General features: G+C 44.6%; 50 protein-coding genes and 1 tRNA gene (1 of these 51 running past the window's edge). 38 read left to right on the top strand and 13 right to left on the bottom strand.

The window, feature by feature from the left end; all coding sequences use genetic code 11:
- The 21 genes from nusA to LEP1GSC058_RS07255 form a co-directional block, all read left to right on the top strand.
- Nucleotides 1-581, top strand: partial view of a transcription termination factor NusA gene (gene nusA, locus LEP1GSC058_RS07355; protein WP_016548960.1) — the final stretch only. The gene continues 781 nt to the left of window position 1, outside the view; 581 of the gene's 1,362 nt are visible here — the last part of the coding sequence; its start codon lies beyond the left edge, outside the window; the stop codon is at nucleotides 579-581.
- A 69-nt stretch (nucleotides 582-650) separates the two neighbouring features.
- Nucleotides 651-3,368: a translation initiation factor IF-2 gene (infB, locus tag LEP1GSC058_RS07350; RefSeq protein ID WP_016549059.1), complete on the top strand. Its 2,718-nt coding sequence runs from the start codon at nucleotides 651-653 to the stop codon at nucleotides 3,366-3,368.
- Between the two features lie 10 nt (nucleotides 3,369-3,378).
- Complete coding sequence (gene rbfA / locus LEP1GSC058_RS07345; protein ID WP_039948160.1) at nucleotides 3,379-3,732, top strand: 30S ribosome-binding factor RbfA; 354 nt, start codon at nucleotides 3,379-3,381, stop codon at nucleotides 3,730-3,732.
- Nucleotides 3,689-4,615, top strand: a complete 927-nt coding sequence (gene truB, locus LEP1GSC058_RS07340) for a tRNA pseudouridine(55) synthase TruB (RefSeq protein WP_039948159.1) — start codon at nucleotides 3,689-3,691, stop codon at nucleotides 4,613-4,615. Before rbfA ends, truB begins: the two co-directional genes overlap by 44 nt.
- A gap of 52 nt (nucleotides 4,616-4,667) precedes the next feature.
- On the top strand, nucleotides 4,668-4,934 hold the full coding sequence (gene rpsO, locus LEP1GSC058_RS07335; protein WP_016548973.1) for a 30S ribosomal protein S15: 267 nt from the start codon (nucleotides 4,668-4,670) through the stop codon (nucleotides 4,932-4,934).
- Between the two features lie 10 nt (nucleotides 4,935-4,944).
- Nucleotides 4,945-7,032, top strand: a complete 2,088-nt coding sequence (pnp, locus tag LEP1GSC058_RS07330) for a polyribonucleotide nucleotidyltransferase (protein ID WP_016548970.1) — start codon at nucleotides 4,945-4,947, stop codon at nucleotides 7,030-7,032.
- A gap of 40 nt (nucleotides 7,033-7,072) precedes the next feature.
- Nucleotides 7,073-8,371: a M16 family metallopeptidase gene (locus LEP1GSC058_RS07325; RefSeq protein ID WP_016549055.1), complete on the top strand. Its 1,299-nt coding sequence runs from the start codon at nucleotides 7,073-7,075 to the stop codon at nucleotides 8,369-8,371.
- A gap of 14 nt (nucleotides 8,372-8,385) precedes the next feature.
- The gene (dut, locus tag LEP1GSC058_RS07320) at nucleotides 8,386-8,820 is read left to right on the top strand and encodes a dUTP diphosphatase (protein ID WP_016548934.1); all 435 of its coding nucleotides are present in this window, start codon (nucleotides 8,386-8,388) and stop codon (nucleotides 8,818-8,820) included.
- Nucleotides 8,821-9,128: 308 nt separating this feature from the next.
- Entirely contained in the window at nucleotides 9,129-11,933 is a 2,805-nt protein-coding gene (locus LEP1GSC058_RS07315) for a DNA translocase FtsK (RefSeq protein ID WP_016548952.1), read from the top strand.
- A 110-nt stretch (nucleotides 11,934-12,043) separates the two neighbouring features.
- The gene (locus LEP1GSC058_RS07310) at nucleotides 12,044-12,778 is read left to right on the top strand and encodes a LolA family protein (RefSeq protein ID WP_039948179.1); all 735 of its coding nucleotides are present in this window, start codon (nucleotides 12,044-12,046) and stop codon (nucleotides 12,776-12,778) included.
- Between the two features lie 26 nt (nucleotides 12,779-12,804).
- Nucleotides 12,805-13,941: a helix-turn-helix domain-containing protein gene (locus tag LEP1GSC058_RS07305; protein ID WP_016549090.1), complete on the top strand. Its 1,137-nt coding sequence runs from the start codon at nucleotides 12,805-12,807 to the stop codon at nucleotides 13,939-13,941.
- Nucleotides 13,942-13,949: 8 nt separating this feature from the next.
- Nucleotides 13,950-15,275, top strand: coding sequence for a 30S ribosomal protein S12 methylthiotransferase RimO (rimO, locus tag LEP1GSC058_RS07300; RefSeq protein WP_039948158.1), 1,326 nt, complete (start codon nucleotides 13,950-13,952; stop codon nucleotides 15,273-15,275).
- Nucleotides 15,272-16,006 carry a CDP-diacylglycerol--glycerol-3-phosphate 3-phosphatidyltransferase gene (gene pgsA, locus LEP1GSC058_RS07295; protein ID WP_016548948.1) on the top strand — a complete coding sequence of 245 codons (735 nt, stop codon included), beginning with the start codon at nucleotides 15,272-15,274 and terminating at the stop codon, nucleotides 16,004-16,006. The genes rimO and pgsA overlap by 4 nt, the downstream gene beginning before the upstream one ends.
- Nucleotides 15,996-17,006 carry an anthranilate phosphoribosyltransferase gene (trpD, locus tag LEP1GSC058_RS07290; protein ID WP_016549029.1) on the top strand — a complete coding sequence of 337 codons (1,011 nt, stop codon included), beginning with the start codon at nucleotides 15,996-15,998 and terminating at the stop codon, nucleotides 17,004-17,006. Before pgsA ends, trpD begins: the two co-directional genes overlap by 11 nt.
- Before the next feature lie 58 nt (nucleotides 17,007-17,064).
- Complete coding sequence (yajC, locus tag LEP1GSC058_RS07285; RefSeq protein ID WP_016548935.1) at nucleotides 17,065-17,412, top strand: preprotein translocase subunit YajC; 348 nt, start codon at nucleotides 17,065-17,067, stop codon at nucleotides 17,410-17,412.
- 45 nt (nucleotides 17,413-17,457) lie between these two features.
- Nucleotides 17,458-18,171, top strand: coding sequence for an SRP-less Sec system protein (locus LEP1GSC058_RS07280; protein WP_016549007.1), 714 nt, complete (start codon nucleotides 17,458-17,460; stop codon nucleotides 18,169-18,171).
- Nucleotides 18,172-18,180: 9 nt separating this feature from the next.
- A complete protein-coding gene (secD, locus tag LEP1GSC058_RS07275; protein WP_016548924.1) occupies nucleotides 18,181-20,130 on the top strand; it encodes a protein translocase subunit SecD in 1,950 nt (649 codons plus the stop codon).
- Nucleotides 20,123-21,061, top strand: a complete 939-nt coding sequence (gene secF, locus LEP1GSC058_RS07270) for a protein translocase subunit SecF (RefSeq protein ID WP_016549030.1) — start codon at nucleotides 20,123-20,125, stop codon at nucleotides 21,059-21,061. The genes secD and secF overlap by 8 nt, the downstream gene beginning before the upstream one ends.
- Nucleotides 21,058-22,332, top strand: coding sequence for a bifunctional diaminohydroxyphosphoribosylaminopyrimidine deaminase/5-amino-6-(5-phosphoribosylamino)uracil reductase RibD (locus LEP1GSC058_RS07265; RefSeq protein WP_016548944.1), 1,275 nt, complete (start codon nucleotides 21,058-21,060; stop codon nucleotides 22,330-22,332). Before secF ends, LEP1GSC058_RS07265 begins: the two co-directional genes overlap by 4 nt.
- The gene (locus tag LEP1GSC058_RS07260; protein ID WP_016548936.1) at nucleotides 22,317-22,928 is read left to right on the top strand and encodes a riboflavin synthase; all 612 of its coding nucleotides are present in this window, start codon (nucleotides 22,317-22,319) and stop codon (nucleotides 22,926-22,928) included. Before LEP1GSC058_RS07265 ends, LEP1GSC058_RS07260 begins: the two co-directional genes overlap by 16 nt.
- A gap of 141 nt (nucleotides 22,929-23,069) precedes the next feature.
- On the top strand, nucleotides 23,070-24,275 hold the full coding sequence (locus LEP1GSC058_RS07255) for a bifunctional 3,4-dihydroxy-2-butanone-4-phosphate synthase/GTP cyclohydrolase II (protein WP_016549011.1): 1,206 nt from the start codon (nucleotides 23,070-23,072) through the stop codon (nucleotides 24,273-24,275).
- Nucleotides 24,276-24,290: 15 nt separating this feature from the next.
- On the opposite strand, the gene pdxH is transcribed toward LEP1GSC058_RS07255, so the two are convergent.
- The 3 genes from pdxH to LEP1GSC058_RS07240 are packed head-to-tail and all read right to left on the bottom strand — an operon-like array spanning nucleotide 24,291 to nucleotide 26,932.
- On the bottom strand, nucleotides 24,291-24,932 hold the full coding sequence (gene pdxH, locus LEP1GSC058_RS07250; RefSeq protein WP_016549001.1) for a pyridoxamine 5'-phosphate oxidase: 642 nt from the start codon (nucleotides 24,930-24,932) through the stop codon (nucleotides 24,291-24,293).
- 7 nt (nucleotides 24,933-24,939) lie between these two features.
- Nucleotides 24,940-25,806, bottom strand: coding sequence for a prepilin peptidase (locus LEP1GSC058_RS07245; protein ID WP_016549022.1), 867 nt, complete (start codon nucleotides 25,804-25,806; stop codon nucleotides 24,940-24,942).
- A 7-nt stretch (nucleotides 25,807-25,813) separates the two neighbouring features.
- A complete protein-coding gene (locus LEP1GSC058_RS07240) occupies nucleotides 25,814-26,932 on the bottom strand; it encodes a pyridoxal phosphate-dependent aminotransferase (protein WP_016548967.1) in 1,119 nt (372 codons plus the stop codon).
- Nucleotides 26,933-27,092: 160 nt separating this feature from the next.
- Here LEP1GSC058_RS07240 and LEP1GSC058_RS07235 point away from each other — a divergent pair, with 160 nt between their 5' ends.
- From LEP1GSC058_RS07235 to LEP1GSC058_RS07195, 9 genes are all read left to right on the top strand, one after another.
- Entirely contained in the window at nucleotides 27,093-30,125 is a 3,033-nt protein-coding gene (locus LEP1GSC058_RS07235; protein ID WP_016548917.1) for an AAA family ATPase, read from the top strand.
- A 36-nt stretch (nucleotides 30,126-30,161) separates the two neighbouring features.
- On the top strand, nucleotides 30,162-30,641 hold the full coding sequence (gene smpB / locus LEP1GSC058_RS07230; RefSeq protein WP_039948177.1) for an SsrA-binding protein: 480 nt from the start codon (nucleotides 30,162-30,164) through the stop codon (nucleotides 30,639-30,641).
- Nucleotide 30,642: 1 nt separating this feature from the next.
- The gene (gene der, locus LEP1GSC058_RS07225; protein ID WP_039948157.1) at nucleotides 30,643-32,022 is read left to right on the top strand and encodes a ribosome biogenesis GTPase Der; all 1,380 of its coding nucleotides are present in this window, start codon (nucleotides 30,643-30,645) and stop codon (nucleotides 32,020-32,022) included.
- Entirely contained in the window at nucleotides 32,019-32,660 is a 642-nt protein-coding gene (gene plsY / locus LEP1GSC058_RS07220; RefSeq protein ID WP_016549050.1) for a glycerol-3-phosphate 1-O-acyltransferase PlsY, read from the top strand. The genes der and plsY overlap by 4 nt, the downstream gene beginning before the upstream one ends.
- A gap of 81 nt (nucleotides 32,661-32,741) precedes the next feature.
- Nucleotides 32,742-33,434: a hypothetical protein gene (locus tag LEP1GSC058_RS07215; protein WP_016548985.1), complete on the top strand. Its 693-nt coding sequence runs from the start codon at nucleotides 32,742-32,744 to the stop codon at nucleotides 33,432-33,434.
- Nucleotides 33,431-34,495 carry a bile acid:sodium symporter family protein gene (locus LEP1GSC058_RS07210; protein ID WP_016549087.1) on the top strand — a complete coding sequence of 355 codons (1,065 nt, stop codon included), beginning with the start codon at nucleotides 33,431-33,433 and terminating at the stop codon, nucleotides 34,493-34,495. The genes LEP1GSC058_RS07215 and LEP1GSC058_RS07210 overlap by 4 nt, the downstream gene beginning before the upstream one ends.
- 59 nt (nucleotides 34,496-34,554) lie before the next feature.
- On the top strand, nucleotides 34,555-34,767 hold the full coding sequence (locus LEP1GSC058_RS07205) for a hypothetical protein (protein ID WP_016548990.1): 213 nt from the start codon (nucleotides 34,555-34,557) through the stop codon (nucleotides 34,765-34,767).
- A gap of 137 nt (nucleotides 34,768-34,904) precedes the next feature.
- Nucleotides 34,905-35,600 carry a hypothetical protein gene (locus tag LEP1GSC058_RS07200; RefSeq protein ID WP_016549033.1) on the top strand — a complete coding sequence of 232 codons (696 nt, stop codon included), beginning with the start codon at nucleotides 34,905-34,907 and terminating at the stop codon, nucleotides 35,598-35,600.
- Between the two features lie 124 nt (nucleotides 35,601-35,724).
- On the top strand, nucleotides 35,725-36,636 hold the full coding sequence (locus tag LEP1GSC058_RS07195) for a DMT family transporter (protein ID WP_016548962.1): 912 nt from the start codon (nucleotides 35,725-35,727) through the stop codon (nucleotides 36,634-36,636).
- 36 nt (nucleotides 36,637-36,672) lie between these two features.
- Here LEP1GSC058_RS07195 and LEP1GSC058_RS07190 read toward each other — a convergent pair whose 3' ends face one another.
- On the bottom strand, nucleotides 36,673-36,918 hold the full coding sequence (locus tag LEP1GSC058_RS07190) for a hypothetical protein (RefSeq protein WP_408605692.1): 246 nt from the start codon (nucleotides 36,916-36,918) through the stop codon (nucleotides 36,673-36,675).
- Nucleotides 36,919-36,977: 59 nt separating this feature from the next.
- Nucleotides 36,978-38,192 carry an EAL domain-containing protein gene (locus LEP1GSC058_RS07185; RefSeq protein WP_016549083.1) on the bottom strand — a complete coding sequence of 405 codons (1,215 nt, stop codon included), beginning with the start codon at nucleotides 38,190-38,192 and terminating at the stop codon, nucleotides 36,978-36,980.
- A gap of 180 nt (nucleotides 38,193-38,372) precedes the next feature.
- On the opposite strand from LEP1GSC058_RS07185, the gene LEP1GSC058_RS07180 reads away from it, so the two are divergent.
- A complete protein-coding gene (locus tag LEP1GSC058_RS07180) occupies nucleotides 38,373-38,798 on the top strand; it encodes a hypothetical protein (protein ID WP_039948156.1) in 426 nt (141 codons plus the stop codon).
- A 185-nt stretch (nucleotides 38,799-38,983) separates the two neighbouring features.
- On the opposite strand, the gene LEP1GSC058_RS07175 is transcribed toward LEP1GSC058_RS07180, so the two are convergent.
- On the bottom strand, nucleotides 38,984-40,015 hold the full coding sequence (locus LEP1GSC058_RS07175) for a serine/threonine protein kinase (RefSeq protein ID WP_198014393.1): 1,032 nt from the start codon (nucleotides 40,013-40,015) through the stop codon (nucleotides 38,984-38,986).
- A 75-nt stretch (nucleotides 40,016-40,090) separates the two neighbouring features.
- The gene (locus LEP1GSC058_RS07170) at nucleotides 40,091-41,914 is read right to left on the bottom strand and encodes a motility associated factor glycosyltransferase family protein (RefSeq protein WP_016549047.1); all 1,824 of its coding nucleotides are present in this window, start codon (nucleotides 41,912-41,914) and stop codon (nucleotides 40,091-40,093) included.
- Between the two features lie 75 nt (nucleotides 41,915-41,989).
- Between LEP1GSC058_RS07170 and LEP1GSC058_RS07165 the strand changes: the two genes are divergently transcribed.
- From LEP1GSC058_RS07165 to thiH, 3 genes are read left to right on the top strand one after another with little or no spacing between them, the layout of a single operon-like run.
- Complete coding sequence (locus LEP1GSC058_RS07165; RefSeq protein ID WP_039948155.1) at nucleotides 41,990-44,773, top strand: chromosome segregation SMC family protein; 2,784 nt, start codon at nucleotides 41,990-41,992, stop codon at nucleotides 44,771-44,773.
- A 6-nt stretch (nucleotides 44,774-44,779) separates the two neighbouring features.
- Nucleotides 44,780-45,595 (top strand): thiazole synthase, encoded by an 816-nt coding sequence (locus LEP1GSC058_RS07160; RefSeq protein WP_016549066.1) that lies wholly within the window; start codon nucleotides 44,780-44,782, stop codon nucleotides 45,593-45,595.
- The gene (gene thiH / locus LEP1GSC058_RS07155; protein ID WP_016548932.1) at nucleotides 45,576-46,694 is read left to right on the top strand and encodes a 2-iminoacetate synthase ThiH; all 1,119 of its coding nucleotides are present in this window, start codon (nucleotides 45,576-45,578) and stop codon (nucleotides 46,692-46,694) included. Before LEP1GSC058_RS07160 ends, thiH begins: the two co-directional genes overlap by 20 nt.
- Before the next feature lie 356 nt (nucleotides 46,695-47,050).
- Here thiH and LEP1GSC058_RS07150 read toward each other — a convergent pair whose 3' ends face one another.
- From LEP1GSC058_RS07150 to LEP1GSC058_RS07140, 3 genes are all read right to left on the bottom strand, one after another.
- Nucleotides 47,051-47,350, bottom strand: a complete 300-nt coding sequence (locus tag LEP1GSC058_RS07150) for a Cys-rich protein (protein WP_039948154.1) — start codon at nucleotides 47,348-47,350, stop codon at nucleotides 47,051-47,053.
- A 20-nt stretch (nucleotides 47,351-47,370) separates the two neighbouring features.
- Nucleotides 47,371-47,444 (bottom strand) — tRNA-Met (locus LEP1GSC058_RS07145).
- A 135-nt stretch (nucleotides 47,445-47,579) separates the two neighbouring features.
- Complete coding sequence (locus tag LEP1GSC058_RS07140; RefSeq protein ID WP_016548972.1) at nucleotides 47,580-48,827, bottom strand: hypothetical protein; 1,248 nt, start codon at nucleotides 48,825-48,827, stop codon at nucleotides 47,580-47,582.
- Between the two features lie 318 nt (nucleotides 48,828-49,145).
- Between LEP1GSC058_RS07140 and glnA the strand changes: the two genes are divergently transcribed.
- Nucleotides 49,146-50,567 (top strand): type I glutamate--ammonia ligase, encoded by a 1,422-nt coding sequence (gene glnA, locus LEP1GSC058_RS07135; RefSeq protein WP_016548959.1) that lies wholly within the window; start codon nucleotides 49,146-49,148, stop codon nucleotides 50,565-50,567.
- 123 nt (nucleotides 50,568-50,690) lie between these two features.
- Here the strand turns inward: glnA and LEP1GSC058_RS07130 are convergent, their stop codons facing one another.
- Nucleotides 50,691-51,452, bottom strand: a complete 762-nt coding sequence (locus LEP1GSC058_RS07130; protein WP_016548942.1) for a hypothetical protein — start codon at nucleotides 51,450-51,452, stop codon at nucleotides 50,691-50,693.
- Nucleotides 51,453-51,687: 235 nt separating this feature from the next.
- Here LEP1GSC058_RS07130 and LEP1GSC058_RS07125 point away from each other — a divergent pair, with 235 nt between their 5' ends.
- Complete coding sequence (locus LEP1GSC058_RS07125; protein WP_016548945.1) at nucleotides 51,688-53,109, top strand: protein-disulfide reductase DsbD family protein; 1,422 nt, start codon at nucleotides 51,688-51,690, stop codon at nucleotides 53,107-53,109.
- 100 nt (nucleotides 53,110-53,209) lie between these two features.
- On the opposite strand, the gene LEP1GSC058_RS07120 is transcribed toward LEP1GSC058_RS07125, so the two are convergent.
- Entirely contained in the window at nucleotides 53,210-54,172 is a 963-nt protein-coding gene (locus tag LEP1GSC058_RS07120; protein WP_016548958.1) for a prolipoprotein diacylglyceryl transferase, read from the bottom strand.
- Between the two features lie 75 nt (nucleotides 54,173-54,247).
- Nucleotides 54,248-55,264 carry a M23 family metallopeptidase gene (locus LEP1GSC058_RS07115; RefSeq protein ID WP_016548921.1) on the bottom strand — a complete coding sequence of 339 codons (1,017 nt, stop codon included), beginning with the start codon at nucleotides 55,262-55,264 and terminating at the stop codon, nucleotides 54,248-54,250.
- Nucleotides 55,265-55,322: 58 nt separating this feature from the next.
- Here LEP1GSC058_RS07115 and pcnB point away from each other — a divergent pair, with 58 nt between their 5' ends.
- Complete coding sequence (gene pcnB / locus LEP1GSC058_RS07110) at nucleotides 55,323-56,792, top strand: polynucleotide adenylyltransferase PcnB (protein ID WP_016548951.1); 1,470 nt, start codon at nucleotides 55,323-55,325, stop codon at nucleotides 56,790-56,792.
- A 108-nt stretch (nucleotides 56,793-56,900) separates the two neighbouring features.
- A partial coding sequence (locus LEP1GSC058_RS07105; protein ID WP_016549003.1) for a transposase occupies nucleotides 56,901-57,671 on the top strand: 771 nt, incomplete at its 3' end.

The raw sequence follows: 57,671 nt of genomic DNA, 5'->3' as shown, positions 1-57,671 counted from the left end.
TCGACCCCGTTGGAGCCTGCGTTGGGATGAAAGGTGTCCGAATTCAATCCATCGTACGCGAGCTCGGAAATGAGCGAATTGATATCGTCCAATATTCCAGCGACCCGACCGAGTTTATTGCAAACGCGATTTCTCCAGCAAAACCATTCGACGTAAAAGTGGACACGCAGGGAAGAGAGGCGATGGTGATTGTTCCGGAAGAACAACTATCTCTTGCAATCGGAATTAACGGTTCTAACGTAAAGTTAGCTTCTCAACTGACGGGTTTCCGGATCGATATCAAAACAATTGCACAGTATAACGAAGAATTTTCCTCCCCGGAAGCGCGGGAGAGACTTGAGAAATTATTTAGTCCTCCTACCGAAGAGGAGGAAGACGACGGCGCGACTCCCCTGGAAGATCTACCTGGTCTTTCTGCTCGCCTAATCGGTCTTTTGCGGAGCGCCGGTATCAACGACGTAGAAACCTTGATCGAGATCAGTCAGGATGATTTGGCCAAACTCCCAGGAATCGGCCCGACAACCGCGACGCAAATTCTCAAAATTTTGGCTGAATCAGTGGAGTGGGTGGAAGAGGGTTAATCTCTTCGATCACCCGAGCATCGGGTGGAAAACCGGAAGGAACCCGCCTTCACAAGACCAGGAAATTATATGGAAGATAAGAATAAGACAATCAAGGAAAAGCTCCAAGGTTCTGCCGATGCCGGTAAGAAGAAGAAGCTGGTAATTAAAAAGAAGCCGGATGAGAAAAATGCCTCTCCCGCCTCTGGTTTCAGAAAAGAGACCTCGGGTGAACAGCAAGCTGCTCCTAGACAATCCGCTTCCGGAACCGGCGGTGGATCGAGCGCAAGGCAGCCGTCTTCCTCCCATCCAAAAGAACAGCAATACGCAGAAACTAGACAAGATCGTCCGGAACCTCCTACTCCGAGGAGCCAACCTTTGTTGGATGCGGATACCTCGGGGAAAAAAACTCCCTTTCAGAGAGAAGACAATAATATTATAGTATCTCGTCCGAATCAAAGACAGACATATACCGGACCAACCAACCGGGATTCTTCTTCCGATAGTCAAGGTGGCGGCGGAGGTTATCGTGGAGGCCAGGGTGGACAAGGCGGTGGATACCAAGGCGGTCAAGGTGGCGGCGGAGGTTATCGCGGAGGCCAGGGTGGACAAGGCGGTGGATACCAAGGCGGTCAAGGTGGCGGCGGAGGTTATCGCGGAGGCCAGGGAGGTCAAGGCGGTGGATACCAAGGCGGTCAAGGTGGCGGCGGAGGTTATCGCGGAGGCCAGGGTGGACAAGGCGGTGGATACCAAGGCGGTCAAGGTGGCGGCGGAGGTTATCGTGGAGGCCAGGGTGGACAAGGCGGTGGATACCGAGGCGGCCCAGGTAGCGGCGGAGGTGCAGGTTTCCGTGGTCCAGGCGGCCCCGGTTCGGGAGTTGCGGGTCCTCCAGGCGGAGAGGGTAGAGGCGTACTCGGGCCTTCCGGAAAAAAACGCGGTGGAGAGAAGGAAAAATCCGGCAGATCGGAATCCTCTTTTGGCGCGGAAAATTCCAAGTTCTTTAAACAATCATATCGTAAACATAAAAGCGGTGGGCCTACCGGAGTTTCGGTACCTAAAGAGATTACAATATTAGAAAATGTTCAAGTCGGCGAGCTTGCCAAGAAAATGAATCTCAAGCCCGGCGATGTGATCGGAAAACTCATGAAGATGGGAATGATGGTCACGATCAATAATATTATCGATGCCGAAACAGCGTCGATTCTTGCGGATGAATACGGCTGCAAAGTTAAAGTGGTTTCTCTTTATGAGGAAACTTTAATCGGAGAAGAGAAGGATAGTCCTGAAGATTATATCCATAGACCCCCGGTCGTTACCATCATGGGTCACGTTGACCACGGTAAGACCAGGTTGTTGGATACCATCCGTAAATCCTCCGTTATTGATACTGAGTCAGGCGGGATCACGCAGCATATCGGCGCTTACCAAGTTAAGACACCGAGAGGTGAAATTACATTCTTAGATACCCCGGGTCACGAAGCTTTTACCTCCATGAGGGCTCGTGGTGCGAAAATTACGGATATAGTAATTCTTGTGGTAGCGGCCGACGACGGAGTAATGCCTCAAACATTGGAGGCTGTATCGCACGCGAAGGATGCGAAGGTCCCGATTATTGTCGCAATCAACAAAGTCGATCTTCCGACCGCAAATCCGGAAAAGATAATGCAAGAACTCGCCAACCACGGACTTCAATCGGAAGAATGGGGCGGCGATACCATGTATTGCAAGATTTCTGCAAAAGAAAATATAGGAATCGATAAGCTCTTAGAAGCGGTACTTTTACAGGCCGAAGTTCTAGACCTGAAGGCAAACCCGAAACGAAGAGCGAAAGGAACCATTGTAGAAGCAAAATTGGATCCGGGTCGGGGCGCTGTTGCAACCGTCCTAATTCAGAACGGAACGCTCAGAGTGGGTGATCCGTTCGTAGCGGGAGTCTTTTCGGGACGTGTTCGGGCCATGTATGACGATTATGGACATTTGATCAAGGAAGCCGGACCGGCCTTTCCTGTTCAGGTGACAGGCTTAGACGGAGTTCCTGATGCCGGGGCTCCTTTTGATTCGATGGCGGATGAAAAAGAAGCCAGAAATATTTCTCAGCATAGGATCGAGTTCGAACGTATCGGCAACGCCGGGGCAACCGGTTCTAAAGTAACCTTGGAAAACATGAACGAGTTCATTAAACAAGGTGCGTTAAAAGAACTGAAAGTTATCATCAAAGCGGACGTTCGCGGTTCCGCAGAGGCGATAAAAGAAGCCTTGGAAAAACTTTCCACACCGGATGTGAAATTGAACGTGATTCAGTCCGGCGCTGGAGCTATCGTCGATATGGACGTTATGTTGGCTTCCGCTTCGAACGCTATCATCGTCGGATTCCATGTAAGAGCGAATCCGAAAACGATCGCGCTGGCGGAAAAAGAAGGCGTTCAGATCAAATACTACAGCATTATCTATCAGGTTGTAGACGAGATCAAGATGGCTATGGAAGGACTTCTCGAACCGGAGAAGATCGAAGAAGTCATCGGAACTGCCGAGATTCGCGAGGTTTTCAAAGTATCGAAAATCGGGAATATCGCCGGTTGTATGGTTACTTCCGGAAAGATCACCAAAGCCTCCGGAGTTCGTGTGATCAGCGAAGGCGTGATCGTTTTCGACGGAAAATTAAAATCACTGAGACGATTCAAGGACGAAGTAAACGAGGTTCTAAACAACTTCGAATGCGGTATTCAATTGGAAGGATTCAACGATTTCAAAGTCGGAGATTCGATTGAAGCGTATACGGTCACGGTGATCAAACGGAAGCTCGACTAAGAGGACGATTTTGAACCCGATCCGTAAGAGGAAGATCGAAGTGGAGACGGTGAGAACCGTCGCCATGATGATCCTTACCGGAAAGGTGAAGGATCCTAGGGTGCATATGGTTTCCGTTCATCGATCGGAGTTATCCGACGACGCTAGATTCTTAAGAGTGTACGTTACCGCTATTGTGACGGATAAAAAGAAGGAAAAACTGTTGGCGGGATTAAATAGCGCCGCAGGAAAATTTGCTGCGACTTTATCGACAAAGTTGAATCTTCGAATGACTCCGAAGATTTCCTTTGTCTGGGATGACGAATACATCCAAGGCTTAGATGAATCCCTTCGACTTACGAGAAAACCCACAAACCCGAACTGAAATTGGATTCTTACTTCTGGATAAGCCTGTAGGAATGACTTCCTCCGACTTGGTCCTAAAGGCAAAGAAGTCTCTCGGACTCCGGAAGGTAGGGCATACCGGTACGCTGGATAAGGCTGCTTCCGGTTTGATGCTTCTTCCCATCGGTTCTTCCACGAGCTTCTCTTCTTTGTTCTTAACCAAAGAAAAGGAATACGTCGCTGAAGTTCAGTTCGGATTCTCCACCGATTCCGGAGACCGGGAAGGTTTGGTTTTGGAAGATTGGGAAATCGAGAAGACCAAAACATGGCTCATTGAAAATCGTTCTAAATTAGATGCTGTGTTGCGGAGTGTTCCTGAATGGGAAGAACAAACCGCGCCGGAAATTTCCGCCTTGAAAGTCGGTGGAAAAAGACGAGCACAGTTGTTTCGAGAGGGTGTCGAAGTTCCGCCAAGCGTTCGAAAGATTAAAATTTACGAATTTGAAGTTCGGAATTTTGAAGAAACTGGACTGACGATCCGAACGAAAGTGTCGGGCGGCACTTACATCCGAAAGCTTGTTATGGATATCGGAGAGGCTTGCGGGCTTCCGATGAGCCTTAAGTCTTTGATTCGTACGAAGGTAGGCAAATTGGCGTTGGAGCAAGCCGATAGTTTTGTTTGCTTAGAATCGAAAACCGCAAAAATCCACCCTCCTGAAGAAATTTTAGATATCCCGACATTAGAAATTCCCGGAACCGAAGTAAGAGACGTTTTTCACGGCAAGAAGATCAAATTGGAATGGATCCCCGCTCAGGAGTTTCTGCTGACTTCTCCGGAAGGGGAAATTTTGGCTTGGTGTAAGCGGGATGGCTTGCCTGGGAGTTTAACCTATAAATATTTAAAGGTCTTCCCTAAAAATTAGCTTGGACGCCATGCCCTAGCCCCCGAAAATTGGCACAGGTACACTCAAAGCTATGATAACTACGGAAGCAAAGAAGCAAATTATATCCGCATTTGCAAAAGGAAACGCAGACACTGGATCCACCGAGGTTCAAGTTGCACTTCTGGACGCTCGCATTAAGGGTTTAAACGAGCATTTTAAAGGTCACAAGAAAGATTTTCATTCAAAAACGGGTTTACTTAAACTCGTAAGCAAACGTAAGAAATTATTGGAATACCTAAAACGCAAAGATCTAGATCGTTACAAGAAGTTGATCGAAACTCTCGGACTACGTAAGTAAGGTCCGTCTCATGGCAAAATCTATTACCGGCCAATTCGGTCGGGATGCAATCACTCTCGAAACGGGAGACTGGGCAAAACAGGCTCATGGATCCGTCGTTTATAAAACCGGAAATTTGGTTCTCCTTGCCACCGTATGTGCCGCCGATGAACCGAAAGAAGGTCAGGACTTTTTCCCTTTAACCTGCGAATATTCCGAAAAGATCTATTCCGTTGGACGCTTTCCCGGCGGATATTTTAAACGGGAATCGAAACCGTACGAGCACGAAGTACTTAATTCTAGAATCATAGATCGTCCGATCCGTCCCCTCTTTCCGGAAGGATATTTTTGCGAAGTTCAGCTTCTGGTTCAAGTGTTGTCTGCAGATACCGAAGTTTCGACGGCAGGGCACGCTTTGAATGCAGCGTCTGCCGCTCTTTCTATTTCTAATATTCCGTTTAACGGTCCGATTGCGGGAGCACGTATAGGAAGAATCAACGGTGAGCTGATCATCAATCCTACAAATAAGGAAATTGTAAATTCCGATTTGGATTTGATCGTAGCCGGAACGAAAACTCATATCGTAATGATCGAAGGCGAAGCGAAAGAACTTTCCAATCAGGAAATGTTGGTCGCTTTGAAATTTGCACAATCCCATATTGCGAAGTTCGTAGAACTTCAGGAAAATTGGGTCAAGGAATTGGCGGTAGCCAAGAAAGAAGTCAAGCTTAAACAAAAAGACGAAGCTTTACTGACTGAGGTTCGCAAATACGCATTCGATAAACTTTCCGCGGCGAACCGCACTCCGGATAAATTATCCCGCTCGAAAGAAGTTTCCAACGTTAATAAGGAAGTCGTCGAATACTTCAAAACGACCGTTACTGAAACGGAAAAAATCAAAGATATTAAAAATTTCTTACATGAACTCGAGTATGAGATCGTTCGCGAACAAGTTTTAAACGAAGGCGTTCGTTTTGACGGTCGTAAACTGGATGAGATCCGAAATATCGGTGTAGAGATGAGTCCGTTACCGGGCGTGCACGGATCTGCCGTGTTTACTCGCGGACAGACTCAATCTTTAGGAACCGTGACACTTGGAACCGCTTCCGACAATCAGCGTTACGAAACGCTGGAAGGACAGAAAGAAAAGAACTTCATGCTTCATTACAATTTCCCGGCGTTCTCGGTCGGTGAAGTAAGAAGATCTTCAGGTCCAGGAAGGAGAGAGATCGGGCATGGAAATTTGGCGGAAAGAGCGCTCAAGCTTGTCTTGCCGAAGTTGGATGACTTTCCTTACGTAATCCGAGTCGTTTCGGAAATTTTAGAATCGAACGGTTCCTCTTCCATGGCTTCCGTTTGTTCGGGTTCCCTCGCATTGATGGCGGCAGGAGTTCCAATCAGATCTTCCGTTTCAGGAATTGCGATGGGACTTTTCTCGGACGAGAAGGGGCGCTTTGCGGTCCTTTCGGATATCGCAGGCTTGGAAGATCATTTCGGCGATATGGATTGTAAAATCGCCGGAACGCGCAAAGGAATCACCGCTTTCCAAATGGACTTAAAAGTCACAGGCGTTGCGTTCGATGTTCTCGAATCGGTCTTTAGTCAGGCCCAAAAGGCTCGCTTCCATATTTTGGATATTATGGAAAAACATATTTCCAAGGCTGAGGCTACCGTTTCCAGAAAAGCTCCTCGTATCATTATCAAGCATATTCCGAAAGATCGAATCGGCGAATTGATAGGTCCGGGCGGCAAGAATATACGTGCCATTATTGAAGCTTCAGGCGCGGATATCAATATCGACGACGATGGTCGCGTTACGATTGCCGGGGCCAATATGGAATCTGCGGAAAAAGCGGCCGGAATGGTCGAAGGCTTTTTTGCGGAAGTTGAAGTCGGGAAGATCTACGAAGGAAAAGTGAAGAGAATCACCGACTTCGGAGCTTTCGTCGAGATTCTTCCGGGTAAAGAAGGTCTTTGCCATATTTCCAAATTGGATTCTAAACGAGTGAATTCGGTTAAGGATGTCGTGCGCGAAGGCGAAATCATTAAGGTCCGAGTTTTGAACGTAGATAAGACCGGCAAAATCGATCTTTCTCGTAGAGACGCGCTCGAAGTTTAATCTTATCGGCCGGCGGGATCGACGCCGGCTTTCCCTCACATTGACTTTAAAAGAAGAACAAACGCATAAGATAGAATTAGAGAACGGTATCACCGTTCTGTTCCAACGTGCACCTTATACTGTTAGCGTATCTCTCGGTGTATATGTAAGAGTCGGGTCCAGATCGGAAAGTCCGGAAGAAGCGGGCTATTGCCATTTCCTAGAACATATGTTGTTCAAAGACACCCAAAAGAGAACGGCAAAACAACAGGCCGAAGATTGGGAAAGGGTGGGTGCGTATTCGAACGCAGCTACTTCTCGCGAGTACACTTATTTTCACGCGACTTTAGCATCTCGAGATATCGAACTCGGATTGGAACTACTTTCAGAAATGATATTTCTTCCTTTGCTTCGAGATCAGGATATTAAGACGGAAGCGGAAGTGGTCTTGGAGGAGATGAAAGGCTATGAAGATTCTCCCGAAGACGGAGTTCATGATTTCTATTATAATAATTTCTTTCCTGAAAATGCCTTAGGACGAGATATTATCGGAACGGAAAAAAGTATCAAAGCGGTTACTTCTAAATCGCTGAGAGCATTTTACGAGAAATATTATCACTCCGGAAACATGATTCTTTCGATTTCGGGCGATTATGAACCGGAATGGATTCTCAAAACCGTGGAAAAATATTTTTCCGTAAAAACGAATCGAAGGTTGACCGCTCGTTTTGAAACGCCTCAAAAGGCATTCGGATATTTCCGCAAAGGAAACAAAGAAACCGAACAGGCATATTTTATTCTTGGTGGAGAAGGGAGTCCGAGAAGTTTTCACACTGCAACTCGTCTTTCTCTTATGACCCATATTCTCGGCGGGGGAATGTCTTCTAGACTCTTTCAGAAAATTAGGGAAGAAAAAGGTCTCTGCTATCATATTACGAGCTATCCTTCTTCTTATAGCGATATGGGAATTACTTCGATCGTTTGCTCTTCGTCGAAAGAGAGGTTTTTAGAATCCCTAACTTTGATTTTGGAAGAATTAAGAATTTTCCTAGATCTTGGGATCACACCTTCGGAACTCGCGGATGCGCAAACCAATCACGAAGGAAGCTTATCGATCGGATACGAGCACACCGAAAGTAGAATGAATAATATCGCCTTTCAAGAGATGTATTACGGAAAGTATTACACATTAGAGGAGCGGATTCGAGAAATTCACTCCGTAACTTTGGATGAACTGAATTCTTTGGCGAAGAAAATTTTCGCACTTCCTAAATTACATTTATCCGTCCTGGCAAAAATGAATGCCAAGGAAGAAGAAAAACTTAAAAAAATCTTCGAATCGTTTTCATATCCGAAGTGAAGGATCTCAACCTCATGAAGATTGCAGTGAAAAAGCTACAAACGACCGCTAAATTACCGGAAATTAAAACGGCAGGTTCGGCCGGATACGATTTGCATTCTTGCTTGGAATCTCCGATGGAGCTTCCCGTCGGAGAAGTGAAATTGGTCCCGACAGGTTTGTCTTTTGCGATTCCCGACGGTTATCATTTTGAAATCAGGCCTAGATCCGGATTTTCCACAAAATTTACCATTTTGGTTCCGAATTCCCCCGGAACGATCGATTCGGATTATCGCGGCGAACTGATGGTGCCTCTGCTGAATTTAGGATCGACTTCCTACCTTTTGGAAGACGGCGTTCGAATCGCTCAACTCTTGATTCGGAGAACTTGGCTCACCGATTGGGAAATCGTGGACGAGTTACCCGAAACTGCAAGAGGCGCCGGCGGTTTCGGTAGCACCGGGCTATAAAATCGGAAGCTTTCTCTACTTTGTGTGCAGCATCCTAATTCCGTAGGAGCTCCTCCCGAATTCGCTTTTGGAAAACTACTTGCCTGAAGATTTGTTTCATGGTAGTCGGATTTTTCCACCGCTTCGCTCCGGCCCCCGCCCACAAGGGTGGGGTTTGCCTGAGCAAATTCTACTCTCCGAACTTTTTTTTAGACGCTAGGCTATTTTCTCAAATGGAAATAGCTTCCTCCTCTAAATTGAAAAAACTGCCGATTCCCCTTGATTAAGTCTCTTTTCCTTTCTCGCGAAGATGCCGATTTTTAGGAAGTATGGAACCAAAAGTAGGAATGGACCGCAATATTATCATTTGGGAGAGGGGACGAGCCGCCTTACCTTACCTGCTGTTATTTACGGGAATTTTCTTAACTCTTTCGCTTGGTTCGTTTACCATTGCCGAAAACGGTGTTCAATCCAATCTATTCGGTAGAACAGGGCATTATCTTTCTTGGGGAATTCTGTATTTATTCGGAAATGCTGCGTTCGTTCCGGGAATCATGCTGATTCTTACGGGAGGCATCCTTCTTGCTCAGCCGAATCAGGATGCGACTACTAAGCTTCTTACGATTCCTCTCTTTCTGTTAGCGGTTTCGGTCAGCTTAAACGTTTTCGGAAATCCTTCTACGATTCCTTTTGCGGCTAATGGTGGTGTTCTTGGGCAAGCGCTTGCTGTGGCTCTGGAATATATTCTTGGTACAACGGGGAGATTGCTAATTCATTTCGTTATTTATTTCTACGGTATTCTCGTTTATTTGAATGAATCTCCTATCCATTTTCTCGGTAGGATTATGGCACAAGGCGGTTTTTCCCTTTCCGATTGGAAGAGGCAATGGATGGCAGGATATCGCCAACCGTCGGGACGTGAGGAAGGAGAATCTTATACTCGCCTCTTTCCCGAGGTCCCGCCGTCTCCGATCGCGGAAAATATCACTAAGCTCATGAAGGCATGGAAGAAACCGAATTCCGAATTTTCCGAACCGGAAGTTCCTCCTTGGTTTAAACGGGAAACAGTTTCTCCGAATGGAAGCTCTTTGTATTCTTTCTCCCGCTCTTCGGAAACGGCAGAAAGAAAAAACGCGAACTCAACGCCGCAACGGGAAGCGACCGCGTCCGTGTCCGCCTACGATTCCAAAATTCGTTACAAAAACTCGGGTCTTCTAGATGGATTTTTCGAGGAAGATAGAAAAGTATTTCAGTTCAGAAGCGCTTCTCCGGATTTATTAGAAAAAGTTTATGGATCTCCTGTAAAAGACGAATCTCGCGAGAGAGGGAGATGGGAACTTCTCGATCTCAGAACGAACGTGCCGGTTGAAGCCGAAGATAGAGAGATCGATACGATTGAGCCGGTAAAAGCCGTTGAGTCAATTCGCGCGACGATGACCGTTCCTTCCGATATACCGGAGTCTCCGGAATTTACCCAATCCGAAGCGGAATGGGGGGAGGATGAAGACCTTTCCGAAGAGCATATCTTGGAGGATGACGGCGATCCGGATTTTGGGGAAGAATCGGAATCGGACCCGACTGCATCGGAGCTTTCTTCTGCAGCTACTTCGGCAATGGTAACACCTGCGGTGGTTCAAGAGAAAATCTTTCATCCTGAAGTCGCGGTTAGTAAGCCGAAACAAGCGGAACTCCCGTTTACTCCCGTTTCCATGGTTCCGATCTTTCGCTCGAAACGATCCGTTTATCATATTCCTTTAAACAGATTACATACGAATCCTACGAAAGTCCATGAGGCTCTATTCAAAGTCGAATCGGAGAAAGTGGCTTTCGAAATTGTGAATGCACTGAAAGTTTACGGATATGAAACCAAAGTTGTTGCTTGGGAAAGAGGACCGATTATCACTCGCTACGAACTGACTCCTCCACCGGGAGTAAAGCTAGGACGAATCACCTCTTTGACGGATGAGCTTAGAATGTATCTCGCCGTAAAGAATGTTCGTATCGTGGCGCCCATACCCGGAAAATCCACGATCGGGATAGAAGTTCCGAATAAGCATCGCGAGGACGTTCTATTGGGGGATATCTTACGCTCTTCTTTAGCCCCGAAGGCAAAGAAGGATTTGAATATCATCATCGGAAAGGATATTTCCGGTAAATTAGTCTCCATCGATCTGAATAAACTTCCGCACCTTCTGGTCGCCGGAACGACCGGCTCCGGTAAATCGGTATGTTTGAACTCCATGATCGCTTCCCTCGTGTTAAATCTTTCTCCGGAAGAAGTTCGTTTTATCATGGTTGACCCCAAGATGGTGGAGTTAACTCTCTTCGAAGATATTCCTCACCTATTGATGCCGGTTATTAAAGACGCGAGAAAGGCGACAAAGGCATTAGCATGGGTAATCCAAGAAATGGAATCTCGTTATGAAGCGGTCTCGCAATTAAAGTGCCGAGATTTTAGATCGTATAACGAAAAAGTGGAGGATTATTATCACAAGGAAGGCTATTCAAAAATGCCTTATATCGTCGTATTTATAGACGAGCTAGCCGACTTGATGATGGTGTCCGGAAAGGACTTGGAAGATGCGATCACTCGGATCAGCCAAAAATCCAGAGCGGTTGGAATTCACTTAGTGATGGCGACCCAACGACCTTCCGTCGATGTCATAACGGGTTTGATTAAGGCTAACTGCCCTGCCAGAATCGCCTTTCATGTGGCACAAAAGACCGATTCTAAAATTATTTTAGATATGAACGGCGCAGAATCTCTCCTAGGAAAAGGGGATATGCTCTATAAATCACCGACTTCAGCGGATCTGGCAAGGATTCAAGCCCCCTATATATCCGAAGAAGAGATCGAAAAGATAGTCGAAGAAGCGAAGAGATACGGCGCCCCCACGTATGTTGAATTGGATTTCGAGGAAGAAACTGAAACGGATTCCGCAGATGAAATGGACGAGGAACTGTTCGGGAAAGCCTGGGATATCGTTCGAATCGAACGAAAAGCAAGCGCTAGCTATCTTCAAAGAAAGTTAAAAATCGGATATAACCGGGCGGCCAGAATCATGGAATTGATGGAAGAACGGGGATATGTTACGCCTATCCTTGGATCGAAAGGTCGCGAAATTCTGAGATAAATTGAGTGAATTTTAGGCTTCCGGGTTTTTCCCAGAGAAAAAAGAAACCAAGTGACAGGCGGGCCGATACTCTCCATCCTGGAAAAAAAATCTCGGCTTTTTTCTTGAAAATGAAAGATCGTACAATTTTCCAAGTTCTTAACGTTTCAGTTTTGGGACTTGCCTTGCTCCTGACGGCATGGGGACTCGAGGCTCAATCTTCCGCCAAGCATGGCTGGAATTCTCCTTCGGAAGTGGTGAAGAAGGTTCGGAAAACCTTTTCCGAAATCAAATCCTATAAAGCCGATTTTGTCATTCAGACGGAGTCCAACAAAAAGACCCGTTCGATGAAGGGTGTCTGCTATTATAAGAAGGGTGGCAAGATCCGTTACGAGTTTTCCGATCCTGCCGGCGATGAAATCGTTTCGGACGGAAAGACCCTATGGATTTTTATTAAGAGATTAAACGCGGTCGGAAAACAGGATTTAACTTTAAATAAATCCAATAAGTCGGGACCGATCTTCGCTTCGGTAACTGAAGAAGGATTGTCTCGTATTTTTAGAAAGTATCATTATAAGTTCGATTCGATCGAACAACCCCAGATTTCTCCCAAAGACAATCGGAAATATTTTGTTTTAGCTCTCGAGCAACGGGAAAAGATCGGCGGGTATGAAACGATGACTCTCTACGTCGATGAGGAAAATTTCCTGATCAAGAGAGCCGTGGCAAGCGATGGTAGAGGTAAGACGACTACCGTGGAATTTTCCGGTTGGGATAGAAACGCTGACGTCGAAGACGGTCAGTTTAATTTTCGCCCGGATGGAAATGCAAAAATCGTAAATAACCCCTTGGTGTCGGAAGAATAAAACTTCCCCGGAAAAGGAGAGCAGAATTGAATCAGAAGCGTGTAGGGCAGATCCTTAGGGAGGCTAGGGAGGAAAAAAAACTTACAGTAAAGGACGTGTCTAAGGACACAAATATCTCGGTTAAATACATCCTTGCATTGGAAACCGAAGACTATGCTCAGTTCCCCGGTGAGACGTTCACGATCGGCTTCTTAAAGAACTACGGTAGTTACCTTAAATTAGACACCGGAATGCTCGTGAATTTATATAGAGGGGAAAAAATCGAAGAGTCTCAAGCTCCTTTAGAAGAGTTAACTCGTCCGACCTCCTCGTTCTATTATGATTTAAACATAGATAAAAATAAAATCATAACCGCGGTATCGGCTTTGATGATAGTAATTGCGGGTTTTCTTCTGTTTACATTCGTTTTCGACGGTTCATCCGGCGATGAGGAGGTATCCGAAGGTAGTCGTCGTAAACTTGAAATTCCCGAAAATATCGATTTTGTGAACCGTTCCTTGCCGGAAACCCGTCCTGAAAGTTTTATTTTAACCACGAATCAAGGTGTAAGCTTCAGCGTATCGAATCAACAATGTAAATTGTTTATCACCGGAGTTGAACAAGGTAGCGATTCCAATACCGCATTATTAGGGTTCAACGTATACCCGGAGTTAAGCGTTCATAAATTTAAACTTGCCGAAGGGCAGGAGAAAGTGCTAAGCTATTCTATTCCGGAAATTTCCTCCTTGCGTCGCAGTATCAGAATTGCCGCGCAAAGTGTGACGGGAAGTTCGGCAAAAGTACTGGTTTCCCTAAATGAAGAGGAGCGTCCAGGAAACGGAACGGCGCAAAAAACCGGAACGGAAGATTCAAATTCAACGAAAACGTTGGGAGACGTTCCGATTCAGGTAACATTATTTTTCTCTAAACCTAGCTACGCAGAGTTCATCATCGACGGTCAAATGGGTTTTAGAGGATTAGTTCAAAACGGGGAAACCAGATCCCTGGAAGCGAAAGACCGATTGGAATTGAAAGTCGGAGACGGGTCCGCAGTGGAAATGATCCAAAACGGAAAGACGAAAATCGTCTTGGGACGTCCCGGAAAATTGGTGAAGAAAGTTTTTGTTAAAACCCCAAATCCTTACGATAGCACGCAATTTATCATCAAGGAGCTGGGCGAGTAGTAGGCCTGTTGGATAAGAAGTTTTACATCACTACGCTCGGATGTCCGAAGAATACCGTGGACTCCATGAGCATGCATCATTCTCTTTTGGAGGAAGGATTTGTCCCCGCTACAAAGCCGGAAGAATCGGACTTTCATCTGATAAATACCTGTACATTCATTCGGTCGGCAACGGAAGAAACGATCCAAACTATCCTGGGTGCGGCTCATGCCAAAAAACAGGAGGGCCAAAAACTCGTTGTGGTCGGGTGTTTTGCGGAAAGATACCCCAAGGATATTTCGGCAGAAATTCCGGAAGTTGATCTCGTATTTGGAACCGGGAAATATGCCCAAGCGGGTAAGATAATTCGAGAAGCGTTCCGCAGAGAATTGAATGCGGTTCCGAATCCGGAATTTAACGCAGAGCTTATCGAGAGAATGAAACTTTCTCCCAATATCGAAAACTATTCGAAACCCTATGCGTACGTAAAAGTTTCGGACGGATGCAATCGCGGTTGCGGATTTTGTATTATTCCGTCTTTGCGCGGAAAGTTTCAGGATTCTCCTATGGACGATATCCTTCGAGACACCAAACGGGCGATCGCTGCCGGTGCAAAAGAGATTTGTCTCGTTTCGCAAGATACCGTTTATTACGGAAAGGATAGCGACCTTCTTCTGGAAATGATCCGAAAGGTTTCCGAAGTGGAAGGTTTGGAGATATTGAGGCTACTTTATCTGTATCCTGATAAGAAGACCGAAAAAATCGTAAGATTGATGGGTGAAATTCCCAAAATAGCTCCGTATTTGGAATCGCCCTTGCAGCACGTTTCCGAGCGTGTTTTGAAATCGATGAATAGAAGCGGAAATTATTCCGCGTTCAAGGACTTGTATTCTCTCGCGCGAGAAATCCGGCCGGATCTGGAAATTCGGACATCTTTCATTCTAGGATATCCCGGCGAAACCGGAGAAGACGTGGATGAAATTTTGAGATTCATCGATGAGACCCGTCCTGAAAAAGTGAATTTGTTCTCCTATTCCCCTCAGGAAGGAACTAAGGGCGCCGAATTACAGCAGACCGTATCCGAAAAAGAAAAGGCGAAGCGAATCAATATGGTTCGTGAAGCTCATTTAAAGATTTTGCAGGAGATCCATGAGTCGCGCATCGGTAAAGTCTATCCGGCGATTGTTGACGGAATCGAAGACGGTTCCGCCGTGGTTCGGCGATTGCAAGACGCGCCGGAAATAGACGAAATCGTATATGTGGAAGACGTTAGTCTCAAACCGGGCGCGATAGGAAAAGTGAAAATCGAATCCTTTTACGAATACGATATGATGGGAACCTGGTCGAACGTTTGAACTCTAATATTAACATTCCCAATACTTTGACGGTTCTCCGAGTCGTTTCCTTGCCGTTTTTTATATGGTTTTTATATCAGAAAGAACCGGTATTTCATGTTGCGGCTCTTTTGCTGTTTGCGGCGGCTTCCATAACCGATTTTGTCGACGGGTATCTTGCACGAAAATGGAAACAAGAAACCGAATTCGGGAAATTTTTGGATCCTCTCGCGGACAAAATCATCGTCGTCGGATGTTTTACCACGTTCATTTTTTTGCACGAACAGATCGAGCTCTGGATGGTCCTTCTAATTGTAGGAAGGGATATGCTGATTACGACTCTCCGTTATTTGGCGATTCGTCAAGGCAGTTCTATTCGTACTACTATGCTCGGCAAAGTCAAGACGGCGTTTCAAATGGGTGCAATTATTCTAATATTGATTTTCTTTATACTGGTATCCTCTAAAAAAAGAATCTTGATCAACGAAGTTTACCATAGCGGTAAGGAAGCCGGATTTACCGTCTTCGGAATCGCATCCGAGAACGCCTCCGCATTTTTTGCCGCTTGGAAAGAACAGGGTGTGCCTAATTGGGGCGATTTGGTTTTTGGCCTGGGCGGGTTCGTCCCTTATTTCGGGATGTTGATTACGACATTTATCACTGTCCTATCGGGCCTTCGTTATTTAATATCGAATAGAGAAGTTCTACGACCTATCGCAATCCGGAGGGCATTCGGCAAGAATGGAAATTAGAAACGCAATACTTAAAGTTCTGGATCGCAAATCACTTACAGTTTCGGAAGCCGAAAGCGTAATGAACGACGTGATGAAAGGTCAGGTGTCGGAAATTTTATTGGCATCGTTTCTAACGGCGATTCGTGCAAAAGGGGAGACTGCAGACGAACTTTTGGGTTTTTCCTTGGCGCTTCGCAAGAACGCATTAAAGCCGAAGACAGTTTTTCCGTTCGATATGCTGGATACATGCGGGACCGGAGGCGATGGAAAAGGGACCGTTAATATTTCCACTTTATCCGCCATTGTTTTGGCTTCCCTCGGATTGAAGGTCGCTAAGCACGGGAATCGATCCGTTTCTTCTCATACCGGTTCCAGCGATATTCTTACGCGCTTGGGCTATAACACCGAAAAGACACAGGAAGAAGTGGAATCCCATCTCGTTTCCAGCGGATTTACTTTCCTATTTGCGCCTATGTGGCACCCATCCATGAAATTCGCCGGTCCGGTCAGGAAAGAATTGGGTTTTCGCACTTTGTTTAATATGATCGGACCACTCAGTAATCCGTTTTCTCCGCAATATCAAATCATCGGAGTGTACGAACCGGAACTTATGGAAACTCTGATCCGCGTTCTTCAGGGATTGGGCTTACGAAAAGCTCTGGTTTGCCATTCCAGAGACGGGCTTGATGAGTTCTCTATTTTTGAAACCACCGATTATACATTGCTAGAAGACGGGGTTATTTCGCGGAAAGATTTCGATCCCAAAACTCTAGCCCTCGGAGAGTTGAATCCTGCGGAAGTCTTTACTGCGGGACCGGACCAGGCCGAAGGCTTAGCGCGTAAAATTATAGATGGCGAGAAAATAGCCGGCACTCATGCAGTAGCCTTGAACGCGGGAGCCGGATTATTCGTCATGGGCAAGGTTTCCACAATCGAAGAAGGATATAAAATCGCGTTAGAACAGCTTGTTAGTGGAAAAACCAAGCAGTTCTTTCAAAATTTAATTACCAAACGGTAGGTTGGGAAAATACTGGTCCCAAACCGAATAGAAAAAGATCTTATTTAGGGTTATAACTATGCAATTCGACTTAAACACACTATTTATACTAGCTCAAGCCGCCGACGGTGGAGCCGCCCCTTCCGCGAGTAATCCTCTTTCGTTATTAACGTCCCCTTACGGAATGATCGCGGTCATGTTTGTGATCATGTATTTCCTCGTAATTCGCCCTCAAAGAAACGAGGAAAAAAAGCGGAAAGCTATGATCGAAAGCCTACAAAAAGGTGATACGGTCGTGACTTCTTCAGGAATTCACGGTAAAGTGGTGGAGTTTAAGGAAAATAACGAGGTCGTCGTTATCGCAATCGCAAAAGATACGAATGTGACCTTTAATGCAAGCACCATTATAAAGAAGAAGGAAGGGTAAAACCGCCGTCCTTCCGATAGGTATAGTAGTGAATACGGTGAGATTATGAACAAGATCCTATGCCTCCTCCTTTCATTTTTAATCTCCTTCCCGGTTTTTAGCCAGGACGGAGAGGAAATCGATTTTTTAGATAAGGTTTCAGAGCCTAAAAAAGCGACGACTTCGGCCAGTAAAAAGGCTCAAGCCGCGAAGGTTCCCAAAAAAAAGAAATCGAAGAAAGGCTCCAAGAAGCGTAAGTCGGGCGAAGTTCGTCCCGATGGAGTCGAGCAGAAAGAAGGGGAAACAAAGAAGAAGATCGAAGCCACCGGCATTCCAGACGACGCTAAGAATGATTCGCATCCTGGCGACGACGGACAATCCAAGAATTCGGAAAATGCGTCTTCCGAGAAAACTTTAAAGAAAGAAGAGCTTAAGGATCTGCAGAAACCTTATTGGGTAAATGAAGAAACCGCTCTGACTCCGCGTCACCTTCCGGGTTATACGGAGACTTCCGCTGCCATGCCAAAGGAAGATATCTCTTTTAAAGATAAGTTGGGCGACATCTTAAAGATGGGCCAGGACAAGAAGAAAGAGGAAGAAAAACGGAAGGCAGCCGAACAAAAGGATCAGAGCACGATTGTCTCCTTCTTCTCCGAATACAAAAAACCGATCATTATACTCGGACTTATTGTTCTATTTGCCCTCTATCGCCTAAGGGCGGGAGGTCCCCGTATCACCCGGCGTTCTCCGGTGACAATTAATAAAGTGAGAAGAGACTAGGAGCCAAAATTGAAATCGGTTCAGTGGATCATTGTACCCATACTCGTTGTAGCCGCTTCGCTGACGCTACTCTATCCCAACTTTGCGGTTCGCGAATTGGAGCTGGCCATTCGGAAAGAATTTCGGGAACTACCGGAAGAAAAGAAAAAGAAAGCGCTAGAAACATTCGCTGAACGCTGGAAGAACGATTACAATCCGGCGGGAGCCTGGTCGATCGAACCCGATCCTTCCGTACTACCGGAAAAGGATTATTATCTCGTTCGCGGAAGATTTATCACTTCGGCAAAGATCAATCAACTTTCGCAAGAAAACCAAGAATTGATTCTCGAACCTAAGAACAAACTTCGGCCTACATGGGTTGAGGAATATTTCTTTGGAGAACGACCTCTTACGATCAAGCTCGGTTTGGACTTACAGGGCGGGATGCGTGTCGTTCTAAAAGGCGACTTCGAAGACTACGCATCCAAATTGCGGGACAGTTACGCAAAGGAAATCGAGAATCTTACTAAGAAGTCGGAAGATCCCAAACTTTCCGATAAGGAAAAGAAGGAAGCTCGCGATCGGCTTGCGGAGATCGAAAGTTATTTTTCTTTGAATCCATCTCGTAAACTAATAGAGTTGGAAAAAGCGAAGCTGATCATCGATAACCGACTTACGAATCAAAACTTGACTGAACCTCAGGTCCGGATTCAGAAGGACCAGGATTCAATCGAGGTTTCTCTTCCGGGAGTCAGCAACTCTTCGCAAATTTTGGATATTATCCGGAATACGGAAACCGTAGAATACCGATTGAAAGAACCGGCTCGTGATCCAAAGAGCCAAAACGACAATCGTGGAGTTTTCCAAACACAAATCGATACGGAAGAAAATCGATTGGTCGCCGAAGAAAGGCGGGAAGACACGGACATCGTCAAATTTCAAAATATCGTAAAACAAAAACTCGGAAAGGACGAGCAGGATAAATTCCTGAATTCTCTAGAAAAGAAATATAATATTCCGGAAAAGTATAAGTTATACGCGCTTTGGGCTCGCGGCGCAAATCCTAAAGCACCTTTACTACCTCGCGAATTCATCGTTTTGGAAAGAGCGATCGCGCTGGATGGAAAGGATATGAGGGACGCAAGACCTTCATATGATAATAACCGGCTCGGATATTTCGTTTCGTTTACTCTTACGTCCGCCGGTGCGGAGAAATTTTTTGAAATTACCTCTAAAAACGTGGGCCGTCAGCTCGCTATCGTTTGGGGAGATAAAGTTATCTCGGCTCCGGTTATTAAAGGACCGATTGCGGGAGGAAACGCTCAGATCGACGGGGATTTTAGCCGCGAAGAGGCAGTCGATTTATCGAACGTAATTAGCGAAGGCGCGCTCCCGATTCCTTTAAGCGTACTGGAAATGAGATTTATCGGACCTACATTGGGAATAGAATCCATCGAAGTCGGTTTGAAAGCCGTTCTATTAGGTTTCGGTTTGGTTATCCTCTTCATGCTGTTAGTTTATAGACTGTCCGGATTGGTCGCCGACATCGCGCTACTGGTGAACGTGATCGTATTAATGGCATTGCTTTCCTTAATGGGCTTTACCCTGACTCTTCCTGGATTTGCCGGAATTATCCTTACAGTGGGTATGGCTGTGGATGCGAACGTCATTATCTACGAGCGGATAAAAGAGGAATTACGCGCGGGCAAACACGTGACTTCCGCCGTCGCTCAAGGTTTTGATAATGCTTTCTGGACGATCGTGGACAGTAACGTAACCACTTTGATTTCCGGGATTTTAATGATCAAACTCGGGAACGGACCGATCAAAGGATTCGCGATCACGTTATGTTGGGGGATTATCACCTCCCTGTTTACGTCGCTATTCTTGAGCAGAATGATCATGGATATTCTCGTTAATAAATTAGGAGTCTCTAAACTCCAAATCGGATTCAAGAGGCTGGAGTCCAAGAATGTTTGATTTTATAAAGTACAAATACGTATCTATCACCGTTTCTACGATTTTAATCATTATCGGCTTTGGAGTCACGTTCGGAAAATACGGGGGCTTTGCCACTTCCTTGGACTTTGACGGCGGTTTGAGAACTGTCGTAGAGTTTAATAAATCCGTGGAACGCAAGACTTTGGAGGAGTATTTTTCCGCCAAAGGATTAGAAGCCGTGTTAGTTCACATGGATAAAGAGAAGAACCATTATCAAATCGATATCGGTTTAGGGTCTGCGGACAGAATTAAGGAACTTTATCTACAAAGAAAAGGCGCGTTGACTCCCGAAGCGAAACAGATTTCGGCAATCGATGCGTTGATCGGTCTTTTAACGGAAGATTTCAAATTAGACAAGAAGTCGATCCTATCCGCAAACCAAGTGGGATCAGTGGTGGGAGCGGAATTGACGACCACCGGGATTACGTTACTAGGCTTGACCCTCTTGATAATCCTAGGATATCTAAGTTTTCGTTTTCAATTCAAGTTTGCGTTGGGTGCAAGTCTCGCATTGATTCACGATTTGATTATTACGATCGCCTTTATCGGATTTTTTCAAATCAAACCGAGCGTTCCTATCATTGCCGCGCTCTTGACCTTGCTCGGATATTCCATCAACGATACGATCGTAGTCTTTGACAGGATTCGCGAGAACGCCGGTAATATGAAGGACGTCTTCTCAAACGTGATTAATATTTCCATCAATCAGACCTTAAGCAGGACGATTAATACGTCCTTTGCTACGTTGATTTCAGTAGTGGCGATCATTATAGGCGGAGCGGTCGAGCTTTATGATTTTGCATACGTTTTGACGTTCGGAATCATCCTCGGAACGTTCTCTTCGATTTTTATCGCGGCTCCGCTGATCGACATCTACGATTCGATCTATAATAGGCTTAAAAGACATTGAACTCGAACCTCCCGAAAGAAATTCGGGAGGAACTCCTCCGCCTATCCTTTTTATCCATAGGATATTCTTCTCCAAATCCTCCCGTGGCCTGTGTGCTAACCGAAGTATCGACCGGTAAGATTCTCGCAACCGGCAGGACTCAGGTCACCGGCGGAAATCACGCCGAGCGCGCAGCTTATCTAAGCTTGCGTGAAAAATACAAAACGGGACCCTTGCCGCCGCATAAAGTATATGTGACTTTGGAACCTTGTTCTCATTTTGGAAAAACTCCTCCTTGTCTAGATCTACTTTTAGGGGAGAAGCCGCTCGCATTGATTTACGGTTGGAAAGATCCGAATCCTTTGGTTCGGAAACGAGGCAGTTTATATGAACTCGAAAGAGCGGGAATCCAAGTCATTCAGAATTCCGAATTAGCGGAAATAGCTTCCTGTTTCCTTTTCGGGTTTTCGGAAAGAATCCAAAAAGGAAGACCCGCGTTTCTACTGAAGTCCTCGGTAAGCCGTGAGGGATTTTATTCTTCAGGAGGAGACTTCAGAGAGAAAATTTCCTCGCAGATATCCGATTTCTTTCTATCTTATTTAAGATCTAAGATGGATGCGATTCTCGTAGGACCGAGGACGATCCAAGTCGATTCTCCCAAATTGAATTTTCGTTCTCCGAAGGGCGATTCGGCAGCTTTAAAAAAACTGCAAGAACTGGAACTTTCTCCGGATTCTGCCGCAAGAAAGAAAGGATTTTCGGGCCTCATTTCGGAAATCCTTCGTCAAACTCTTGATCCGGACGTTAGGCGGATTCATAGAGAGATGGAAAATTTTTATCAACCGCTTCGAGTTTTTTTTCTTCCTGCAGAAATTAAACTAGCTCCCGAATTTCTTACGGTTCAGGAAGAACTGAACCGTATTCAGGAAAAAAGAAACACCGCTTTTTTCTTAGACGATGAGAAAGAATATTCGAAGAATCTGTTGTCGCGTATCGAAAAGCTGTCCGACGGCAAGGTAAAGAGATATTCTTCCAAATCCTTTGCAATACAAACATTAAACGACCTGGGCGATTGGGGAATTAATACAGCTTTGATTGAGGGCGGAAATTTACTTTACCGGGAATTTTCAAAGGAAATGGAAAATTCGGATTCTATTTTACGAATTCAATCGAGGACAGTTACATTGGAGAAGGGCGATTCGCCAGATTGGGGCAAGAATCTGATTCTAGAATTCGAAAGAGATATTGACTCCGATAAATGGGAGGTTTATACCGCATGTTCACAGGATTGATCGAAACGACCGGCGAAGTTCAGAGTATTAGGGATACCGGAGAAGGTAAAATATTCTCCCTCAAAGTGAACTGGCAGGATCCGGATCTAAAGCTGGGCGATTCGATTTCAGTTAACGGCGCTTGTCATACGGTGACGTCCTTTCAGGATCAAGGAAATACGTTTGAATTTTATTCTTCTTATCGAACTCTTGAACTTACGAATTTCGGCGACTTTCGGAACGGGACTAAAGTGAATCTTGAAAGATCCGTGCAACCTCATACAAGAATGGGCGGTCATTTTGTAACGGGCCATGTGGATGCAGTCGGAAAAATCACCTTGGCGGAAGATCGGGACGGAGGCAAAGTCCGTCGATATTTGATCTCTCATGATCCTTCGCTCACTAAATATTTCGCGGTACGCGGAAGTATTACCGTCGACGGAATCTCCCTCACGATCGTGGATTCAAGGCCGGGTGAACTGGAATTGGTCTTAATTCCGGAAACCCTGACCAAAACGAATGCGGGTGTCTCTTGGAAAATCGGCGCCTCGGTGAATTTAGAAATCGATCTGGTCGCGAGGTATTTGGAACAGTTACTGAAATCGGAGCAGAAATAGGCGAATATCATCCGCCGACCGAGTGAGGTTACCGTTGAACGCCGGTTGTTGGGTATCCAAACCGGATTTAGTGTTTTTCGTTCCGTTTAGGATTTATGATTGGTAAAAATCCAGTCGAATAAATGAGGTGGAAGTTAAATTATGATCGGACCCATCGAACAAGCAATCGAAGACATAAAATCCGGAAAAATGATCATTCTCGTGGATTCAGAGGATCGTGAAAATGAAGGGGATCTCGTCTGCGCAGCACAGTTTACGGACAAAGATAAGGTCAATTTCATGGCCACATACGGGCGAGGATTGATTTGTTTTCCGATGGAAGGAGATCGCCTTCGTCTGCTCGGTCTGAATCGGATGGTCGACGACCATTCCCTCGGAGACAAACATGGGACGGCATTCACCGTTTCCGTCGATGCGCGAGAAGGAACGACGACCGGAATTTCCGCTCAAGATAGAGCGACCACGATTCAAGTTCTTATCGATCCAAAAACGACTCCCGGCGATTTAATGAAACCGGGTCACCTTTTTCCATTACAAGCAGTCTCCGGTGGAGTTCTGCGAAGAGCAGGTCATACCGAAGCCTCCGTCGATTTGTGTAAACTCGCAGGCCTTTACCCTGCAGGCGTAATTTGCGAAATTATGAACGATGACGGAAGCATGGCTCGATTGCCGGATCTGGAAATCTTTGCAACCAAACACGGTTTAAATATTTATACGATCGAAGATTTGATTCGTTATCGAAGAAAAACGGAAAATCTAATTCGACTTGAAGTAGAAACCACTCTTCCGACCGAATACGGCGATTTTAGAATTCGTGCGTATTCAACCTTAATCGACGATAAGGTTCATGTGGCTTTAATTAAGGGAAATATAGATAAGAATGATCCAGTCATGGTAAGGGTACATTCTGAATGTCTAACGGGTGATATCTTCGGGAGCGGAAGATGCGATTGCGGTCCTCAATTGCATTCGGCCCTATCGATGATTGCGCAGGAAGGAAAAGGGATCCTTTTATATATGCGTCAGGAAGGTCGCGGAATCGGACTGATTAATAAACTCAAAGCCTATAACATGCAGGACGAAGGTCTGGATACGGTGGAAGCGAATGAGAAATTAGGTTTTGCTCCCGATCTGCGAGAATACGGAGTCGGCGCTCAAATTCTGAAAGATATCGGAATTGAAAAGATGAGGCTGCTGACCAACAATCCGCGTAAGATCGTCGGTCTCGAAGGATACGGTTTGGAAGTCGTAGATCGTATTCCGATAGAAATCAAACCGACCGGAAATAATCATCATTATCTTTTTACGAAAAAAATGAAGATGGGACACCTTTTAGGACTGAACTAAAAGCAGGTCGGCAAGCTAAGGCTGCAATCTTTGCCTTTCCCAATTATCTCCGCGAAGTATGAATTGCACTCGATCGTGTAATCTGCTTCTCCGCCCCTGCCAAAATTCGAATTCGGTCGGGGTCAATTCGTACCCCCCCCAAGTCGGAGGCAGAGGGACTTCCTTGCCTTCGTAATGTATTAGTAATTCATTATATTTTTTTTCAAGTTCGGTTCGATTGGATACGGGTTTACTTTGGTCCGAGGCGAGAGCTCCGATTTGACTTGCAAACGGTCTGGTCCTAAAATAGTTCTCGGAAACTTCTCTGGAAACTTTTGTGATATTTCCGCGAATACGAACCTGGCGCTCTAATTCCGCCCAAAAGAAAACAAGGCAAGCGATCGGATGCTTTTCCAATTCTTCGCCCTTTCGGCTGGAATAATTCGTAAAGAATTGAAATCTTCCGTTTGAAATTTCTTTGAGTAAAACGATTCGAGCATTGGGAAGATTCTTATCGTCGACAGTCGCCAAAGTCATTGCATTCGGTTCTTTTACTTCCGAATGCAGCGCCTCTTCGAACCAACGGGAAAAAAAATCTACGGGGTTTTTTCCGACTTGAGATTCGTCCAGTTCCGCTTTCGCATACTCGCTTCGTAAATCGCCGATATTCTTAGTCATACGTTCATTATTCCCCGTAAGGAAAGAATCTTACACCCGTCTCGGAAAGCAATCCGGAGTTCCAGGCAAATTTAGCTAAAAATGTCAATGCCAGAGAAGCGGAAAAATAAACCCCCATCGGGATGGGAACTCCTCTCAAACTTTGCCCCTTTTTTCTCGTTCCTATGGTGATAGCAAGGGCAAGAACGTAAGAGGAATTTATGAAAAGAATCCACCACGGATGGCCCGAAAGAAGTGCGAAGGAGGGGGCAAAGATCGCATCCGCAAACCCCATGCCTTGCGGAAACAGAAAATGGATGACGAAGAAGACTCCTAAAAAGCACCCGAATACGATCGCGTCTAGTTTAGTCGGCAAACTCCCGTCGGTTAGAAAGTTTAGCAAAATTCCCAAGCCGACAATAAACGGAAGATTTTCGTAATCCAAAGAAAACTTTTTCCAATCCGTCGTCGCGGACACAAGCAGATGGCCGCAAAGAACGACAAACACTAATGATGCGAGGAATTTTCCGGAAAGAAAAAAAGCCAGGGAGAATGCCAAGCCGAAACCCGCTTCGCAGAAGGCATAAAGAGGGTTTATCTTTGCTCCGCAGACCTCGCATTTTTTTCCCGCCAACCAGTATCCAAAAACCGGTACCAATGCCAAACCCTTGATTTTGGTCCCGCAGGATTCGCAAGCGGACGGTTCCGTTAATAAACGAAGTAACCTTTGGGCGAATGTTCCCGATTTTCGTTCGTGACCGTAAAAGAAACGTAGGATTCTATACGCAAGGGTCGAGTAAAAACTCCCGAGAGAAATCGAGATTAAAAATCCGCCGATCCAAATCATCGGAATCAAACCGGGAATTTCGGATCCAAAATTGAAATGCTGATCCAATCTCTATTTATGCCACTGCCAATTCTCTAAGGGCCGTTACGCCTCTCTTTAAATTATCCCATTCCGATGCGAAACTGATCCGAATATAATTCGGAGAATCGACGAAAATATAACCTGGTACCAGGATGAGGCCTTTCTCTTTTACCGCTCGTCCGATGAAGTCCTCGTCTCGATCTTTGATTTTTAAAAAGAAGTAAAAGGCGCCTTGGCTTTTTTTTACTTCATAAAAATCCTTCAGATTCTCATAAACGAAATCGCGTTTTTCACGATAATCGGCAATGTAGGAACTCATGTCGGTTTTTAGCGCTTCGATTCCCATCCATTGTGTGACGGAAGGCGCGCATACTAAAGTGTATTGCTGCAAAGTAGTTAGAGCCTTGATGATCGGTTCAGGCGCTAAAATGGATGCTAACCTAAGACCCGTCATGCTATAGGTTTTCGAAAATCCCGATAATGTTATCGCTTTTTCGTAAAAGGAACCTACGGAGTGGAATTGCTTATCATAATCGAATTTTTCGTAAATTTCGTCCGAAATCAAATAAGCTCCCGTTCGCTCCGCCAAGTCGGCTAAAGACGTTAGTTGCTCTTTGTTTAGAATCGTTCCTGTCGGGTTGGAGGGGGATGAGAAGATGATTATCTTCAATCTTTTATCACGAAACTGAGCCAAGTCGCCGGGCTTGAAATTTTCGGAAATCGTATGCATCTTGCCCCCGTAAATCTTAATGTATTCCGGATACATTAAGAAATACGGCGAAACGACCAAGCATTCGTCTCCTTCGTTTAACAGTGCGTTAAATAATAATAAAAAAGCAGAGCTGATTCCTGAGGTTACTAAAACTCTTTCGGGCGTCGCATAAGGTATCGAGTTCTCTTTTCTGTATTTAAGCGAAAGCGCCTCTCTTAGCTGCGGTATGCCTGCCGTTAGAGTATATGCGGTTTTTCCCTCCCGGAGCGCCTTTACTCCCGCTTCGATGATATTCTCAGGACAAGGGAAGTGGGGTTGTCCGATGGATAAATTGATCGGATCTTTTAAGGTACCTGCAAGTTCAAAGGCCTTCCGAATAGCGGAGGAATTTAAACCGCGAATTCTATTTGCGAGGGCGTATTCGAGTGTCGACTGGCTCATAAGTGAACGGTACTCGGTAAGCGGTTTGGGTAACAAACGGAAATTCGATCAGTGATCGGAAAATTTTTCGGCCCTAACGGTTGGCAATCCCAACCAATACTTGCTAGTCTCACTCGGGAATTCGGATTGCCTCTTGATCCGGCTCCTTCATTTTGGAGCCATGGAAGCCGTTGAAATCGCCGGATTAAAAGTCCCAGTCTCAAAAATCGGAAACAACTCGGGGAGTCTCGGTTCGGATCTTGTAGAAACGGACTCGACCGTTCGCAATCTTCAGAACATACTTTATCCCTTACTGGAAGGTCGTCCGGTTTTGTTGATCGGAGACGCGGGAGTCGGAAAAAACGCATTAATTTATTATATTAATCACAAACGAAACCACCCGACCGCACGTTTCAGCTTTAACGAAGATACGCTGCCCGAAGATTTGATCGGTTCGTATCGACTTTTGCTGGATGGCAAAGGATTCGCTTGGGCTGATGGACCTTTGACTTCCGCGGTTCGTTCCGGAGCAAGCTTTGTCGCGGACGAGATGAACCTTTGCCCCCCGCATATCATTAAGCGATTTTCCACCGTTTACGAATCCAATTATCTGGAATTGATCGAAGGAAACGGAGCGAGAATCAATGCGTCGAACGGATTCAATTTCATCGGCACGCAAAATCCATCGGAGGGATTCGAAGGAAGAAAGCCGCTCCCGTTTGATATTACTAGATACTATTCCGTCGTATATGTGGATCCTCATAGCCCCGACGAGATCCTATTCATACTAGGCAAATTATACCCCGGCATAGGAAGCGAACTGCTTAAATCCTGCATTCGGATTTCACTCGAGACGGAGACCAGGGTCGTTTCGGGAGCGATAGGCAAAGGCGATCTGGAAAAATACCATTTTAATATCCGAAATCTTAAGAAGCTTTGCAACCGCATTTTAGGACTCAAAGCCGACAGTCCGGAATTACGCTTTAGAGAATTATGGAATTTTTATATAGAACCCTTTCGTAAAAACGAAGATCGTCAGGCTCAGATCGAACTTATTCTTAAAGAAACCGGATTGACTTCGATCCCCCAATTGCCGGAACCGAAATTCGAAATTCATAAGGGATTCCTATATTGTAACGATAAACGAATTCCGGTTTTGGACGAGCCTAAGGCCAAGGAAATCCTCACAAGTATTCCTTTACCTTTAAAATTAAGGGAATTTGCCGAAAGAGTCTATACCGCCGTAGAATTTAAGGAAAATGTACTAATCGAATATTCGGAGGAGCAGGATCCGCAGTTGATTCTACCTTTGTTCACCGAAGCGAATGGGCGCCCGCTTGAAACCGTACATCTTTGCAAAGGAATTCACACTTCGGATATCATCGGAGCGCTGAAGCCGACCACAGGATCGGAAGTGGGTTGGGTGGATGGGCCCTTGACAAAAGGGATTCGCGAAGGTGGAAATATCCTGATTACCAATTTGGAAGCGGCAGGCGCCGAGCTTGTTGAAAAGCTGAACATGCTAACCGACGATGCACGATCCTTGGTCTTACCGCCGGAAAGCGGAGAGACGATACCCGTCGAACTCAAAGAGGATTCGCGCGTATTTGCGATGAAACTCTATCGTAAAACGAAATCGACTCCAACGATTTCTAGAGCCTTCAGAAACCGATTCACGTCCATATTATTCCCGGATTTGGAAGATACCGAAACACTTAAGGAAATCTTAAGCTTTTATCTGCCCGAAGGAGATTTAATCGATAAGATGGCGGACTTCCACTCCAAGATCAAAGATCTATCCAAAAAAAGAACGATCGGTTCGGCCAACTTAATGCCTTATACTTTCGGTCTTTCTAATTTACTGCAATGGAAGGATCATATTCATCGTTACGCGGATAAAAAGGCGGGGAAAGAAGGATTGCGAGAGGTCGCGCTTCGAGGCGGAAAAATCGCATACTCCAACCAGATCTCCGATCCTGGCGAACGTAAAGAACTGGAAAGAATTCTTGAATTCCAACTTTCAGGAGTAGAGATCGTTTCAGAGTTCTTCAAGGAACTTGAAGACAAGAAAAAAAAAACTCTGACACCTTCTTCCGCAATCGAAAAGAGTCGTTGGTGGGATCCGGAACTCCATAAGAGAGAACCGCTCACGGGAAAAGCGAAACTTCTCAATTCCGGAGGAGAACTCCGTAAAGGATTGGAAATCAATACTCCTCCTACCGGAGGATCGGTAAAAGAGGGAGCCGATGCGTGGTATGGACAAGAGACTCGCGGTAACATGGGTCAAGGAGAACCGGCCGGCGGAGGCGGCGCATGGGGTTTCAGAACCGAAGAATTATATAAGGCCTTCCTTGCAAAGCGTCGTATCCTTTGGGAGTATACGGTTCAGGCAAATCTAAAAGAATTTAAGGAAGTCTTTGGACGCAGTCTGGAAGAAGTCGAACTGAATTTAGACAGGCTTTTCGATCCGGAGATCGATATCAATAGAATGTATCGAAGCGAAGGAAATAGAATCGATACTCGAAAGTATATTTCCTTTCTTTCCGGCAAAGGCGACTCGAAAGTCTTCGATAAGACTACGATCGATAAAGACGAGGAGAAGCTGAAGGGTGTCGAAGTCGCTTTTCTCGTATCGAAAGCTAGAAGAATCTTCAACTTCGAATACGCGGTGGCAACACTTTCGGCTATGCTTTCTTCGGCTCATATTCTTGACGAACACGACGTGAATTTTTCCGTCACGGCCTATTCGGATCGTTTAAATCGAAAGGATCGGATCGATTTAGTGGAGATTAAGAGGATCGAGGAGCCGTACGACGCGAAAAAGGAAGAGGAAATGTTCGATTCTCTTAGAAGCGATTGGCAAGGCGACTCGATCGAAGAGTATCAATTGCTCGAGAAGATCGAATCCTACTTTTCGCCTGAGGCCCAGACTAGGATCCTGGTCATGATCTCGGATTTTCGCGGACAAAGGGGAAAATCCGAGATCGAACAGGAAATTCAATCTCGGGACAATCGCCGACTCAAGGCCGAGATTTTGAAGCATTCGAATAAAAATTACGTCTTTCTCGGAGTCGGTCTGGGAAGGCGCTACATTGCCGAGCATATTTTTCCGGACTCGATCCAGATTACCTCGGAAAATTTTTATAATATGCCCAATTTAATCGGGGCGGAATTGGGACGGATCATTCTCACCCACCATTCTACCCGAAATTAACTTGGGGACGGCTAGATGCCGTCAAAACGATCGGAAATGGGAAAGAAAAAGGAAACATCCGGCCCGCAGCCGCTGGTAAATAAAAAAGCCAGATTTAACTTCGAACTGATATCTTTCATCGAAGCGGGACTTGTTTTGTCCGGATCCGAAGTGAAAAGTTTACGCGAGAAGAAGGCGAATTTAACCGACGCATTCGCAAAAATCAAGAATGGAGAAGTATATCTAGATAGTTTTTCCATTACTCCTTATAAGAACGGCGGATATGCAAATCACCCGGAGATCCGTCCACGTAAACTTCTCCTTAAGAAAAAAGAGATCGATAAGCTGGATCGACAAATGAAAGAGAAGGGGCTAGTGCTCATTGCCACGAAGGTTTATTTTAAGGATAATCGTTGGGCAAAAGTGGAACTTGCCTTGGCCAAACCCAAGAAGCTTTACGATAAGCGGGAAGACTTGAAAAAGAGCGACGCAAAGCTGGAAATCGCTCGCGCTATTAAGGCAAAGAACTACTCATAAAATGGCATCAAAAAAACGTAATGTACCGATGGTAAGTATCGTCGGTCGCCAGAATGTCGGCAAATCGACCCTATTCAATTCGTTACTTAAAAAGAAACTAGCGATTACCGAAGACTATCCGGGAGTTACTAGGGATGTCCTACAAGCTCGCGTACTTAATCCGGAGCGAGGATTGGATTTTCATCTCTGCGATACTCCCGGTCTGGACATCGAAAAACCGGACGGCTTAGATGAAGCCATTTTAGAAAACGCGTTTCGGCAATTGGCTCAATCGGATTTAATATTGTTTCTCCTAGATCTTAGAGAAATGACTCCGTACGATTCACGGCTTATAGAAAGATTTAGAAAGGATCCCGAGCTTAATCAAATTCCGGTTCTTTATTGCGTGAACAAGGTGGACAATCCGGAAGACGAGGAGGATCTGGATCAGTTTTATCGTTTGGGATTATCCGAAATTCTTCCGATCTCCGCGATCGGGCGCAGAAACTTGAGCTTGCTACTCGAAAAAATCGCCTTTTTACTTCCCGATGCAAAACGATACGTAGCTAAAATCGAGGCCGACGAAGCTGCAAAGGATGTTTCCTACGATTTTCGTTTAGCAATTGTCGGCAAACCGAATGCAGGAAAATCAAGTTTATTGAATGCATTATGCGGCTATGAACGCGCCGTAGTAAGCGAAGTTGCCGGAACTACGCGCGATTCGGTCGACACTTCGCTTACATTCGAAGGAAAGCAGATATTGATTACGGATACGGCCGGTATCAGAAGGAAAGCCGACAAAGCCGAGGCCTTGGAATTCTACTCCTATCAAAGGACAAAACGGTCGATCGAGGCATCCGACGTCGTGATTCACTTGATGGATGCGTTAAAAGGGTTCGGGGAATTCGATAAAAAAATCGTCTCATTATTGCAGGAAGCCGGTAAACCTTTTTTGTTAGCGGTGAATAAATGGGACGCTGTCGAAGACAAGGATACGAAATCCTTTGATATTTATAAGGATAAATTATATTCCCGTTTTCCGCTATTAAAAGAGATTCAAATTATCACCCTGAGCGCGAAAGAAAAACAACGGATCCACAAACTCATGGAAATGACGGTGGATTTAGCCGCGCGGGCCAAACGAAAAATTACCACCTCCGAATTAAATCAATCGTTAAGGGCTTGGATGTCCGAAGCAGGACGTTCTTTTTCCGCAAATCGGCCGCCTAAGATGCTGTACTGTACTCAGGTTTCCGTTTCCCCGTTTCATCTGATTTTATTCGTAAACCATATCGATTATTTTAAACCGAATCTTCTGAGCTTTCTAAAAAAAAGACTGACCGAGAAATACTCCCTCCAGGGAATTCCGATCCGACTTGAGTTGAGGTCCGATCGAAAATGAACCTTGCCGCTATTTTCCTGGCTCTCGGATCATTTTTTTTAGGTTCGATTCCGTTCGGATTTCTTTTAGCAAAGTATATCGGCGGGGTGGACATTCGGAAGAAAGGCAGCGGAAATATAGGTGCAACGAACGTTACTCGGCTTTTAGGCTGGAAAATCGGATTACCCGTATTGTTATTGGATGTCTCTAAAGGCGTTTTACCGATATTACTTACGAAATACATGCTGCGTATAGATTCCGAGTTAACCCTCTTGTTTTGCGGAATCGCAGCCATTGCAGGGCATGTTTTTTCCCCGTTTCTCAAAATGAAAGGAGGGAAGGGAGTCGCGACAAGTTTCGGAGTTTTTTTAGTTTTAGCTCCGGGGTCGGTTTTTTTCAGCTTAATGGTATTTTTGCTTCTGAAGAAAGTTTTCGGTTTCGTGTCCTTAGGCTCGATTGGCGGTGCGATTACCTTACCGATCAGCTATGTCCTGCTTTCTCGCATCGAAGGTTTGGATTTTAGCACCCCGACTTTTTGGGCGATCTGCTGTATTAGTTCTGCGATTTTGATATTGCATCGTACGAATTTACTTCGTTTAATAAAGGGGCGAGAGTTCTCTCCTGATAAGGAAAAATACGGAAAACAGACCGAAGATTAACGTCAGTTGAAGCGATATCATCTTTAATTTTAAGGTTGAAATCACCTAAGTCGATGTTAGGATTAAGCCGGCTATTCGGGCATGATTCATAAGGAAATCGACGAAAATAGAACTAGAGAAGAAAAGATCTCCAGTTTAAATCAGTTCTTGGAAGGACATCCGAGTGTCGAAATTCAGGATTTTTATAAATGGCTGTATTTCGGTGAATTCGGCGAGATAGCGATCCAGGAATTCTTCACCGAAAAGAAAAACGCTCCTACCCTGCATTCCATGCTGGAAGGCTTAAAGGCCGATTCAAAGATAAAAACGATACCCGAACGAGTATGGGAACCGCTGGGCTTTAGTCAGCGATATTTGATGGTATACCTTACCCCCTATTCTCATTTGGAATATCCTTTAATGAGAATCGTTAATTTGATGCAGCGTTCCTCCGCTTTTCAAGGGTATCGGATGCGATTTAAGTTGGATTGGATTATGCTCAAGGACGAAATCGTATCGAGAGATATCGGATTCGCAAAGCAGGATTTTATCAATTTCGAAGATAAAATCCAATTCCATCAACTCCCAGAGCTGGATTTTACGGACTCGTTTAAGGTTTATTATCCGGCATCCTATAGAATCGTAGCGACCAAATTATTTTTCGAATATTTCCCGGAATTTGCTCAGGAGCCGAGAGGATTTCATTTGTTGGAAGATACTCCGATCGTACAACACGCCGAATCGAACGAGGACGAAGAAATGATTTATCCTAGATGGGAAGGAGAGGCGCTATGAATCAAGGTTTCCGGGATAAGATTTCAGAATCGTTGGACTCGTTTTTTCAATTCATTCACAAGTATTTCTTTTATTGCATCATCGTTTCTTATGTTATTGGAGGAGCTTTTCCTCAATTAGGTCTGCTTATTCGAGACACCAATTTCGGGCAATTTCATCTATTCGGTGGAGGGAATATTAAGGTTTCCTTATCTTTGGTTCTTCTTTCCTTACTGCTCTTTAATGCCGGATTAGGAATTCACAGATCGGAATTGGTAAATTTATTCAAGCGGCCGACTCTGTTGATCGTTGGATTGTTCTCCAATTTATCGATTCCGATCGCATTTACGTATTTCATTTCTCTGCTGATGATATTCTGGCATAACCCGGACGAAGTCCAAAACATTCTCGTCGGGCTTGCACTCATCGCTTCCATGCCCATCGCCGCCTCTTCTACAGCTTGGTCCCAAAAATCCAACGGGAATCTGGCGCTGAGTTTGGGGCTTGTCGTTTTTTCGACAATCCTAAGTCCGGTGACTACTCCAATAGGATTGCATTCGATCGGGTTTATCACGACTGGAGATTATTCCGAGGATTTGCACGAAATTGCGGACGACGGTATCGGAGCATTTCTGTTTCTATCCGTGCTGCTTCCGACGGTGCTCGGGATCGGCCTTCATTTTTTGCTACCTAAGACTTCTATTGAAGCCGCAAAGAAGCCGATCAAGGACGCAAATTTGCTTAATTTATTAATTTTGAATTATTCGAACGCTTCGGTAGTCCTGCCGGGAGTATTTCAGGAACCGGACTGGGATTTTTTATTCGTGATCGTTTTAATTACCGGCGGATTATGTGCCTTCGCTTTTTTTACGGGATTTGTGCTCTCTCGGATATTTAAAAGTTCGGATTCGGAACGTTCTTCTTTGGTCTTCGGGCTTGGAATGAATAATAATGGAACAGGCCTTGTATTAGCTTCTCTAAGTTTAGTGGATCATCCGGCAGTAATGTTGCCGATTATTTTTTATAATTTGATTCAACATATCGTTGCCGGATATGTTGATAAGAAGTTGACTAATTCCTAGTTTTCCAGCTTTACAAGTTTTTTCGGAAAGGATATAGTTAAAAAAAGGAAATTCGCAGAATGCTACAAGAAATCAACGCAGCCGGAAGTAATAACCGGGCGGCACGCCAATTCTCCCAATCCGAATTCACGATTCGAAATATGCCCGATCGCCTTCATCCCTTGACGAATATGGATTCCGTCATTACGGCGCCGAGAACACTCGCAAAGGTCGGAGTGAACACGGATGACCAGATGCTTCGGCGCGGTTATCTAATAGATTTGAACGCATAATTTTTGTTGATCGGAATGCTCGGCGGTTTTCCGGGCGTTTCTCAAGCGCATAGGTTCGAACGCCTTTTCATTGCGATAGTTATTTGAAAGAACTATAAAACGGATTTTTAAGATGTCTGTTCTTTTAGGGAGGCGCGATGAAAAAACAATTCACCGTAATTTGTAGTATCCTTTTTTTCATGAGTTGCGGTTCCTTCGGATCATCAGGCAATTCAATCGTTCCCTTACCGCCGAATTCAGTCTTCCAATACGGCCAGTTGGATACTAATGTCCTGGTCGCTACAAATGAGAATCTGACCGTATTGGGAATCAATCGGGACGGTTTGAGCTTTATTACGATTCTTGCAGGTAAAGTTGAGAATTTTAACGATTTTAAAGGGCAATATGTATTCAGCGCCGGTGATAAAGCCACGCAATTTGTTTTCACTAAGAAGAGCGAATTCTTAACCGAAAAAGGAATGAAGAATTCGGTTAAGATGATTTTAGGATTCCATTATCTCTGGCAAAAAGAATACCAGGAAAAGAACGGTTTACTTTACCCGATCGATCCGTTTTACGTCGTTCTTAAGACTTCTCGTAAGGAATCGCTGATTCATCGATTTGAAGTGCCGAAGAATATGCAGACTAACGGAGACAATTCCGTTTATGTATCGGTTGCCGGGGCATTGGTGGAGCGGGATATCGTGCTTTGTATCATTAATCCCGTTATGAAAATCAATAATTATAAGGACCGGGAAAACAATCTATCTCTTACGTTAAATAGCTTACAATTCCAGAAGGAACGTATCAATCTGGAATCGCTTAGGAATTATATTCTCGCAAATAAACTATGACGGTTCAGTAACTACAATTCGAATCGTACGGATTTGAATCGAACCGGCTCTTTCTACTTTTGACAAATTCGATTGAACGACTCATTTCATAATAAAAGTTGGTATCGGGAGTCCTCGTAACTCGATGCAAATCACTTCTTCCGTAAAATTTTACATTCTTCTTGTTATCGCGATGATTTCGTGGGGTTTCGCTTGGCCCTCTGCAAAGAGCATCGTCGGGCTGGAACATCCAAATGTGATTATCTTTTGGAGATTTTTAGCGACCGCGATTTCCATTCTTCCGATCCTTTTTTGGAGAAAAGAGTCTTTGAGACTTCCGGATAAAAAATCTTTTTTCCAAGTATGCATCGGAGGAGTATTGTATACCGCTTACAACCAATTCTTTTTGCTCGGCTTAAGTAGCGGATTCGCAGGTGCGGGCGGGGTATTGGTAACTACGATGAACCCGATCTTTACGTATGTATTAGCGCATCTGCTTCAAAAGCAGTACCCTGGAAAAAAGGATGCGTTCGGTCTGCTGCTCGGTTTATTCGGCGGGCTCGTGTTATTACATATTTGGGACAAGCCGGCGGACGGGATCTTTCAAACCGGAAATATTTTCTTTTTGCTATGTGCGTTTAGTTGGGCAATTCTAAGCATGAACAGCCACAGCACGGGTCAAAAAATTTCTCCTTTGGTTTATAGTTTTTACGTATTTACAATCGGAACGGCTTTCGATTTTATATTCGCTCTTCCTTACGGATTGTCGAACGTATTTGCTCAGGATTGGATGTTTTGGGGGCAGATATTATATCTTTCCGTAATCTCAACGACGTTTGGAACGACCGTCTATTTTTTCGCGTCCACTAAACTAGGTTCCCGTATTGCGAGTTCCTTCATCTTCCTCGTTCCTGTTACCGCGGTCTTGGGGAGCTGGATTTTCCTAGGAGAAGTTCCTAGTCTGACGACTATCTTTGGAGGGACGCTTGCAGTGAGCGCGGTTTTAATTTTGAACGGGAATCGGGCTAAAAAGAGAGAAGCGCAAGCAGAAGCCTAACGGTTTCGTTTAATAATTGGTTAATCATACGTAGTGTCAGCCCCATCGACTTTCGTAGAACTGCCTACCTTTTACTGCGACTTGAAATCCTTCCGGATGCTCATGGATGAACCGCCCTTCTTTCAGATCCTCTAAGAAGGGACGAAGCTTCCATTCGGATAGAGCGGTCTCAATTTCCAGTTCACGCATAGTGAGGAATCCTCCGGTTTGCGTGGAAGAGTATATATCTTGTAGCAGTTGTGTGGATATCGGGTCCATAAAAGAGAGGTCCTTCTGGGACAAATTTTTAAGAGTTCGGGTGCAAATCAATAGTTACCCGAATTGTTCGATTATTTTCGTATCTAAAGAATTTTCGGAGCGGAGATGTCTAAGAAAACGTACACGCCCGGTTCGACTTCTTTGCTAAATACGATCAGGTCTTTGACCGCTTCGTTATCGTAATAACGATCGCTGACTCCCCAATCCTCCGGTTTTCTAAACGAATCCCTAAGCTGTTTATAAAAGTAGGGCAGATAGGACCAGTTTTTTCCGATTCCTTGGCTATTTTCTCTAAATGAATCTTCTCCGGTTCGCACATAATAAGGAGAAAGTTGCGTTCCTTTCGAGTCGGTTACGTAAGCGCGGTGAATCTCTTTCGAGGCAATAAAAATAGTATAGGCATCGATCATATACCTACTTGCGATTTTTATTATCGGAAACGGACTCAGAATTTCTCGAAGCAGATTTTGTATCTTTTTCTCAAACGCGATCTCGACGGAAATTTGCTCCGTCTTCTTCTCATGGAAAAAATTGACCATTTCCTTAATTAAAGAGGGAGTGTTTTGATTATTCGAAAGTTCCGGCGAAGGTCTTTGCAAAAGATATCCCTGCAAAAAACGGGCTCCTCCTTCCAAAGCAAAATACATTTCTTCCTGAGTTTCCAATCCCTCGTATAAGACGGAGGCTCCGAGGGAAAACGCGAGATCGCGAATATGCTCCATTACTTTCCTTACGGAAGGGGATCGAGTAGAAGCTCGAATCAATCTAAGGTCCATCTTTAAAAAATCCGGACGAAGCAATCCTACTCTTTCGATCCCGGATGCCTCGGAACCCAAATCGTCCAGAGCGATTCTGAATCCGTAGGCCCGAAGTAGATCCACTGCAATTCTAAGCGAATCCAAGCTTCCGGCGAATTCCTCTTCGGTTATTTCTAGAATAATTTGTTTAGGTTCGATTTCGAACTCTCTTGCGAATCTAAGAAGGCGAAAGGAATCGATTCGTTCGTTCTTTAATTCTCGGTATAAACGATTCGGCGAGATATTTAGAAAAAGATGATGTTTATTCCGTGATCCTTGGATTTTCCTCATCGAAGATTGCCAAATCGATGCTTCGAGTGTGGAAACGTCTTGATCGGAAAGTCCGCTTCCATTCGAAAACAAATAACCCCCGCTTTCCCATCCTTGATCGGTTTTGACTCGAGCCAGGACCTCATGCCCGAAAATGCTGCCATCCTCCACCGAGAGAATCGGTTGGAAGAAAGGAGCGACTTCAGGCTGAAGGATTTTCGCAAGATTCATTTCTGCTATATTGGATAATATTTCCCTTATAGCAAACTAAAAATAGGGGCGAGCGCAGATTTCTTCCGGATTTTGCCCATTTTTTCGAGGGAAACGATGACGAGCGTTTCATCTTGATAAAATTCGGGATGATTTTGTCTTGTTGACGATTGCTTCCTTTGAATTCTAAATCATTTGCTTATGCTTGAAGGAAAAAAACCAATTAGAAACGGATGCTTATTTGCGATCCTATTACCGGCGGTAATTTTATTTTTATCCTTCGCCTGCACGATATTCATTTTCAAGGACGATTATTTCCAGGCAGTTGGTTGGAAGGATTGGCTCTTGCTTCTTTTCGGTCATATATTGGCCTTTGGAATTTCCCTCTTCTTGCTGATCGTCTCCTTATTTTTTTCCGCATGGCTATCCTGGAAAGATCCGGAGCCGGTTCAAACGCTTCGAAAATTCTGGCCCCTGATATTCGCGGTTGTTTATCTATTGGCTCCGGACTTGATTCCGGGATGGCTGGACGATACGGTGATCGTAGCTCTTGCAGGTTTCTATCAATACTGGAAAAACCGTAATGATACCGAAGAGGCAACTTTCGATAAGAATGACAAGTCCTAATTTCGGTTTGTTCTCTTATTATATTTCGATAACCGAATTAGATAGGGTGAAATGATTTTCGAATTTTCTTTCGCTAAAATCGAAACGAAGTTCCCGCAAAAACGACCCGCGCTTCCCGGAGAATTAGGATCGATACGAGAAACCGCGTCGACAAAAAAGAATAAAATGCAGAAATCTCGTTTCCGTTATTCCAAATCCCAGAAGAAATCTTTGTTTGTCAGTTCTTGTACTTCTGCGAGAGATGGCGCTTCCTCGGTTAAACGTCCATCCCGGACCAAACCGGATGTAAGTCGCTCCAAATCGGTCGTTTCTCTTTCCCAATACTCGTCCGAACCGAAATGAGGAAACGCATTCGGAAAAGAAGGATCTTCCCATCGCTTAGCAATCCACGCGGAATAATGTATGTATCTCAGTCCGCGCAAGGGTTCGACAAGATGAAACCAGCTATCGGAAAAATCCCTAAATTCGCGGTAGCCGGATAGGAAAAGTTCTCGTTCATAATCCGATCTCGAATCACCGAAAGGCAATAACATCCAAAGATCCTGGATCGCAGGACCGGTTACGAAGTCGTCGAAATCGATGAAGCAAAAACCGTCTTCGGTCCGTATTAAATTTCCTTTATGACAATCGCCGTGAATTCTGTGGAACGGAACGTTCTTTGCGTTCTCTTGAAAGGATTGAAATACTTTATGTGCGGCCGTCTCATAACGATTCCTTAGGGAAGAAGGTAAAAAATTCTTTTCGACCAGAAAGCGTAGCGGTTCTTCTCCGAAATTCCGAACGGTAAGAGCGATTCGATGTTTTGCGGGCGCTGCGGCGCCGACATTATGAATTCTCGCTACCAACCTTCCTAGTACGGTCAAAGACGCCTCATCTAATTCTTCGACAAGCCTTCCTCTTTGTGCAGGCCAAAGAGTATAATATATTCCTTTTGTTTCCCGGATCGTTGTACCTTCTCTCAGTTTGATCGGAGCGATGACCGGAATTTCGGCTTCCGACAATTCGGTAAGAAAAGAATGCTCCTCTAGAATTTGATCCAGACTCCACCGTGCGGGACGATAGAATTTTACGATCAGATGACCGCCTTCTTCCAGCCCGACATCGTACACTCGATTTTCCAAACTGTTTAGGGCGAGACAATGACCGGAGACGGAATATCCGGCATCCTCTACCGCGGCCAAAACCGAGTCAATGTTCAGACGATTGTAAAATTCCAGACCCGGCGTTTCCATGTACGCTATTCTTTAAAATTATGAAAAGATTGCAAGGGTGTTTGCAGGTTCGGAGAACGTTTAACCCGCTAGAAGTTTACGCCTGAGTCCGGTGAATTCCTTAAGAACGGCTCCGAGAAACAAATCTTTTTTTCGGGAATCCTCCAAGCTATCTCGATGCCGAAGTATGTAAACTTCCGTCTTACGCACTAAATAACCTAAATCTTCCCAGCCGATTAAGGAGGCTTTAAATTCTTTGAGCAAAGTATCGTAAGTCGAGTCTTTCTTTTCCGGGTTAGAGAACGAAGTTTTAATCGTATCGATAACGCGCAACAAATCCGCCCTGAAATCTTGCGGAGAGCCGTCCGGTAAAATTTCGCGTAGATTTTCCGACTTCCATGCGGGTAAATTACGCCAGAAATACTCGTGATTCGGGAATCGGTTTAGAATTTCCGAAGCGAGTTCAGGATCTATGTTTCCGGTATTTTCGATCTTCGCTCCTTGGGTATTCACATTATAGACCGGGAATTCGAGGGATTTGGCGGATTCTTCGAACCAATGCCGATAAAGGTCCAGCACATAATCCGTAAGAACTTCGCCTCCGGTTACCGAAGGCACATAGCGAGTATCGCGCTTTCTTACGACAGATTCATTAATTTTTTCTAAACTAGTTTTTCTGTTTAATAAGGTCAGCCATTTTTCGTTATGATGAGTTCCGGTGGAATGGATTTCTCTACCGGAATATGCGAGATCTTGTCCTACCAAAAAACACGGTCTGCAGCCCAACCCGCGCAACAAATCGAAGGCGGTCGTCGCTACACTTCCTCCGGATTGAACATCTCCGATCGGGCCAAGCAAAGCCTCCGCGCTATGACTTCCCGCGGTTGCTTCCCTTTTTAATTCTCCCGATGCGTCCACGATATACTTCGCCGTCACGCTATGAACTATGGACTGAAATTTTTGGTTTCGTAGGATCGGAGGAGAGCTAACCAAATCCGCGAAGAGCGGGATTTGAGAAGTATCTTCACCCAAAAAATGAAAGACTGAATGAGTTTGTGCATCCAGAGTCATGATTCCATCGGGGACGATTCCATGTTTGAGTAAAACTTTCAAAGAAGTATCGCAAGAGAGAATGAAAACTTTATCGCGCACGGATCGAATCCATTCACATTGACGTCTTAGATTAGGACCGGCGGAAACAAGCAAAGATGGAACTCCTGCGAATTTTTCTTTTAAGGATTCTATGCGAGTACGCGGGTTATTCGCAGAAAGAAAATTCGAAGTATTCACAAGACTATTCTTCACCCAGATTCTTTCGAATTCGAACTTGGTCAGAAGATCGCTCATTTTCGAAGAAAGGACTTTGCGAAGTCTCATGTCCACTTCCGCATAAAAAGGTTCATCTTGCGAAATGCTGGCCGCGTTTCTCAAGATTCGAATTCCCGAAACTCGCTCGACCGGAAGGGATTCGACGTAATTCCAAAGAAGAGAGAGGGAATTTTCCCCTAAAAAAAGATGTCGTCCCGGAATATCCATGACGGACTCAAGCCAATCGTTCCAAAGCGGAAATAACAGATCTCTTTCTTTATCGACTAGTAAAAGGATCTGTCCGGGCTCCATTCTTGAGTGGACTTCACGGATCAGATGAGGATTTCCTAAGCCTAGAACTGCGACTATATCGGTGGAAGATATCTTGGTATTCTCCAATTGCCGTCGCGCTTGTGTCAGGGGGGAAACGGAACTCGCTAAAGCTCGTCCGTCACGAGAGAGAAAAACTTCTCCTTGGTTTTTCGCCTGGATGAGTTGGAATCGCGAAGGCTCCTCCGGCGACTCTCGGAAATAGAGTGCTAAGTAGGGCTTTTTCCCGAATATTTCTCTTGTTTTTTCCGGGAGATCGTGAGACATAATACTCCTAGGCATTCCAGAGTCTGCCCGATTCTGGTCACTTGCAATCAATTTCCCGAAGAAACAAAAAAAACCATGTATCTTAAAAGCCTGAATATTGTTGGATTCAAGACGTTTGCGGACGAGACAGAAGTGATTCTCGATCCGGGATTTACTGCAGTAGTAGGACCGAACGGTTCCGGTAAATCGAATATCGTAGACGCTTTAAAATGGGTGTTCGGAGAGAAGTCCGCAAAAGGACTCCGTGGAGAAAAGATGGACGATGTCATCTTCCACGGTTCCGAAGCTCGTAAACCTGCTGGGTATGCCGAAGTAAGCGTCGTATTCGATAATTCTTCCAAATTAATTAAGATGGATTATCCCACCATCAAGCTTACCCGAAGACTCTATGCGGATTCCACTAACGAGTATCTGATAAACGACTCTAGAGTGCAACGAAAGGATATTGAGAAAATCCTGATGGATACGGGTATCGGGAAGTCCAGCTATTCCATCATGGAGCAAGGAAAGGTGGATCGAATTCTGCACTCCAAACCCGAAGAGCGCCGATTGATCTTCGAGGAGGCCGCCGGAATTTCCCGCTTTAAGATGGAGCGTCAAGAAGCTCTAAAGAAATTGGCGGATACGAGCCAAAACCTACTTCGAATCCAAGATATCATGAATACCATGAAAAAGGAAATGGAAGTAAAGGAAAAGCAGGCGGAAAAGGCGGAGGAATATTTTCGTCTGAAGCAAGCTCTCGACGAGACGGATAAAATCATTCGATTTATTAAGTATGATACTTTGACCCGTAAATTGAACGCGTCGGAAACGGAGCTACGCGAAATTAAGGAAAAGAACCAGGTTTTATTGGAAAGAATCTCCGTCGAAACGGGACGGATCGAGCTATTGGATTCGGAAAAATCGGATTTGGAAAAGAAAGTAGCCGAGATCGATAAAAAACTTTTGGATCATCTAACTCAAACTCAGATTCAAAAAGACAAAGTCGAGAGTAATAAAGGAATTATTCAGGATTACCGGGATCGGATCTCGGACATACGAGATTCTCTAACCGGAGAAGAAGCCTCTTTAAGCATTCTTCAGATCGAGAAAGAGCGTTTGGAAAAAGACGCCGTGGATTTGGAAGCCGAAATCAAAAGTTTGGAAATCGGTATCGAGGATCTTCGAAAGCAAAAGACCGAATTGGAGTTTAAGATCGATCAGGAGAACGTATCCATTCAAGAAAAGGAAACGGAAATTCGCTTAAACGATAAGCGTCATGTAGAATTGAGGGACCGACTTAAAGAAGTTATCTTTGATTTGATTACCCAGCTCGAATCGCGAAAAAAAGAAGCACAAGAATCGGAAGTTCAGAGAAGCGAACTGAAAGAGATTTTGCTGCAGGAAGCTGATCGCCTGCATGAGGTAGGCGCTTTGCTTAAATCCGAATTAGAGATATCTTTTACCGAGGAAAATCGCGTACGGATTTTGACTCTTGCGTCCGGTTTAAATACCGGCGAATTCCAAGAGAAACTTTCCGACTATTTTGCTTTGGAGGACGGTCTTCGAAATTTGTTATTCGATCGGGACGGGTTTCTTTCGCAAAAAGAAGGCTTGGATCAAGAGATCGAAGATCTTATATTGGAAAACGAAAACCATACTCGATCCATTAAAGAATCCGGTATTTCCATAGAAACTTTACGGGAAGAAGTGGAAGGAAATAAGGAAAAAATCGTTTATCTTGAAAAACGAATTTTGGAGTTGAATTCGGAACGAAACGGAAAGATCGAAAGCGGGAAATCGATCGTTGAGAGGATTTTGGAGGCTGAAAAACGAATTCAGTCGGCTCAGGAATCCGCTAAGACTCTTCAGATACGGAAGTCCGAGTTTGAAAAGGAAGTCGCGGATTTGGAATTACAGATCGAAAACCGATACAACGAATTTTTAGAAATGAGTCGAGCTCTCGATTCGGAAAAGGAAGCGCTCCGTCATATCGTAAAAGAAATCCAAACGTTGAAAAACGAAATCCAGAAAAACCAGGAGGATTATAAGAATCTATTTCCTGTTTTGACCGAAAAAGAAAAGGCCGTATCCGTTTTCAAAGTCCAGTTGGAATCCTTTTCCGAAGAGTTATACAACGACTATTCCATTTCGGAGCAAGAGCTTTACGACGAATTTAAGGAGAAAAATTTCGAACGCGGAGAAAACGAATCTAAGCTTAAGAAATTTAAGTCGGAGATTCAAATGCTCGGTTCCATCAATCCGCTATCCATTGAAGAATACCGAAACATTAAGGAAATATACGAACATCATCGGACGCAAAAAGAAGATATCGAGAAATCTAAGAATGATATTGCCGAAATCTTAAAAAACATTAACGAAGAATCGGAGAAGCTTTTCCGAGAAACCTTCGAAAAAATTCGAGAGAATTTCCAGGAAACTTTCTCCACATTATTTAACGGCGGCCGTGCAATCCTCGAGTTAGTGGAAGGGGAGGACAGTCTAAATGCGGGTATCGAAATTATGGCGGAACCTCCGGGTAAGCACGTTCAAAATCTTCGCTTGCTTTCGGGCGGGGAAAAGTCCCTGACCGCAATCGCTTTGTTATTTGCCATTTATATGGTGAAACCTTCTCCGTTCTGTTTCTTGGATGAAATCGATGCGGCACTTGACGAAGCGAATAAACTTCGTTTTTGTCAGATTCTTGATAAGTTTAAGGATAAATCTCAATTTGTAGTGATTACTCACGCACAATCTACGATTCATAGAGCGAATTCAATTTTCGGAGTTACCAACGAAGAGCCTGGAATTTCCAAAATCATCAGCCTTCGTTTGGATCAAGCCAGAGATTTTGCCGGAAACGTTTCCGAGGCGGTCTAAATAGACATGGGCGAAGACTCGGACGAGTTGATTATCGCCGGCCGAATCTTTCGGTCGCGCCTTTTCTTGGGAACAGGAAAATTCTCTTCCTCTAAAGCTATGAAAGAGGCGATTCTCTCTTCGGAGACGGAAGTCGTGACTGTGGCTCTCCGCCGGGTTGATTTAGAATCGAAAGAGGATGATATCCTCTCACACATAGATCGCGAAAAGATTTTATTGCTTCCAAATACGAGCGGAGCTCGAAATGCCGAAGAGGCGGTGCGCTTAGCCAGGCTTGCTAGAGAATTAGGAGCAGGCAATTGGGTTAAGCTTGAAGTAACCCCGGATCCGGTTTATCTGCTACCTGATCCCATCGAAACGTTAAAAGCTGCGGAGATATTGGTAAAAGAAGGTTTTATCGTTCTACCGTACATCAATGCGGATCCGATCCTCTGCAAACATCTTGAGGATGCAGGATGCGCGACAGTGATGCCTCTTGGTTCGCCGATCGGAACCAATCAGGGAATTCGAACTCTTGCGAATCTTGAAATCATCATCGAGCAGTCTAAAGTTCCGGTTGTTATAGACGCCGGCTTGGGAGAGCCTTCGCACGCTTCTCAGGCTATGGAATTGGGAGCAGCTGCAGTTTTGGTTAATACTGCGATTGCTATCGCAAAGGATCCGAAAAAAATCGGATATGCGTTTAAGCTTGCCACCGAGGCAGGTAGAATTTCCTATAAATATGGCGGGGCAAAAATGCATCTTCGCAAAACGGCGAATGCATCCAGTCCGTTGACCGGCTTTTTAGAAGAAGAAACCCGAAATGTACACGGAGCTCTTTGATTCCACACCATTTTCCGAAGCGTCCGAAAGAGTCTTATCTAAGACGAAATACGATGTAGAAGCCGCTTTGGACAAATCCTCTAATGGCCGTCCGATAACGTTTGAAGAATACCTCGCGCTTATATCTCCGTCCGCGGATAGCTATTTGGAAGAAATGGCAGCTCTTTCCCAACATTGGACTCGAAAGAGATTCGGAAATATCGTATCCCTATATATGCCTATGTATCTTTCTAATGAATGTCGTTCTTCCTGCATTTATTGCGGATTCAGTTATGAAAACAAGATTCCGAGAAAGACGTTGAGCGAAGAGGAGATCCATCGAGAAGCGCAGATACTGCATGCAAAAGGAATCAGGCATTTAGTATTCTTGACCGGGGAGGAATATTCCAAAACAAATTTGGAATATTTAAAAAACGCCGTCAAAATTCTCAGGCAATATTTCGATTCCATTTCGATAGAGATTTATCCGATGGACGTCATACAATATTCGCAATTGATCGCGGAAGGGGTGGAAGGACTTGTCGTTTATCAGGAAACCTACGATCCTGATGTTTACGTTAAGTATCATCTGCGCGGCATAAAAAAAAATATGCATTATCGATTGGAAGCTCCCGATCGCGGAGGCATTGCCGGCTTTAGGAGAATCGGTCTAGGGACTTTGCTCGGATTAGCGAATCCTTACGGAGAAATGTTCAAATTAGGAGAGCATGCATCCTATATATCGAAAAGTTATTGGAGAAGTACGGTCCAGATTTCTTTACCCAGGATGAGACCGGCAGCCGGCGATTTTAATAGAACGATTAAGATCAATGATCGGGAATTTGTACGCTTTCTATTTGCGTTGAGATTATTTCTTCCTGATTCAGGGATCGTTCAATCCACTCGCGAGACTCGCAGAATGCGGGATCACTTGGCGGGTTTAGTGGTAACCCATATGTCCGTGGAGTCTAGAACGGATCCTGGCGGATATTCGGGGGGTGAAGCATTGAAGCAGTTTGAAATCGAAGATGAAAGACGGATTCCGGAAATTTTAGAGATGCTACGATCAAAAGGTTTAGATCCTGTATTTAAGGATTTTGATTTGGCGTTTTTGAGATAGCCCCACCCTTACACACCCTTATTGGGCGGGGGCCGGATCGGTGGTACCCGCTCCGAAGCCCCTCGTTAGCACAATCCCGCTTTTTTGGAAACCCTTTTTCTTAGCGAGCTTGCGTTGGAGCTCCTACAGTCTTTTTTGAGGCCTTGTTGACAGTTCGGATAATTCGTGATAAATAACTTTGCTTCGAGAAACAGCTCCTATCCCCACCCGGGAAGTGTGTGCTTCTAACAAAAACAAGCATCCCCGCATAATGGAACACCAGTCTGAACGCTGCATACAAAAAAGCCGAGACAATTTAATGATCTCGGCTTTTCATAATGACCGACATAGGAATTCCCTAATCGGTTGGAACGATACTATTTCTTTTCTTTAGATTTATAGGTATTTACGAGACAGGCGTGAAAGGGAACGCACTGATTCGAGTGGTTTTCATAACACTGGGTGACTGCGGGAAAGTTTTTACGACAGGTATTTAAGCATCCGGACGAAACCTTCGTTTGTTCCTCCGCACTGAATTTTTTCTTCGTTTGAGATTCAACGCAATTTACGTAAAAATCGCAAATTTGCCCGCACGCGGGGTTTTGTGCTTTTAAATTGCTGGAACCCAACAACGTGGAAACTAAGAGAGTTAGGGTGAGTAGGAGAGTCTTATTCATAGGCATAAATTTTAATGTACTAGCGACGCAGGGATTCGAACCCCGGACCTGCGGATTATGATTCCGTTGCTCTAACCGGCTGAGCTACGTCGCCGTCATTCCTCTGGATGAAATCTGTTTCCAGACTTCCCCGGTCATTTTTTCTTGAATCCTCTCTTTGTCAAAGATTTCTCAAGGTGCAAAAAGGGATTGAAATGGAACAAGGTCAATATCCAAGTTTATTGGACCTTCATTGAATGAGCTTGTTCCAACTTTCGGCGTTTTTTCCATTATCGGAAACAAATTCTTTACTGAGGTTGTTTCGTTCTAAAAATAGATTTTTCAGACTTTCTTCGTAGATTTTTCCCAGATATTCCCACTGTTTCCGTTCCGTCGTCGAGGATGGAACGTATTTAGAATGCGCCTCTCTAAGCAGAAATTGCCGAGGAAGGATTATTTCATCTAATTCTCGTAATCTGTTTCTTTTTTGGCGCTCTATCTTTACCGAGGTGATTCCGTATTCCATCTCCAAATATTTTAATAATTGTCGATCGCTTCTTCCGGTATACTTGTCGATTAATCGAATCGTTCTCTCTTCGAATAGGGCCTCGATTCCGGACTCCAATTCGCCTACGGGAATCTGCCCGATCCAAGTTTCTAATTTTGTCTTGGCTTCATCTTTCTTCGGTCGTTCTTCAATCCAGAGCGAAATCAATCTTTCCCACGCATCCGTCCAGATAGCGGTCACTAAAAGTAAATGAAACGAGAATGAAAAATATGCGTTAGGGCGATATTCCAGGATCGTTCCTTCCGTTTCATTAAGTTCGCCCAATGCCTTTAAAACATGATTATATTTTCTTAATACTCTTGTCAGAATAAATTCTCTCACAAGAGAACTTAGTTGACCCGATTCGCCGAGTTCCTTCCATTGAATTCTTAAAACTCTTTCCGGCGAAATCGAAGAACCGAAAAGAAGCGCTTCAGGGAGAATTAAATCTCTAGAAACGGTAAAATCATTATTTTTTGAAGCCCAGGAGTTGGAAAGAAGTAGAATCGAGTTGAATCTTGAATCTATCGCTTCCGAAAAGGTAACAATCGGATAATTGGGGATTTCCATATTCAAAATTTCTTCGGCTTGCTGACGAATCCGCTGCAAATCTTTCAGGATCTGAAAGAAGGCTTCGGTGACGCTTCCGGGTGCATCGGTCCATAAAATTAATCGATTCCCGTGCAAGATGGGCGGCAGAAGAAATGAAAGTTTTCGTTCCGGATCGGATTCTGTCGGAGTTGCCTGAATCGGAAATCCTTCGAATTTCGATATTTCGCTCCAGCCTTCGGTTCCTATCGGCAGAAAGGAATATTCCGTAGCACCGTTCGCATTTCCCCATTCTATTATGGCGGCCCAATATTGTCTCTGGACGGAGAATTCTTCCGAATTTTCTTTCGATTCCGAAATCCGGAGGTCACCAGGGCTCGGCCAAACTACCTCATTCCTCATCGGTTTCCCCTTGAGTACGATTTGAGCGGAGTGTACCGGATCGGTACAAGCGCAGGCTAAAAGGAGAGCGTGTTCGCACTCTTGAAAATTCCATTGAATCCATTGATGTGGAGTTTTTTCCTGATTGCCTCCGCTTCAAGGATTTTTAGCCTGAGCAGGAAGAGCTTTCCTTTCTTTAGTTAAGGTTTCGGGAAGAAGACTCGGATTACTAGGAAAAGCAAATTGCGAGTTGGCACGTGTTTTGCATAATTCTTGACGACCACGCATAGACGTGTGAATTAGAGACCCCTAGTAGAAAAACATAGGAGACACAGATCAATGGCTAAAAACGCCGCAGAGGTGATCGCTTACGCTAAAGCGAATAACATTCTTTTTTACGATTTCCGGTTCACGGACATTAAGGGTGCTTGGCACCACGTATCCTACCACGTTGATTCAGTGGGTGAGGATACTCTAAAGGGGCTTCCTTTTGACGGTAGCTCAATTCCCGCATGGCAACCGATTGACAAATCGGATATGCAACTGATTCCGGATCCAACTTCGATCTTCCTCGATCCTTTTACTGCAGATCCTACCTTGGTAGTAATTTGCGACGTATGGGATATTTATAAAAACCAAGCTTACGAAAAATGTCCTCGTTCCATCGCTAAGAATGCCGTGAAATACCTGCAATCTAGCGGAATCGGTGATACCGTATATTTCGGACCGGAAAACGAATTTTTCATTTTTGACGGATTGAAAGTTCGCGATGCCATCAATATTCAATATTATGAATTAGAGTCATCGGAAGGTATTTGGAATTCTCATACCGATATGCCTGGTTCCATCAACACCGGTCACCGCCCTGGAACGAAAGGCGGCTATTTCCCAGTTGCTCCGGTAGATTCTCAAGTGGATCTTCGCGCCGACATCGTTAAAACTCTGCATAAAATCGGAATGGAAACTTTCGTCGTTCACCACGAGGTTGCGCAAGCTCAAGGAGAAATCGGAGTTAAATTCGGAACCTTGATCGAAGCTGCCGATAATGTTCAAAAATTGAAATACGTCGTAAAAAACGTTGCTCACAAGTGGGGAAAGACCGCGACCTTTATGCCGAAACCTCTTTACGGAGATAACGGTAACGGTATGCACTGCCATCAATCTATTTGGAAAGGCGGTAAGAACCTATTCGCAGGTAACGGCTATCAAGGACTGAGCGAAATCGCTCTACATTACACTGGCGGCGTATTGAAGCACGGAAAAACCGTTGCCGCATTTACGAATGCTTCCACTAACTCTTACAAACGCTTATTACCAGGGTTCGAGGCGCCTGCGATTTTGGCATACTCTGCTCAAAACCGTTCGGCTTGTGCTCGTATCCCCTTCGTAAGCGGTGAAAAAGCCAAGCGCGTAGAGTTCCGCTTCCCCGATTCTTCCGCAAACCCGTATCTGGCATTCTCGGCAATGTTAATGGCAGGCTTGGATGGAATTCAGAATAAGATCGATCCGGGTCCGCCTCGGGAAGAGGACTTGTTTGAATTAACTCTGGACGAAATTCGTGAGAAGGGAATTCAGCAAATGCCTCATACGTTAAGAGAAGCGATCGAGCATATGCTTGCAGGAAAGGAAATCTTCAAGAAAGGAAGCGTCTTTACTGAAGAGTTCATTCAGACATACAAGGCTTACAAATTTGAAACCGAAATTTGGCCTTGGGAAGGACGTCCGCATCCGTTCGAGTTCCTAACTACGTATTCTTGCTAATAAGCAAGCGTCGGTAGTAACTAAAACCCCGAGCCTAACAACTCGGGGTTTTTTATTTTGAACCGATCTTCTTACTCGCCGAGGGAATTTTTTCAACAAGTAGGATCTGCAGTTTTTCCGGGCTTATGGAATTTGATCTAGGTTAGGCCTATCGGCATCAGGATATTTGGTCAGATATTCACTTACTGTTTCACGCTTTTTCGTCAGACGACTTCGGTGGTCCGAAATGATTTTTCCAAAGTCTAATTTTCCGGTAATTATTTCGAAGCGTTCCGTTTCCATCGTTCCGAGGTCAAGGTCCGAATCGTTTTCCGAAGCCTCGTCTGCGTATTTGACTGCCTGTTCCCAATATGGAATCGCCTCTTTATAAAAACCGTCGGCGACTTCGAACGATTGCTTAAGTTCGTGGGCGAAATCCAGGTTATAGAAGTAGAGATGTCTTTTATCGAATTGCGAGGCGATTCTCATATAAGATCTCATAATTTGGAGGTTGATATGCATGAATAGAAGAAGACGATACTTATGATATTCCTCCTCATTTTTCACCTGGCAAAGCGCGTTTCTAGGATGGCGAAACCTTCGATTCAAGCCGGCTTTTAAAAAAAAGATATTTCGACGAAGTTCATTCTCTTTATAATGCAATTTTAAGCCGTATAGCTCGTAATAATCCTCTAAGAATTTAGGCTCCCATTTGTGAAGTTTGTACGGTACCCAATCGGAGAATTTGGTATAAACGCCGTTCTTTTCGTATTCGTAATTATAGTCTAGATCGGGTTCGGCGCTGATTGAAACTGGAACCGAGATAAGGAAGGAATTACCCGAAAATACGAGTCCCAGTGCGAGAATGACTCCGATCGATCGCAGTGAGGGGGATTTTTCCTTCATCAGAATTTCTATCGGCAATTTTAGACGGGTCCAAAAACGTAAATTAGCGACTTTTCCTGTCCATTGTAGTATCTTTCGACGTCAAAGAGGAGAGTTCAGAAAATCAATGTTAGGATGGCAGGATTCTGAATTGACCCTTGAAGCCCATGCCTGTAATTAGGTGGAGAGCAATCAAAGCGGTTCTTCTCATTTTCGAGAATACACTGGCCGATTTCCGGTCTAAAACATACAGCACATGCACAGACCCGCGATAATAAAAAACATCGGCTTTCGTCCAATCAATGTAATTGCCGTTATCTTGGTTGTTCTTGCCCCATTGCAGCTTTGGGCGGAAGGATCTATCTCTCCGAATGCGGTGCAGTCCCTAAACCGATGGATAGAGAATGGAATTAACGGCGAATCCTTCTCTGTCTTTAGTGCGGTATTCCTATTTGCGGGCGGATTATTTGCGAGCTTACTCCCATGTGTTTATCCCTTGTATCCTATTACGGTCGGGATCATCCAGAGTCGAGGGCAATCGACAGAGAGTAAAATTCTACATCCGCTCTTATACTATGTAGGTCTTTCCTTCATGTATCTCTGCTTCGGAGTTCTTGCCGGCCTGACCGGCGGCGCTTTCAATACGATTCTTCGTTTTCCCGTGACCAATTTAATTTTATCGATTTTAATTTTTCTTTTAGCTCTTGCTTCCGTAAATTTGCTACATATACCGGGGCGTTATTCGAATAATACGAAGGGTTATCAAGGTTGGAAGGGAACTTTTCTTTTGGGAATGGGCGCCGGTTTCTTGTCATCTCCTTGTGTCGGACCGGTAGTTGTTGCGATACTAATCCAGGTCACTGCGGGAGTGGGCTCCGTATCAATTTCCTCTCTTGCGTTAGCTTCCGTTAAAATGACTCTGTTTGGTATGGGATTAGGGCTTCCATTCTTGATGATCGGTGTTTTCGGCCTGCATCTTCCAAGATCGGGAAAATGGTTAAAGTGGATTCAAATGTCACTCGGGCTTTTAGTTTTTTACTTTGCCTGGCTATATTATATAAAGGCGATGAATCTTTGGGGAGTTCAAAACCATCTTAGCATATCGATACTTGTAGCCGGATTAGGAATTTTCTTAACGAGTTATTTTTATCAAAATAAAATTCTTCATAAGACTGAGCGAACTAAAAAAGCGTTATTGTTAACCGGTTCGGTTTTGTTTATCGCATTGTTTATTCGACTGGTCGGTTGGGGAACCGCACCCGACGTATATAAAGAGGATCTCATCGAACAGCATGGAAATTTAGGTTGGCATCGAGTTTCGCAGGCCGCTTTTGAAGTCGCAAAATCCGAAGCCCGCCCGGTCTTCGTGGATTTTTACGCCGATTGGTGCACAAATTGTAAGGAGTTCGAAGAGCTAACACTTTCGGACCCGGAATTAAATAAGGCTTTGAACCATGCGGTTCTTTTGAAAATAAAAGATGACGATAAAGAATTTCAAAGTTTTGAACAAGATCCTAGATTTCCCGAATTAAAAATCGGTCTCCCGTTCTTCGTCATTTTCTCACCCGACGGTCAGGTACTATTTAAGACGAATAATTATCTTAATACTCCGGATATGATTCGAACTATTCGCGGTGAATTCGTACAAGCCAAAGTAGAAAATTACAAAACCAATTAACTAACTTTGCGACGGATTGAAAATACTCCGATAGTCTCTTTCTCGGGTATAAATAGCGTTATCGAGATGGAGACTATCGTTATAGAAAGATTGGAACAGTTTACGCAGATACTTGAGGAGTTTCTTTCTCCCAGAGTCGCCACTTAATAATGAAGTAAATTCCTACGAGAATGAGCGCGATAGAAACATACTGAGATTGCGAAAAACCGTGCCAATAGTAACCGGTTAGAAATTCAGGATTTCCGTCCGCTGCCGGAATGTTCACCAATTTCGGCGGATCGATGAAAGGGATCACCGCTTTATTTACCCGGAGAAATTCTACCCCTAATCTTGCCAGTCCATGAAGAATCAGATACTGCGCACCTATGCTGAATTTACGAAAGTTTTGAAATCTCGCCCAACCTTGGAAATAAGCGAAATAGCCGAATGATATGACGGATTCGATAATCGGCGTATTCCAAACCGGGACCCCGGATGGATGAGCTCCCTCGTAATTGAAAACGAGTAGGGGAATTCGAATATCAGTCGCGAATCCATAACAACCGTCACCGGACACAAAACATCCCAAGCGACCGATTGCGTAACCTAATGCCATACTCGGAACCGAAGCGTCGAGATATGATTTAACATCCAAGTTGTGTCTGAGAATATAAAGAGTTACGAAGAGAAGTCCGAATAAAAATCCTCCGTAAAAAACAAGCCCACTTCCCGAGAAAAGGCTGCTCCAAAGGCCGGGACGGCCGGGAAAGCCGTTATAATGGGTTATGGGGTAAAGATACTTACCGTCAAAACCGGGGGTATCCACGAATACCTGATCCCAAATTTCAAAAATAAAAAAGATTTTTGCTCCGACAAGAGTACCGATAACGCCTAGGATTAAAAGCCAATCGGCATGCTCCGGCTCTAATCCTTTTCGTTCTAATTCTTTAGGCAGAAGATAAGAGGCCGCTAAAAAGGCCATTACGACTAAAAGACTGAACGTGGATAATCCATGCCAGTCTCTGCTGATATACTCTTGAACAAAGTTCATGAGCCATTTTGGAACGGGAATAACTTCGAACATGTTTCCTACTTTGGATCTATCTTCCCTAGTATTTTGTTCCCCAAAACGGGAGGGATTTCGGGGATTTTATTTGTACTATTCCATATTCACGAACTCGGCAGGGTCCATGGGAGGATCGTAGCCGATATGAACTTCGTAATGAACGTGAGGCCCGGTCGCCTTACCAGTTGAGCCCACGAGGCCGATCAGATCCCCTCTATTTACAACCTGATCTTTCTCAACAAGTACCTGAGAGCAATGCCCATATACCGTATAAAAACCGTTTAAGTGATTGATCCTTATACTTCTTCCAAGGCCGCCCGCCGACTGCCCGTTATCCGCGATGATTCCCGGAGCGGTTGCATAAATCGGAGTTCCTTCTCCGGCGGCAAAATCGATTCCGGAGTGGAACTCTCCTAATTGTACAAGCCCGAACGGATCCACGCGACCACCGAATGTGGAAGTCACAAAACCGACTCCGGGTTTTAGAGGACGCCCTCTCGGCATAGAATACAAGATCGACTCTCTTTCTTCCAAATAATCAAAGGCATTTTGAAATGCATGTTTTATTTTAAAGAGTTCAATATTGCGTTCGGCAAAACCTTCGACAGTATCCTGATACAAATCCATGTTAGTCGAAGATTCCGGCACGTCTTTTTTTAAACTGAATTCCGGGACGTAGTCAAAAGTTAATATGCGTTTCCAGGGAACTTCGTCCCACGCCACTAAATTTAATTGCTCGGTTTTACGCTCAAGTCCGGAAATTTCTTTCTTGGCGTCTTGCAAAAGAGAATCATAGTACAAAAATAAGCCGACATTGTTATCTGTTTTTCTAATCAGCTCCCTATCAGGCTCGAAAAAGAAGTTCATATAAATGACAAATGCAGCTGCGAGCAGGAACAGCGCGCAACCTAGAGCGGTTAAGAAGATCGCCATAAAGACGCTCACTTCCAAATTGAAAACGGCTTCATGATCGTGGGGAACTAAGAGAAAGGAAATTTTTCTGGATCCTTTTTCCCGGATTCGAGCCCAGCTCGAGCATGCGCGAAGGTATGATATTTTCAATCGTTCACGATAACTCGGTTGGTCTTCGAACTTTGCCTCTATGTTCATAGATTTTTACTTGCAGGTAGGGGTCCGAGGGGGATTATAGGACTGTACATCCTATCATATGAAATTCCTGTCCAATCTATTCAAGAAAAAAATAGGATCCGTCGAAGACATTCTAATTTACCCGGATGGAAAGCGATTCTACCGGGATGCTCATCCGATTCGGAAGAATATGATTGATGAGGACGCGGTCAAGATTATTCACCGCCTTCATAAATTCGGATACAAGGCCTATATCGTTGGCGGAGGCGTCCGCGATTTACTTCTCGAGCGTAAGCCGAAAGACTTCGACGTCGTGACTAACGCTACTCCGAATCAAATTAAAAAAATCTTTAATAACTGCAGAATCATCGGACGTCGATTTAAGATCGTTCATATTTTGTTTCGGGGAAAAGTAATCGAAGTAAGTACCTTTCGATCTCTTCCCGAACATCGCTTCGGTAAGCATGTCGAAGAGCAAGATTATCTGATCAAGCGGGATAATAAATTCGGAACTCCGCAAGAAGATGCGGCTCGTCGGGATTTTACTATCAATGCGCTGTACTACGATATCCGAAACGATTCCATCGTCGACTATGTCGGCGGATTCGACGACATCCGAAATAGACAATTGCGGGTGATCGGAAATCCTGAAATTTCTTTTCGCGAAGATCCTGTTCGCATGCTCCGCGCGGTAAAATTCGCCGTGCTACTCGGTCTTAAGATCGATAGAGGTACTTCCAAATCCATTAAGAAGAATACGTCCGAACTGGAGAAAGCATCCACTTCGCGCATGCTGGAAGAATACAATAAAATCTTTCGAACTTGGAAGACATCTCTGATTTTTCAAGGGATGGCGCAAAATCATCTTTTGGATGTTCTTTTTAAGGAAGCTTTCGAAAAAGAGCGAAAAAAGAATGCGGACTTCGGCGATAAATTTCTTCAAACCCGTATCGGTAAACGTCTAGTAATTGCGGATAAATTACTTTCCGAGCGGGAGGAATTGACTCCTCAAATCTTTTACGCCCTTCTATTTTCGGACATCGTTCAAGATGCGGTTTCTAAAAAAGGAGGACATCTAGTCGCTTCATTGAAGACGGCCCTCGAACCTATTTTCCAACGATTGGGTACTCCGAAAAAGGATAAAGAAAGATTAATTAAAGTCTTCGCATCTCAGGAGCGATTTTATCATACCGAGGACGAAAAAGCCTCTCAAAATAATTTCTTCCGGAAAAAGGATTTCTTTTACGACGCGTTCTACGTTTTTAAAATCAATGCGATTGCGGATAATAACGACAATGCATTACAATGTGCGTTCTTTTGGGAGATCTCCGTGCGAAAACGCCCCGTTCCTCCTTCAGGCAAAAGGGAAGGGCGCCCGTCTCGGAGCAATCATCGGAGAGAAGGCGCGAATTTTAAAGGAAGAGGTGGAAGACCGGATCGCGAAAGGAATCGTAGATCTGCCGCCGAAACAGAGGAAGAAAATTCAGACCAGCCGGTCGATCGACCTGGCCGTGGAAATGCTTCCGATTCTACCTATGACGAAGAATAAATTCTTTTGATTTAATTCCGTTGGGCAAGGAAGGATTCCCCACCCTTCCTGGGTGGGGAGCCTGTTGAAAAAGGGATGCAATTTTAGGGAACTTGCTAGATTTACGGAATGGCAAAGTTCAAGAATACGGATCCGAATCAGCTTAGAATGTACGTTTTAGAGTTCAAGGAATTGTTCGGGGAAGAACATCCGATTCACGGTTTTAAGAAAGTCATTGATCGGTTAGATTTCGAAGATTTCGAAAAGAATTACCAGAATGATGAGACTGGCAGACCTGCAATTTCACCGAAGAAAGTTATTTCGGCTCTTTTTTATTCCATTTTAATCGGCAATATCTCGATGCGGGAACTCTGTAGGTTATCCAAACTCAGAGCTGAATTGATCTATCTTCTGGATGGAGAAGAGCTGGATCATAGTTTTATCTCAAAGTTCAGAAAGACTCACAGAACTGAAATCGAAGATCTATTTTCTCAAACGGTATTTCTCGGTTACGAAAGCGGTTATATAGATTTTGAAACCGTTTCCATAGATGGCACTAAGATAAAGGCGAATGCGAATCCCGATGATATAGGGGACCTGGAAAAATTCGAGCTTAGACTTGAACAAATCGAAAAGGTAAGTAAGGTCAAATTTCAAGAATGGGAAAAGTCTGCCGATATGGATCGTTCTCAAATTCGAGACAAAAGAAAAGAATTAGAACTAAAGGCAGAAAAGCTTCAGGATGCGGTAAAATTCCTAAAAAAGCACAAAGACCGTCGTAGAGTCCATCTCTATGAGAGAGATTGCGATCTACAGAAAAAAGGAAACGTATTCCTGGTAGGTTACAATGCTCAAGCGGCGGTCGATTGCAAATCCAACATGATCATTTCTCACAGTGTG

The organism is Leptospira fainei serovar Hurstbridge str. BUT 6 (assembly GCF_000306235.2).
Taxonomy (GTDB): Bacteria; Spirochaetota; Leptospiria; order Leptospirales; family Leptospiraceae; genus Leptospira_B; species Leptospira_B fainei.
Note: the sequence above shows the minus strand (reverse complement) of the source record. Positions and strands in the feature narration are given on the sequence as shown.

What these genes read in the sequence shown, in the direction of transcription:
- yajC (WP_016548935.1), top strand. Translation starts at nt 17,065, where the DNA reads ATGCAATTCGACTTAAACACACTATTTATACTAGCTCAAGCCGCCGAC.
- LEP1GSC058_RS07165 (WP_039948155.1), top strand. Translation starts at nt 41,990, where the DNA reads ATGTATCTTAAAAGCCTGAATATTGTTGGATTCAAGACGTTTGCGGAC.
- LEP1GSC058_RS07180 (WP_039948156.1), top strand. Translation starts at nt 38,373, where the DNA reads ATGCTTGAAGGAAAAAAACCAATTAGAAACGGATGCTTATTTGCGATC.
- LEP1GSC058_RS07115 (WP_016548921.1), bottom strand. Translation starts at nt 55,264, where the DNA reads ATGAACATAGAGGCAAAGTTCGAAGACCAACCGAGTTATCGTGAACGA.
- LEP1GSC058_RS07160 (WP_016549066.1), top strand. Translation starts at nt 44,780, where the DNA reads ATGGGCGAAGACTCGGACGAGTTGATTATCGCCGGCCGAATCTTTCGG.
- LEP1GSC058_RS07140 (WP_016548972.1), bottom strand. Translation starts at nt 48,827, where the DNA reads ATGAGGAATGAGGTAGTTTGGCCGAGCCCTGGTGACCTCCGGATTTCG.
- LEP1GSC058_RS07185 (WP_016549083.1), bottom strand. Translation starts at nt 38,192, where the DNA reads ATGAATCTTGCGAAAATCCTTCAGCCTGAAGTCGCTCCTTTCTTCCAA.
- LEP1GSC058_RS07255 (WP_016549011.1), top strand. Translation starts at nt 23,070, where the DNA reads ATGATCGGACCCATCGAACAAGCAATCGAAGACATAAAATCCGGAAAA.
- LEP1GSC058_RS07120 (WP_016548958.1), bottom strand. Translation starts at nt 54,172, where the DNA reads ATGTTCGAAGTTATTCCCGTTCCAAAATGGCTCATGAACTTTGTTCAA.
- secF (WP_016549030.1), top strand. Translation starts at nt 20,123, where the DNA reads ATGTTTGATTTTATAAAGTACAAATACGTATCTATCACCGTTTCTACG.
- LEP1GSC058_RS07315 (WP_016548952.1), top strand. Translation starts at nt 9,129, where the DNA reads ATGGAACCAAAAGTAGGAATGGACCGCAATATTATCATTTGGGAGAGG.
- LEP1GSC058_RS07260 (WP_016548936.1), top strand. Translation starts at nt 22,317, where the DNA reads ATGTTCACAGGATTGATCGAAACGACCGGCGAAGTTCAGAGTATTAGG.
- truB (WP_039948159.1), top strand. Translation starts at nt 3,689, where the DNA reads ATGAATCCCTTCGACTTACGAGAAAACCCACAAACCCGAACTGAAATT.
- LEP1GSC058_RS07240 (WP_016548967.1), bottom strand. Translation starts at nt 26,932, where the DNA reads ATGAGCCAGTCGACACTCGAATACGCCCTCGCAAATAGAATTCGCGGT.
- LEP1GSC058_RS07210 (WP_016549087.1), top strand. Translation starts at nt 33,431, where the DNA reads ATGAATCAAGGTTTCCGGGATAAGATTTCAGAATCGTTGGACTCGTTT.
- pnp (WP_016548970.1), top strand. Translation starts at nt 4,945, where the DNA reads ATGGCAAAATCTATTACCGGCCAATTCGGTCGGGATGCAATCACTCTC.
- dut (WP_016548934.1), top strand. Translation starts at nt 8,386, where the DNA reads ATGAAGATTGCAGTGAAAAAGCTACAAACGACCGCTAAATTACCGGAA.
- glnA (WP_016548959.1), top strand. Translation starts at nt 49,146, where the DNA reads ATGGCTAAAAACGCCGCAGAGGTGATCGCTTACGCTAAAGCGAATAAC.
- LEP1GSC058_RS07195 (WP_016548962.1), top strand. Translation starts at nt 35,725, where the DNA reads ATGCAAATCACTTCTTCCGTAAAATTTTACATTCTTCTTGTTATCGCG.
- LEP1GSC058_RS07170 (WP_016549047.1), bottom strand. Translation starts at nt 41,914, where the DNA reads ATGTCTCACGATCTCCCGGAAAAAACAAGAGAAATATTCGGGAAAAAG.
- LEP1GSC058_RS07215 (WP_016548985.1), top strand. Translation starts at nt 32,742, where the DNA reads ATGATTCATAAGGAAATCGACGAAAATAGAACTAGAGAAGAAAAGATC.
- smpB (WP_039948177.1), top strand. Translation starts at nt 30,162, where the DNA reads ATGGGAAAGAAAAAGGAAACATCCGGCCCGCAGCCGCTGGTAAATAAA.
- rpsO (WP_016548973.1), top strand. Translation starts at nt 4,668, where the DNA reads ATGATAACTACGGAAGCAAAGAAGCAAATTATATCCGCATTTGCAAAA.
- LEP1GSC058_RS07130 (WP_016548942.1), bottom strand. Translation starts at nt 51,452, where the DNA reads ATGAAGGAAAAATCCCCCTCACTGCGATCGATCGGAGTCATTCTCGCA.
- LEP1GSC058_RS07235 (WP_016548917.1), top strand. Translation starts at nt 27,093, where the DNA reads ATGGAAGCCGTTGAAATCGCCGGATTAAAAGTCCCAGTCTCAAAAATC.
- LEP1GSC058_RS07280 (WP_016549007.1), top strand. Translation starts at nt 17,458, where the DNA reads ATGAACAAGATCCTATGCCTCCTCCTTTCATTTTTAATCTCCTTCCCG.
- der (WP_039948157.1), top strand. Translation starts at nt 30,643, where the DNA reads ATGGCATCAAAAAAACGTAATGTACCGATGGTAAGTATCGTCGGTCGC.
- LEP1GSC058_RS07125 (WP_016548945.1), top strand. Translation starts at nt 51,688, where the DNA reads ATGCACAGACCCGCGATAATAAAAAACATCGGCTTTCGTCCAATCAAT.
- LEP1GSC058_RS07205 (WP_016548990.1), top strand. Translation starts at nt 34,555, where the DNA reads ATGCTACAAGAAATCAACGCAGCCGGAAGTAATAACCGGGCGGCACGC.
- pcnB (WP_016548951.1), top strand. Translation starts at nt 55,323, where the DNA reads ATGAAATTCCTGTCCAATCTATTCAAGAAAAAAATAGGATCCGTCGAA.
- pdxH (WP_016549001.1), bottom strand. Translation starts at nt 24,932, where the DNA reads ATGACTAAGAATATCGGCGATTTACGAAGCGAGTATGCGAAAGCGGAA.
- LEP1GSC058_RS07200 (WP_016549033.1), top strand. Translation starts at nt 34,905, where the DNA reads ATGAAAAAACAATTCACCGTAATTTGTAGTATCCTTTTTTTCATGAGT.
- LEP1GSC058_RS07150 (WP_039948154.1), bottom strand. Translation starts at nt 47,350, where the DNA reads ATGAATAAGACTCTCCTACTCACCCTAACTCTCTTAGTTTCCACGTTG.
- infB (WP_016549059.1), top strand. Translation starts at nt 651, where the DNA reads ATGGAAGATAAGAATAAGACAATCAAGGAAAAGCTCCAAGGTTCTGCC.
- trpD (WP_016549029.1), top strand. Translation starts at nt 15,996, where the DNA reads ATGGAAATTAGAAACGCAATACTTAAAGTTCTGGATCGCAAATCACTT.
- plsY (WP_016549050.1), top strand. Translation starts at nt 32,019, where the DNA reads ATGAACCTTGCCGCTATTTTCCTGGCTCTCGGATCATTTTTTTTAGGT.
- thiH (WP_016548932.1), top strand. Translation starts at nt 45,576, where the DNA reads ATGTACACGGAGCTCTTTGATTCCACACCATTTTCCGAAGCGTCCGAA.
- LEP1GSC058_RS07310 (WP_039948179.1), top strand. Translation starts at nt 12,044, where the DNA reads ATGAAAGATCGTACAATTTTCCAAGTTCTTAACGTTTCAGTTTTGGGA.